This is a genomic window from Pseudomonas sp. CGJS7 (genome assembly GCF_036961695.1).
Genome location: NZ_JBAMDI010000062.1, coordinates 1 through 57,671 on the forward strand (window position 1 = coordinate 1; position 57,671 = coordinate 57,671).

The window sequence follows — 57,671 nt, forward strand, 5'->3', positions numbered from 1 at the left end:
CTGGCCGGTCCCACCAGCACCGACGGTGGCGTCACCGGTGGCAGCAAGCTGACCAACCTGGCGCAGGGCGAGGTCTCGGCCACATCCACCGATGCGGTCAACGGCGCGCAGTTGTACGCCGTCGCCGGCCAGAACGATGCAGCCTATGTGGCTCAGAACGGTCGCGGTCTGCGTTATGCGCGCAGCAACGAAACTGGTTTGGCCGAAGCCGATGCGCACGCTCAGGGCGTGGGTTCCAGCGCGGTGGGCTACAACGCCACCGCCTCGGCCGAGAACGCCGTGGCGCTGGGCCGCGATTCGGTCGCCGGTCACGCCAACTCGGTGGCGATCGGTGCCGGTTCGGCGACCACGGTCGGTGCGCAGAGCGGTTACAACGCGGCCTTCGTCGGCAGCAGCAGCTCGACCGGGCAAGTGCAGGTCGGCGGCCGCACCATCGGCGGTGTCGCCGCCGGTTCGGCCGGCGACGATGCGGTCAACGTGGCGCAGTTGCAGACCGGCGTAAATCAGGCGGTCGATCAGGCGGTGACCCAGGCCAACAGCTACACCGATGCGCGCGTCAATCAGGTCGCCGGCAACGTCGCCCAGTACGACAACCGCATCACCACGGTCGAAGGCGACGTCAACAGCGTCAAGAACGGTTCGGCGGGTTTGTTCCAGGTCAGCCAGGACAACACCGCCGCGCCGACCGCGACCGGCACCAACGCCGCCGCGGGCGGTGCTGGCGCCAACGCCTCGGGCACCGGCAGCACCGCACTGGGCAACGGCGCCAACGCTACGGCCAACAACGCGGTCGCGTTGGGCAGCAGCTCGGTGGCCGATCAGGCCAACACGGTGTCGGTGGGTTCGGCCGGCAACGAGCGTCGGGTCACCAACGTCGCCGCCGGCACCGCCGACACCGACGCGGTCAACGTCGCTCAGTTGAAGGGCTACAGCAACGGTGGTCTGCAGTACGACAAGAACGCCGACGGCAGCGTCAACACCAACAGCCTGACCTTCAACCCCAACGGCACCGGCCAGACCACGCTGCACAACGTCGCCGCCGGCAAGGCGCCGACCGACGCGGTCAACGTCGCCCAGCTGCAATCGGGCGTCGCCGACGCGGTGGTCCAGGCCAACAGCTACACCGATGGCCAGGTGACCGCGGTGCGCAACGATGTGTGGAAGCTCAGCGGCGATGTGCGCCGGGTGGAGCGCGACATGCACTCGGGCATCGCCACCGCGATCGCAATCAAGCCCGCGCCCTACGTGGCCGGCCGCACGACGTACTACGCCGGTTTCGGCGCGTACAAGAGCGAGGCCGCGTTCGGTGTCAGCTTGCGCCACACCTCCGACGATGGACGTTGGAGCCTGGAAGGCGGTGCATCGAGCAACCGCGATGGCGTCGGCGCTTACGTCGGCGTGAGCGGCGTGTTCGGCGACTGATCGGGCGCGACGGTCCGGTCTGCCGCGCGAGTTGGCGCGGCAGACCGGCCGTTCCGATTTGAAACCCATGCGACGCGGCCGGATCGGCCGCGTCTTCTTTCGGCCAAAACGAATCGCCATCGGGGTATTTCGAATGAGCCCGCACCGGATCGAACCGCGACCGCATTTGCTCTGCGATGAGCAGTGGCTGATCGTCGCGTCCCATCTTCCGCGCCAGTATCAGGCCCGGATCGTCAACAACACCGGCGACTACCGCGCCTTCATCGAAGCGGTGTTGTGGGTGGTGGAAAACAACGCGCCCTGGACCAGCATTCCGCGCAGCTACGGTTCCTGGCGGGCGATCTACGTGCGCTTCCTGCGTTGGGTCCAGGACGAGCACTGGATTGCGGTAGAGCGCGCCCTGGGCTTGGAGACCGCGATCGCGCGCAGCTTGCGCGACCGCGCCGAGCGCTACCGCGCCAACAATTTCTGGCGGCGCAAGCGGGTCGGGTCGGCCGATGCCGCGCCCCAGGCCGGCGAGGCGAACGAAATGGATATCGAGATCGCCAAGCGTTGGCTGGGCGCGCAAGCCGATTGAGCCGCGCGGGCCGCGCCGTATCTATTTGCGGTCGCCCGGCAAACCCCACGCCGTCTTCCGACCCAGCCTGGCCTGCTCCTATCCCCCCATGGGCCGGGCTAGTTCGTTATGCGCCGGATCGCTCGCCGATCCGGCGCTCTTTTTTTGTCTCCGCCGGACGGCAGGCGCTTGCCTGGGACCGAGAGCGGACGCATGATGACGCCGCCAGCCCAGCTGGCCTGGGGTGAGAAAGGGAGAGTCAAGGTCGAATCGCAACGCAGCGCGGAGTTTTCGCTGCGCCGATCTGGTAACAAGCCGCCGCGCCAGCAAGGTGAATCCGATGACGACTCCGTGGCCTGCCGATTCCCGTTATTTGCAGATCGACGACTTGGTCGTCGACTTGCGCTTCCGTCGGCTGATCGGGCCCGAGCAAAGCGTGGAAGTGCCGCAACGCGTGTTCGATCTGTTTCTGCTGCTGCTCAGCGAGCCGAGCAAGCTGCACACCCGCTCGGAACTGTTCGAGCGGTTGTGGTCCGGGACCATCGTCGAAGACACCAACCTGTCGCAGAACGTCTGGTTGCTGCGCAAAGCGCTGGGCGAGACGCGCAAGGGTTGGATCCGCACGGTTGCCAAGAGCGGTTACGTGTTCGAACCGCCTGGGCCGTTGCAGTGGTTTCAACAGCTGCCCGCGCCGGCCGCCGCAGTCGTCGACAGCGTAGCGGTCGCTATCGAGATGCCGGTCGCGGTCGCGATGCCCTTGGAGTCGCTGGATCCGCGCGCGGTTCCGGTGGCGCTGGAGCGTGCGGACCTCGACGCGGACGTGCGCGAGATCGCGCGGCCCGACCCGCTGGTGTCGCCGGCCGTGAATCGGCGCAAGCGCCGCTACCTGATTGGCGTCGCCGCCGCCGCGCTCGCGTTCGTCTGCATCGTCGTCGCGCTGCTGATCGGGCAGCCTTGGAAAGCCGCGGCCGGCAGTGCGGGGCGATCGGTGGCGGTCGTGGCGACGGGCGAGGCGCAATCCTCTACCGCGTGGGCGGCGACGCTGTTCGAACAATGGCTGTCGTGGAAGTTGGACAGCCTGCCGGAAGTGAATCTGGTCACCGAGAGCGATCTGGCGGCCGGCGGCGGCGCCGCCTCGGTGGATGTGGTGTTCTTGTCGTCGGAGCGATTGCCGGACGATTCCGGGCGTATCGGGGTGTATGCGCGCCTGCTGCGCGACGGCAAAGAAGAACGTTTCCAAGCCACTGGCGCGGTGGCCGAAGCGCCCGCGCTGGTGGATTCGCTGTCGCGGCAGATCGTGGGCCGGCTGCTGCCGGAGCACAAACAGCCTTGGCCGGCGCTGGAACTCAGCGCCGCCGCGGCCGAGCGCTATGCCAAGGCCGCCGAGGCCTATCGCCAGCGCGACTGGATGGCGGTGGCGAAGATCGGCGGCGAGGTGGTCGGCATGGCGCCGCGTTTCGGCCTGATGCGTTTTCAACTCGCCGACGCGCAAGCCAACTTGTACAACTCCGCCGCCGCCAACGAGCAGATGCAGGCCGCGGTGCGGTTGCTGTCGCCGGTGCCCGACAGCGTGGAGGCGCAATTGCAGGCCCAGCGCCTGGCGATCGATCCCTTCAGCGAGAAGAATGCATTGGAGTCCTACTCCGCGCTGATCGAACGCTATCCGAACAAAGCCGCCTATCGGCTCGCGCATGTCTACTTGTTGCTGGCGGTGGGCCGGCCGAAGGACGCGCTGGAGCGATTGGCGGCGATGCCCAACACGCACGAGGCGGCCAGCGTGCGCATCGCCAGGCAGCAACTGAGCGCCGATGCGTATCGGATGATGGGCGATGTGGGGCGTTCGCGGGCGATAGCGACGAAAATCGAGAAGATCACCCGCGATCTCGGTCCGGGTTGGACGATCGAACGGGCCGACGCGATGATGAACTTGGCGATCGCCGACACCTATCAGCATCCCGAACGCGGCACCTCGCCCTGGTACTTGAAAGCGGCCGAGCTCTACGAGCAGGCGGGCAACTCGACCCGGGCGCTGCATTCGCGTTTTCTCGCCCAGTCGACCGCGCTGCCCGGGCAGGGCAGCGATGCCGAGATGGGCGAGCTGTTGGCGCGCGCGCGCGCCGGCGGCTATTGGCGCCTGGAAGTCATGGCGTTGATGGCGAGCGCGACCCGTTTGGGCGGCATGGGCGACGTGGCCGGCCAGCGGGCCAAGTATCAACAGGCCTACGCGGTGTCGGAAACCATCAGCGACGTGCGCTCGATGAGACAACTCAACATCATCATGTTGAACGATCTGATCCAGACCGGGCGATTCGCCGACGCCGACGCGAGCATCGCCCGCCTGCGCGATAGCGACCTGCAAACCGGCGCGGTGTACATGTACGGATCGAACGTGGCCAAGCTGGCGGCGATCCGCGGACGCTACAAAGAGGCGCTCGCCGCTTTGGACGTGGCCGATAAGCTGCAATCCAATTCGCCCGGCCAGGCCGATGGCGGGATGAAGAAAACCCTCGGCTGCGTTCGCGGCGATGTGCTGACCTCGTTGGGCCGTATCGCCGAGGCGCGCAAGTACCTGGACAGCTGCGCCAAGGCGAACTACCGGTTCGCCGGTTCCACGGCGATGCTCGCCCAGAGCCGGGTCGAACTGTTGGCCGGCGACCGCGAACGCGCTGCGGCTTTGCTGGATCAAGTGGAGAAGGTGCGGGTGACCGGGGCGTCGGGCAAGTGGACGCATCTGATCGGCGTCGCCGCGGTCTGGCTGCGTCTGGGCGACACCGCGCGCGCCGACCGCATCCACGCGCAGGTGCTGCCCGAACTGCAGCCGAGCGGCTACACGATGCTGATCGCCGCGGTGCGGGTCGGGCAGGCCGAAAGCGCGGCGACCCAGGGCGACTGGGCGCAGGCTCGCTTGCATGCGGCCGAAGCCAGAAAGCTCGCGCCGGGCGATGCCTGGTCGCTGCTCAGCCGGGTGGCGTTGGTCGAGGCCTGGGACGCGCGCGAACGGGGCGATATGGCGGCGGCCGGCGGCATCGGCTCCCAGTTGCACGATCAAGCGCGCCGATTGGGCGATGTGGCGATGGAGCTGCAAGTCCATCGCTTGTTGCCCCCGGGGGTGATGCAGAACGATTGCAGCGCCGCCGAACGCGAAGCGATGATGGCGCGCACGGGCATGCGCGGCGCCGGTGCGGGATGGCTGGATTCGAAAGCGACGGGGCCGCGCGCTGCCGCCTACTCGGGCGATCGAGGGCGCGATCTGGCCGAGGCCGTCGCAGTGGCGCGACCCTAAACGCTTTGCCGCTCAAGGCTCTCAGACGCCGAAAGGCCGCAATCTCGTAGCTCCGGTGCGCGCGCCGGATCGCGCCGGAACGGGGCCAAACGTCCGATGATCCGAAGTTCATGGTTTCCGCGAGTACTGGCACGCCCGCTGCATCCGCAGCCGGGCGCCCACCGCGTGATTCCATGACAGGAGCAAGCACCATGAAATGGTTTTCGGCAACCGGTATGGCCCTGCTGGCGGCGATCGGACTGATCCAATTGTCCGGCGCCACCGCATCGGCCGCGACGCCGGCGTTTACGTTGAACCCCGCATTCTGCACGCCGGTCTGCGGCGCCTCGCAGTTGGCCCAGCAGTCCTGGAACAAGCCGGCGCGCGCGCTGTATGAAGATCAGGACGTGGTAGTGGACGTCTCCGCGTCCGACCTGCTGCAGGCCGGCATCGAAAACGTCTACGTCAGCACGATGTCGGGCGATCAGGCGTTCACTTCGTCGGGGCAGTTCACCGCCAACGCGACCGGCGGCGGCATCGGCATCGTGCTGGGATCGGCGCACCCTCCGTACCACCCGACCTGCGTCGGCGCGGACTCCAGCAACCGCCAGTTCGGCATCTTCGCTTACAGCTGGGGCGATCCCTACGGACCGACCTCGGGCATGGTCGCGTGCAAGAACGTCGCCAAATCGCTGCTCGCCAGCGGCAACGTGCGGATCTCGGTGATCACCTCGTGCGGCCGTGGGCTGCGCCCGCTGTGCTCGGTCACGGCCACGCTCACCAGCCTGTCGACCGGCGCGGTGCTGGCGACGGCATCGGCCCAGGGCGTGAAGATCAAGAATCCGAACAGCGCCCGCAAGATCTGGTACGGCGTGAGCAACTACGACGCGGCCGCGCCGAACTATCCGGTGACCTTCACTCCGGTTACCGAGAGCTACTACGCGGAAATCGAGCCGGTGTGCAATCCGATTTGTCCGTGATGCTTTTCTGTTCGTAAGCCACGAGGGTTTGGCCCAAGCCTCGGGATTTGCGCTTGCTTTCGGTGGTGACGTCGGGTCCCGGGAAAAACCGGGGCCCGACGGCATCGCCCGGAGCACATGCCCGCGGCCGGACGCTGCCGCCGGGCCGTGAGCCGCGCATATCGCCGAGGTATCGAAAAACGCATCCGCCCCGGCAACATCGCGCCCGCTTGAATGGCTGTGTGTTCCCACAGTCAGGCGCGTATCGGCATGAAATCCATTCTCCTCGCGGGCTGCGCCCTGTCGATGCTGCCGGCCATCGCCGGCGCGCAAGATGCCGCGATGCAAGCGCGCGGGACCGCGCCTTCGGCCGCTTCGACGCGCTCGGATCCGCCGATGCGCGACGGCGGGGCAGCGCCGACGGTGCTCGATGCGGTCGTGGTCGCCAGTGATCGTACCGGCGCGACGATCGGGCCGATCCGGCCTGAGACCGTACTGAGCCGGCAAGCCCTGCGGGCGACCGGCGCGGCCGATATCGATGCGCTGATCGAAACCTTGTCGCCGCAACTGGGCAGCGCGCGCGGACGCGGTGGCGAAGCCGTGGCGATGTTGCTCAACGGCCGACGGACCTCGAGTTATCGGGAGATCCGCGACATCCCCATCGACGCGATCAGCCGCCTGGAAGTTCTGCCCGAGGAGGCCGCGCTCGCCTATGGCTATCGCGCCGACCAGCGCGTGGTGAATCTGGTGCTCAAGCCCGATTTCCGTTCGACGGCGGGGCAACTGCGCGGCACCGTCGCGGGCGACCGCGGCTATTCGGGCGGGGCCGCCGATGCCACCGGCTTGACCATCGACGATGACGCCCGCACCAGCATCAATGTGCGCGCCGAAAGCGGCAGCGGGAGTGGTGTTGGCATTCCGACCGAGCGGCTATCGCCCAAGGAAGGCGTGGGCGCCGACCCGGTTGCGGGCGCATTGTCGGGAACGCGGCGCGAGGCCAGGGCAGGTTTCACCCTCCACCGCCGAATCGATGCGGTCGGGGCGACCGGCAATCTGGAGGTCGGCCATAGCGATGGACGCGCGCGCGGCGACTTCGAGCAAGCGCCTGCGCAGCGTTCGATTCGTAAAACGACCCAGGACGAAGTCCATGCTGGCGTGGTCTTGGACGCGAATGCGGGACGCTGGTATTGGTCCGTCGTTGCGAACGCCGATGCTTCGCGCGACAGAATCGACAACGACGCCAGCGGTCGCCGCGGCGGCGACCGCGCGCGGAGCAGGCTGCGGTCCGGCGATGTCGATGCGACGGCGAATGGGCCCTTGTTCCCGGTCGCGGCCGGCGAGGCGACGGTCGCGATCGGCGCCGGTGCGAAAACGCTGCGCCTGGACAGCGATCGCCATCGAGGCGGTGTCAGCAGCGGCCGCTCGCTCGGGCGCGACAGCGGCGATGTTTCGGTCAGCTTCGATCTGCCCGTTTCCCGTCGCGGCAGCGGTTTCGCGTCGCTAGGCAATCTGGCGTTCAACGGCAACGCCCAGGTTCAGCGCTTGTCCGACTTCGGAACGCTGAAGGCCATCGGCGCGGGCCTGTATTGGTCGCCCGTGCCGCGTCTGGACTTGATCGCCAGTTGGACCAGAGAACAAGCCGCGCCGACCTTGCAGCAACTCGGCGAGCCCGCGTTGGAAACTTCCGGCGTTCGGCTGCTGGATTTCACCAGCGGTCAGTCGCTGACGGCGACGGTGGTCAGCGGAGGCAACCCGCACCTGCAAGCCGATCGCCGCAACGTGGTGAAGTTCGGCGCGAACTGGAAACCGCTGCAAGACAGCGATTTCAGGCTCCGCGCCGATTACGTCCGCGCGCGGCTGAGCAACCCCATATCCGACCTCACCGCATCGGCCCCGGTGTTCGAAGCCGCGTTCCCCGAGCGATTCGTCCGCGATGCGGGCGGAGCGCTGATCGCCGCCGACTTTAGGCCGGTCAACTTCGCCAGCGCCCGGCGCGATCTGCTTCGTCTGGGCTTCGACGTTTCCGTGCGCCTGGGCGCCGAGGCCGAAGAGGATGCGCCCGCAGAGGATGCGATGCCGGCGCCGATGCAGATCGCAAACGGGCCGCAACCGGTGCGCACGCTGTTTTCGCCGAGCGACGGCGGCCGGGTCTGGTTCTCGTTGACCGATACCATCGCGCTGACCGACAGGGCCACCGTCCGCGACGGCCTGACACTCGACTATCTGCGCGGCGACGCCGTCGGCCACAGCGGCGGCCGGCCGCGCCACGACCTGGAGGCGCGTATGGGCTACTACGACAACGGACGCGGAGCGGTCCTGTCGACGCACTGGCGCAGCGCAACCCGGGTAGCGACCGCGGGTTCCGGCGAGCTGCGATTCTCGCCGTACACGACCTTGGACCTCAGGCTGTTCGCCAACCTGGATCAACGCATCGGGCTGATCTCCAAATACCCTTGGCTGGAAGGCGTGTCGATTCACCTGGAAGCGACGAACCTGCTGGACGCGCGGCCGCGCGTGCGCGACCGCTCAGGCCTGGCGCCTTTGGCGTTCCCGCCGGATTCGCAAGAATCGGCGGGCCGCGCGATCGGTATCGTCTTGCGCAAAGGCGGCGGAGGCATCGGCGGTTAGCGTGTGCGCAAAGCGTTGCGCGAGGTTACTGCCGGCGACTTCCGTTATCGAAAGCGGTTACGGTGCCGGCTTGCCCGGCGTCGATGTTGCTTTCGTCGCCTTGGCGCCGCCACGCGCGCCGGCGGCCGGTTGGGAAAACCCGGCGCGCGTGATCTTTTGTGCGTCCAGCCAAGCGGTCAGCACCGCAAAGTACTCCGGTGCTTCCGCCCGCACCCGTTCGGTCTGGGTTGGGTCCATCTGCGCCTTGGGCGCCATCGAGGTCGCCATATGGTGGTCGGCGCCGGCGATCACCCGCATCGCCACGTTCGGCCGCGGCCGTGCGGCGATCCGCGCCACCGAGGTCGCGACCGGCACCACCGGATCGGCGCTGCCGAACAGGATCAACGACGGCACCCGGACCCGGTCGAGCGTGGGCAACGGGTCGTATTCGATCTCCTTGCGCCAGCGCGAGGTGGCGCGGTCGCCCACGGTGCGGCTCATGTACAACTGGTCGAACCACGGCTCGGCCTTGATTTCATCGATCCGCTGCTGCGCCACCGCGCGGTCGCCGGTTCCGCGCATGTAATCGTCGAACGCCTGCCGCGCCGCGCGCATTCGCTGGATCTGCTCTTCGGGGTAGCCGTTGATCCGCAGGCTGTTCTCGGAGCGGAACATCATCTGCACATCCGGCGTCACCAGCGGCGCGGCGATGGAGACGACGAAACCCACCTCGTTACTGCGCGAGGCCGCCAGCAGCGCCAGCCAGCCGCCCTGGCTCAGGCCCCAGATGCCGATCCGCCGCGGGTCCAGCCGGGTGTCGGCCTTGAGCATCCGCACCGCCGCGATCGCGTCGTCGGCGAGCATGGCGTAGTCGCTGTCGCCCAAGCGGCCACCGGATTGGCCGCTGCCGCGCCGGTCGTAGGCGAGCACGGCGATGCCGAGCGGCGGCAGCATTTGCTTGAGGTGGTCGTACAGCAACGCGTCGCGCAGCGGTTTGGAAGCGGTGTGGGTGATCACGACGGCGCCCAGGGCGCGTCCGCCGCTGGGCAAATACAGCGTCCCGCTCAGCGTCGCATCGCCGCTGCGGAAGGTCTTGTTCTCGGCGACGATCCGGGTCGAAGGCGAAGCGCTCCACACCGGCGTGGCTTGCTCGGCGGCCGCCGCACCCATGCCCGACATCGACCACAACGCCATGATCCCGACAGCGAAGGCGATTTTGGCGAACCCGCCCGGGCTCGACCGACGCTTGGCGCTCTGCGCGGCCGATCTTTGCGCCGGCCCGCAAACGTGCTTGTCGGTTGGCGCGTGGATATCGCTCATGCTCGCTCCTGAGTTGTCTGGCGGTGCAACTTCGCAACAGGCCCGCGGCCCGGTCGGCATCGCGCTCATCCGACGCCCCACAACGCACGCGCTTCTTCGGCAAGCAGATCGGGCAACTCCTCCGGCCAGAACAGCCTGCCGTCCTCCACCCGGCGCACGCCGCGGGATTGCGGCAGCGTCCGGTCGAGCCATTCGGCCCAGATCATCGGAAACAGCGGATCGGCCGTGCCCCACAGCATGCGCGTCGGCGTGGCGCAGCGCTTGAGCGCGGGTTCGATGGCGATCAGCGGGTTGGGTTCGAACGCCGCCAGGTGGCGATTCAACTGCGCTCTGCGCAGCGGCGAGGCCAGCAACGGGGTGAAGTAATAATCGATGGATTCGTCGCTGAAGCTGGCGGGGTTCATGTAGGCCGAACCGCCGATGCCTTGCGGCGAGCGTGCGTACTCGCGATCTTCGAGATGGCGCGCCATCTTCTGATCGTAGACGCCGTCGCGGGCTTTCTGGATCGAGTTGCGCATCTGCGGCGGCGGGCTGTTCTCGTGCACCTCGCAGTTGGTGAGGATCAGGGTGCGAACCCGGGCGGGATGCTGCACCACGAACAACTGGGCGACGGTTCCGCCGCTGTCGTTGGCGACGATATCGACGCTGGCGATCGACAGCGCGTCGAGGAATGCGGCGAGCATGTCGGACTGCGCCTGCGGCGACAGGTCTTGTTGATCCGGCGCGTCGGTATAACCCAAACCGATCAGATCCGGCGCCAGACAACGCCGATACGGCGACAGCCGCTGCAGTGCGCCGCGCCATTGGAATCCGTTCAACGGAAAGCCGTGGATGAAAAGCGCCGCCGGGCCGCTGCCGCGTTCGACCCAGGCGATCCGGCCGAAGGGTGTCGGAATCAAACGCCTCGACGCATGGAAGGCCGCGGCATCCATCGGCGGCGATCGCTCGCGGCCGCCGCCTGTCAGCCGGCAGCCGGGAAGCGCGAGCAATCCAGCGGCGCAAGCGCCGGTCCACAAGAGTTCTCTTCGTTTCATGCCTGTTCTCCCGTGCCGCAACGGCGCAGCGGCATTGGTTAGTGGGACTGAAGTGGATTCGATGCGTTGCTGCCGTCGACCGGCGCAGCGGCGGGCAGTTGCACGGTGACGCGGAGTCCGCCGGCGGCGCGCGGGCTCAGGGTGAGGGTGCCGTCGTGGGCGTGGACGATGCTTTTGACGATGGCCAGGCCGAGGCCGACACCGGCGTGGTCGCTGCGTATCCGTTCGGCGCCGCGCTGGAACGGCTCGGTGAGCGTGGCGATGGTTTGCGCGGACAGCGGCTCGCCGGTGTTTTCCACGGTGAGCATGGCATGTTCGGGATAGGCGCTGGTGGTGACCCATACCGCGCCGCGCTCGGGCAGGTTGTGCACGATCGCGTTGTGCACCAGGTTCGTCGCCAACTGCAACAGCAAGGCGTGCGAGCCCACGGTAGGGGTGATGTCGCCGAAGGTCTCGACGGTAATGTCGCGCTTTTCCGCGAGCGGCAACAAGGTTTCGCTGGCTTCTTCGGCCAGCAGCGACAGATCCACGCGCGCGCGGGCGAAGGCGCGTTGGTCGGCGCGGCTGAGCAGAAGCAATGCTTCGGTGAGGTCGATCGCGCGCGTGTTGACCGTGCGCAGGCGCCCGACCAGTTCCTGGATATCGCAGTCGGGGTCGTTGCGGACGACTTCCAGCAGGGTTTGGGTAATCGCCAGCGGCGTGCGCAATTCGTGAGAGGCGTTGGCGGCGAATCGTCGCTGCTCGGCGACCTGCGCCTCTAACCGGGCGAGCATGGTGTCGAAGCTGTCGGCGAGTTGGCGGAACTCATCCTGACGCCCTTTCATCGCGATCCGGTGCGAGAGCGAGCCGTTCGCGGCCGCGCGCGTGGCCTCGCCGATGCGGGTCAGCGGCGCGAGCATGCGGCCGGCGAGGAGCCAGCCGCCGAGCAGGCCGAAGATCAACAGGAACGCCAAGCCCACCACCGCCGCGGCACCGAACACCGACGGGCCGAAGTTGTACGGATCGAACGCGCGGTGCAAGTCGGAAAGATTGGGGATGAGCCTGCGGAAGGGCACGTTGCGCAGCAGAAACACCCAGGTCGCGGTCAGCAGCACCATGCCCGCGAACAGGGCGAACCCGGCGTAGCTGAGGGTGAACTTGAGGCGCACGCTCAAGCCGCGCGCCCTATCCATGGCCGTCCTCGGCGGGCCCGCTGCCGGTCGTCGTGTCGATGCGGTAGCCCACGCCGAGCACCGTGGCGATCAGCCAGGGTTCGCCGAGGCGTTTGCGCAGGGCCGAGACCGTGATGCGGACCGAGTTGGTGAACGGGTTGGTGTTTTCGTCCCAGGCGCGCTCCAGCAGTTCTTCCGCGCTGACCACGCCGCCTTCGGCTGCGACCAGCACTTCGAGCACGGCGAACTGTTTGCGGGTCAGCGCGATATAGCGGCGGTCGCGGTAGACCTGACGGCGGAACGGGTCCAGATACAGACCGGCGATCTCCCGCACCGGCGGCCTGCTGTGGCCGCGCCGGCGATGCACGGCCCTGAGCCTGAGCACGAGTTCGCGCAGCTCGAACGGTTTGGTGAGGTAGTCGTCGGCGCCGATCTCGAACCCGGAAGCCTTATCGTCCAGCCGGTCGGCGGCGGTGAGCATGAGGATCGGCATACCGCTGCCGGACGCCACGATGCTCCTGGCGATGTCGTCGCCGCAGGGGCCGGGGATGTCGCGGTCGAGCACCGCGGCGTCGTAGCGGTTGGTGCCCAGCAGCTCCAGCGCGGCGTTGCCGTCGCCGGCGATGTCGGCGGCGATGGCTTCCAGACGCAGGCCATCGCGGATGGCTTCGGCCAGATAAGGTTCGTCCTCGATGATCAACACGCGCATGTTTCGATGCTACGGGTCGGAGCATATCGTCAGCATATCGAAACGGTCCGGGCCCGGCCTGGGCCGAACGGCAGGGGCGGCGGGCGGGGCAGGGCGTCCGGGCGGCCTTGAACTGCTTTGCGAGTTCGGTCCTGGCCAGGGGCGATGCGGTCGCTACGAGTTCGAGCCCGGCGGCGAACAGCATTCGCACTACTTCTATCTCAACAACTGGAAGTGGTTCGGCCGATCCGCGTGGCTTGCCCGAATAGTCGAACACGCTAAGCATCTGCTGGCGAGGACTCGCCGGCCGCCAAACAAAAGGGCCGCATCGCGGCCCTTTCGTCTTATCGGTGTCCCGCGGGCTTTAGCCGCTATTGGCCCGAGCCTGGATCTGCTCGTAATTGCGCCGCGCGATATCCCCGTCGGCCGCGTCGGAGATTTCCAGCAGCGTCTTGGGGAAGTTCTGGGTTTCGCCGGCCTGGCCGCGCACCAGTCCGACCGCGAACTGCAAGGTGTTGGTCACCGGCGTGCCGTCGTAGTGATACGCCAGCACCGAGATCGAGTTGGTGCCGCCGAAGGTGTCCGCGGCGCTGCGGGTCTGGTCGGACAGCGCGCGCATCTGGTCTTCGCTGAAGGTCAGCGTGGTGGTCTTGCCGGCCTTGATCTCGCCTTCCTGCGCGCGGCCGCCGCTGAGCGCCCAGTTCAATTGCTTCGCGCCGTTTTCGTCGGGCTTGACCTTGATCTGGTAGGTGCGTTGCGACAGCACTTCGTTGCCTTGCGCGTCGTAACGCTGGGTCACGCTGAGCGGGACGCCGCCGGAGTACTGAAGGTCCATCTGCATCGAGTAGGAACCGTCCGGGTGGGTCGCCTTGGTCCACACGCCGGTGTTCTGCGCGCCGGCGAAGTCGGCGCCGAGCGGGCCGAGTTCGATCTTGGCGCGGGTCTGCGAGGAGTAATCCACCCGCTCGATGGTGGCGACGTGGCTGACGCCCGGGGTCTGATGCGCCACTTCGCCGGTCGCGACGAAATGCGCGTAGGCGGCCTGGCCGTCCGGGGTGGAAATGTCGAAGTCGGCGGTGCGGACCTTGGATTCGCCCAGGTTGTCCTGACGGCCCAGGGTCAGCTTGGCGCCGTCGATGCCGACGTTGACGCCGTTGAAGGCTTCGACCGCTTCGTTGGGGCCCATCGCCACGCGCACGGTGGTGTCGCTGGTGCGGGACACCGAGAAGCTGGTGCCGCTGGCGTCCTTGACGTTGGTTTCGGTGCCGATGTAACGGAACGTGCCTTCCATCTTGGTCTGCGTGAAGGTCTGACCGTCCAGCGACACGCTCGCGCCCTTGGGAATGGTGGTCGGGTCGAACGGGTTGATCTTCTTGGCTTCGGCTTCGGACTTGGCCAAGTCCTGCTGGCCCGGGAAGGTGACCTTGTAGCGCGAACGGAAGCCGGCGCCTTCGCCGAGTTCGGCGCTGGCCAGGGTCTTGCCCTTGCCGCCGTCGATGCCGGCCGCGACGCTGACCATCACGCTGCTCTCGGCCTCGCTCACGGTCACTTCGGTGTTGCCGTTCTTGTGCGCGGCGCCGGAGGTGTGCGCGGTATCGGCGCGCACGTTGATTTCGAACGTCGCGCCCGAGGCCTTGTCGTTGGGAATGCCGAACGGGGTGGGCCGGTGGTCGTAGGACGCGGGCGTGCCTTCCACGCCGGCGGAATACTTCACCGTGCCGTCGGCCGGATTCCAGGTCACCGCCGCGTTCGGCCCGCCCAGGATGAACTCGCTGGTGGACGACGGATAGGTCGGATTGAAGTCGCTGGTGATCGGCTCTTCGGTGACGCTCAGCGACGCCGGCGGAATGTTGAGCACATCGCCGTTGTAGATCATGTCGCCGCCGGTGGTGGCGGCTTCGTCGCGGCGGGCCTTGTCCTGGAAGATTTCCGGGTTGGCCGCGCGCAGCGCCTGCGGGGTGATGCCGTAGCGCTCGGCGATGCTGTTGACCGAGGTGTCGACGCTCACCACATGCGTGGTGGCTTGGTTTTGCGGTGCCAGCGGCGGGATGTACGGGCCGCCGTCGATCGAGGGGATATTCACATCGGTCTCCGTGCGCTCGGGGACTCGGCGCAGATAGACCAGTCTAAGCACTGTCACGCGAACGTAAACTAGCGTTCACCCTAGGTAGCCGTGCGTCGGTCCCAGGTTCGCGCTTGTGTGACGGCGTTTGCGCTCGCGAAAAGCCGGGGTTTTCGTGCGCGTAAGCAGTAATCGCTGACAAATGTCAGAACGGCGCTGGTGTCGGCTGGCGCGCGGCCGCTGAGGCGAGCGTTCAGGCCCGCGCGATCCGCTCGATATAGGCCAGGAACATATCCGACATGGCGTCGGCGTAGGCCTTGATTTCCGCCGGGGTGCGCGGAGATTCCGAGAACTGTTTGCCGACGGTGCTCAAGGTGGTGCCGATCAGGTCGCCGGCGCGTTTGCGCGCGGCCAGGGCGGTGTCCGGCAGCATTTCGCGGAGGAAGGTTTGCAGGGTGCGCTCGCCGTTGGCCCGCGCCTTCTTGGTTTCCGGCGCGTCGCGGTACAGCGGCGCGGCGTCGCTGAGCGCGACCCGCATCTGCGCTTCGTCGCATTCGGACTGCAGGAACGCATGCACCATGCGGCGCAGCCGTTGCTGCGGCGGTTTGTCGGGATCTTTGAGGATCACGCTCAGCAGATCGGTGGTCTGCCGCCATTCGTCGCTTTGCAACCGGAACAGGATCGCGGCCTTGTTGGGGAAGTATTGATACAGCGAGCCGACGCTGACGCCGGCGCGTTCGGCGACGCGGGCGGTGGTGAACCGTTGCGCGCCCTCTGCTGCCAGCACTTGCGCGGCCGCTTGCAGGATCGCCGCCACCAGTTGATTCGAACGCGCCTGTTTGGGCTGCTTTCGCGAGGAGATTCTGGGGGGCTTGCGATCGGTCATGGCCGAATCATAGCGGCTCGCCGCGGCGGTGCGCCTGGCCTGCGCTTCCGCCGCCATGCGCGATGCGGCCGGCATCGGGCTTCATGCAAGCGGCGTTGGCATGCCGCAAACGCGAACAATGTCCGATCGATGCGTGCGCAGACCGCGCGGGATCGGTCGTGAGGCAGCCGAAATCAACGGGAAAATCGCGTGTTTCGCGCTGCGATAACGATGCGGAATCCAATGCGAATACAAAACGCGACGATTTATTCGTATTGTTTTCCCACACCGAATTTCACTAGCTCAAGGCAGACAAAACCATGAACACGCTTACCGCCGCGCCGCTGGCTTCGTTGATCGATCGGCTGTTCAAGCAGGCCGACGATGCGGGCAGTCCGGTCGCGACCGAGTTGTCGCGCGAAGAGCGCCAACGTCTGATGCACAGCAAGACCGAGTACCTGGATCTGTACGGACGATTGAAGGACCTGTGGCTGCCGGTTTCGCCCGAAACCGGGCGCCTGCTGTACATGCTGGCGCGTGCGACCGGCGCACGAAACATCGTCGAATTCGGCACCTCGTTCGGAATTTCGACCTTGCACCTGGCCGCGGCCGTGCGCGACAACGGCGGTGGCCGGATCATCACCACCGAATTCGAACCCTCGAAGGTGGCGCGCGCGCAGCAGCACATCGCCGAGGGCGGCTTGCTGGACCTGGTCGAGATTCGCGCAGGAGATGCGCTGCAGACGCTCGCCTCGGATCTGCCCGACTCTATCGATCTGCTGCTGCTCGACGGCGCCAAGGCCTTGTATCCCGAAGTGCTGGCGCTGGTGGAATCGCGCTTGCGTCCGGGCGCGCTGATCGTCGCCGACAACGCCGATTACAGCCCGGAGTATCTGAACAAGGTGCGCTCGCAGGGCTCAGGTTATCTGTCCGTTCCTTTCGCCGAAGACGTCGAGTTGGCGATGCGGCTCGGCTGATCCTTCTCCAACCGATCGAGATCTTGCAGGAGATCGACATGAAAGTATTCGTAACCGGCGCCTCCGGCTGGGTCGGCTCGGCCGTGGTCGATGAATTGCTCCGCGCCGGGCATGCGGTGACGGGCTTGGTACGTACCGACAAAAAAGCCGAAGCGGTGTATGCAGCCGGCGCGCAGGTCGTTCGCGGGACGCTCGACGATCTCGATACCTTGCGCACCGCCGCCGCGTCCGCTGATGCGGTGGTGCACACGGCGTTCAATCACGAGGCATTCAACGGCGACTTTTCCAAGTTCGCCGAAGCTGCCGAGCAAGACCGGCGCGCCATCGAAACCCTGGGCGCGGCCTTGGAGGGTTCGCAACGGCCACTGCTGGTGACTTCGGGCCTTGCGGGCATGGCCCGCGGCGCGAGCGAGAGCGAGGCACCGCGGCCGGGCTTCCCGCGCCAATCCGAGCAGGCTGCCAACGCCGCCCGCGAGCGCGGCGCGCGGGTGGCGACCGTGCGTCTGGCGCCTTCGGTTCACGGCATCGGCGATTACGGTTTCGTCCCGATGTTGATCCGCGCCGCGCGCCGGCACGGCGTGTCGGCCTACATCGGCGCCGGCGAGAACTGCTGGTCCGGCGTACACCGCCGCGACGCCGCACGCGTCTATCGTCTGGCGCTGGAGCATGGTGCGACGCAGACGGCCTACCACGCGGTCGCGGACGAAGCGGTGCCGTTCAAAGCCATCGCCGAAACCATCGGCCGCCGACTGGGCTTGCCGGTGCAGTCGCGCGAACGCGAGCACTTCGAGTGGTTCGCGCACATGGCCGGCGGCGATATGGCGGTGTCCAGCCGGCGTACGCGCGAGGTGCTGGGCTGGGCGCCGATGGGGGCGGGCTTGCTCGCCGACATCGATCAACCGGCTTATTACGCCGGTTGATCGACATCCAAGGGCAACGGTTACGGATTGGCGATGGGCGTAGTCGTATCCGCGCTCAATCGCCACTGGCCGCGTTCGCGCGCCCAGTTGGCGACATCGATCGCGTGCAGGGTGATGCCGGCGGAGGGAATGGTGAACTCGATCCGGTCCACGACCACGGCGCTGGAGCACTGGTTGATCGTCTGCGCCAACAGGGTGCGCTTGAAGGTGTAGTTGCTGGCCATCACCGCGCGGTAGAAGGCTTCGATCGCCGGTTTGCCGTTGAGCACCTGGCCCAGGCTGTTGATCTGGATCGCGTCGTCGGCGAAGCCGGCCATGAACCGGGTGAGGTCGCGGCGGGCGAAGGCGTCGCCGAGCGCTTCGGAAGTGCGTTCGAATTCGCGCTGACAGTGGCGATGCTGCGCGGTCAGCGATTGCTGCGCCGACGCGATGCTCGGAATCGAGGCGGACAGCGCGAACATCGTGCACGCGGCGGCCATGCAGGTTCGGGTCTTCATGTTCGGTCCTTGCTGAAGTGATGGGAGACCGAACGTTATCGAAGGCGTTTGCGCGGCGATGTACCTGGATCGCGAAAGAAACTGGCGCGCTCGCGCAAAGCGCGCCGGCTGCGTGCTTGCTTGCCGCATCGCTGGCGAAAGCTGTTCGCGGCTTGCTCACATGCTCGCGATGCTGCGCACGTCGGAGTTCGCAGACGTTGGTTCGTGCGAAGCGGCCGCGGCGAATTCGGCGCGGCCGCTCGCGTATCGATCAAGCCGCCTCGTTGGCCAGGTCGCGCAAACGCTGTTGCAGCAGCTCGCGCACCTGCGGCATCGGAATTTTCGCCAGTTCCGCCAGCGTGCGCTCGCGGCCGATCTCGCGCGCGACGGTCAAGCCGACCAGATAGCCCGAGCGCGCGGGTTCCGGGCCCTTGTAGCCGGCGCCGAAGAAGCGGTTGGCGTCGTCTTCGGCGCGCGAGTCGAGCACCGCCAGCAGTTTCGCCGCCAGTGGCCGCACGCCCGCGTCGTCGACGGCAGCCAGCTTCTGGTCGTCCAGCAGCACCCGCAAGCGCGATGCGTCGGGGTTCAGGCGTTCGCTGACATAGGTGGCCAAGCCCTCCATCCACAGCGAGCCGTAGATCGGCGGCGTGTCGTCCATCACCAACTCGGGCTGATGTTGGCCGTGGTAGAGGTGAAAGGATTCGTGATCCAGGAACACCGACAGATTGGCGTCGGCGCCGTGGTAGCGGACGATTCCGTCGATGCCGACGAACAGCGGCAGTTTGCCGCGCCACGGCCGCAGATGGCCGTCGAACATCAGCAGCGAGGGCATCAGATAGATCGGCGCGCGTTCGCGTTGGAAGTCGGGGAACTCGCGCTGGAAGTGTTCGCTGTGGCGGCGGTAGTGGTCGCCGAATTCATCGCTCATGCGCCGGGTGTCGGCGGCGATGGCGTCGAACTTGGGCAGCCAGCCGTTCAGTCGTTCCAGCGTCGGCTTCAGCCCGGCGCCGGCATACAGCTCGGCATTGGGAACGAAGAACGCGTCGTGCAGCGCTTGCGCCCGGTCGTCGGCGTCGCGACCGGCGTCGTAAGCGCGCCAAAACGCGGGCATCAGGTCGGTCGGCGATTGCGTGTCGGCTGCGGGAAGCTGGCCGGTGAAGGCGAGCAATGCGGTCAGGGCGGACAGGCGCAGCAGGTCGCGGCGTTGCATGCAGATTCCTTGGTCGATTCGACTCCGATGCCGCGCTTTGCCAAAGCGCGGTCGCTAGTCGAATTCATGAGGGCGGCCGCGCGCCGCGGCTCAATGCGCGGCGCGCGGACGTTGCCGTGATCGGATTACCAGATCTTGATGCGATCGGCCGGCGCCAGGTACAGCTTCTCGCCCGGCTTGGCGCCCCAGGCGTCGTACCACGCATCGATGTTGCGCACCGTCTGCGCGCGCTGCGCGCCCGGCGCGTGGCCGTCGGTGAGCAGGCGTTGACGCAAGGCGGCGTCGCGGATCTTGCTGCGCCAAGTTTGGCCGTAAGCGAGGAAGAAGCGCTGGTCGCCGGTCAAGCCGTCGATCACCGGCGCTTCTTTACCGCCGAGCGATTTGCGGTAGGCCATGTAGGCGATGGTCAGGCCCGACACGTCGGCGATGTTCTCGCCCGAGGTCTGCTTGCCGTTGACGTGCAGGCCCGGTAGCGGCTCGTAGGCGCTGTACTGGTCGGCGAGCTTCTTGGTGGCTTCGTCGAAGTGCTTGGTGTCTTCCGGCGTCCACCAGTTGGCCAGCTTGCCCTGTCCGTCGAACTCCGCGCCGGTGTCGTCGAAGCCGTGGCTGACTTCGTGGCCGATCACCGCGCCGATCGCGCCGTAGTTGGCGGCCGGGTCGGCGGCGGGGTCGAAGAACGGCTTGTCGAGGATCGCGGCGGGGAAATTCATCGCGTTCTGCAGCGGCAGCTGCACGGCGTTGACGGTCTGCGGGGTCATCCACCATTCGCCGCTGTCGACCGGCTGGCCGAGCTTGCCGATCTGATGCCGGTATTCGTGCAGCTCCGCGCGCAGGCGATTGCCGAGCGCGTCGTCGGGACGGATTTCCAGCTTGGAGTAATCGCGCCAGCGTTCCGGATAGCCGACGCTGACCCGCATCGACTTGGCTTTCTCGCGCGCCTTGGCCTTGGTTTGCGCGGTCATCCAGGTCAGCGAATCGACCCGTTCGTCGAACGCGGCGAGGATGTTGTTGACCATCTCCTCGACCTGGGCCTTGGACGAGGCCGGGAAATACTTCTCGGCATAGACCTTGCCGACCGCGTCGCCGAGCGCGGCGCTGGTGGCGTCGAGCGCGCGCTTGCCGCGCTCGCGCGCCTGCGGCGTGCCGGCCAGGGTGGTGCCGTGGAAGCCGAAGGCCAGATCGATGTAAGCCTTGGGCAATTCGCCCGGGCCGCGCAGGGTTTCGTTCCAGGCCGAGTGGTCGAGCGCGTGGAAGGTCAGATAATCCTTCCACGCCGGCAGCGGTTCGGCGCCGACCAGGCTGGCGATGCCGGCGATGCCGCCCGGCTGCCAGGCCACGATCTTGGCCTGCGATTGCAGCCCGGCCGCGGTGAAGAACGCCGGCCAGTCGATGCCCGGCGCGCGCTGGGCGAACGCGGCGGTTTCCCAGGGGTTGTTGGACTTGTGCACGTTCTGCGAATCGATCACCGGCGCATGCGCCTTGGCGATCTTGGTTTCCAGGGCCAGGATCGTCTTGGCCTTGGTGTCGGCGTCGGCGATGCCGGCCTGCTTCAACAGCGCGGCGATGTAGGTCTCGTAGGCCTTGCGCGTATCGACCATGTTCTTTTCGGTCGACAGGTAATACTCGCGATCCGGCATGCCCAGGCCGCCTTGCATCAGCGTGGCGACATAGGCCGGCTCTTCCAGGCCCTTGGCCACGAACACGCCGAACAGGTTGTCGGTGTGGAAGTTGGTGGCGTTGAGCGGATCGGTGTCGGCGCGAACGCTGGCGCCGAGCACGCGCGAGAGGCCGGCGCGGTCGGCGATCGCGGCGATCGCGTCGAGCTGCGGTTGCAGCGACTGCAGGCCGCGCTTCTCGATCCCGGCTTCGTCCAGGTACGCGGTGTGGAAGTCGGCGATGCGGCGCGCGTCGCTGCCCGGCGCGGGGTTGCTGGCGGCCAACTGCGCGATCAACTCGGCGTTGCGCTTCTCGGCGGTTTCCAGCAGCACGGTGAACGCGCCGTAGTTGGAGCGGTCGGCGGGAATCTCGAAGGTCTTGCGCCAGCCGCCGTTGGCGAAGGCGTCGAAGTCGTCGCCGGGCTTGACCGACTTGTCCAGGCCGGTCAGGTCGACGCCGGAGATCGGCGCCGCGGCCGGGGCGGCAGCGGTCGGCGCGGGCGTGGCGGCGGTGTCGGTCGGGGCGGGCTTGCTGCAAGCGGCCAGGCCGGCGGCCAAGGCCAGGGACAGGCCGAGGGACAGAAGATTCGGGCGGTAGGTCATCGTGGGTTTCTCAAGCGCAGGCTTATGGAGTGGCCGATGCTTGCACCCGGGCTTGGGCCGTCGCCGCGAAGCGACTGGCGTTAGCCGGTGACCAGCGGACGGTCGGCGGCGAGATGCGCCGACCGTGGACGGCCTTCGAACAACGGCCCATTGTGCTTGAGCCTGTCCGGGGCCTGGAAGTGCATGAGGTCACTAGGTCTTTGTCGCCTGTCCGCTGCCGGACGAAGCACGTTGTGAACCGGCCGGCGATCGGCGGCGCGGCTGAATGCGGTTCGGGCGCCTTCGTGGATTTGCCGGCCCAGGCGGATCGATTTACCCAACCCCGACGCTACGATGGGCGGTGTCTGGTCGTCGGCTTTCGGAGGGCCGCAAATGCGCAACCGTTGCTGGATTCCGATCTTGCTTCTCGCCGCGGCGCCGGCCCTTGGCCAGGACATGCCGCAAGGACCGTTGGCGTCGCAGGTCGGCCGCCAGATCGAATTGAAGGGGCGTCACGGCATCGGCAAATTGGCCAGCCTGGTCCTGACCGATCGCGGGCACGTGTATCTGTTCGCTCCGTCCCCCGATTTGTCGGGGCTGAAATCCGGTGTCGAAATCGTCGCCCGCGGCACACTGGAATACGATCGCGGGATAAGGCCGTCGGACTGCGAGGCTTACGAATGTGCGGTTGCCGGTATACCGCCGTATTACTTCATTCGCGGTGCCTCGGTGGTAATCGCGCCCGCGCGGACCGAGCCGTAGCCGACCGTGGCTGGGCGCCCGAGGCGCGAACGCGCTCGCGGCTCGCTTCGGCCACGGCCCGACCCAAGCCATCGCGCCGGACCGCGGCCGCCGGGTCGAAAGGCTGAGGTACAACCCGGCAACGCCCCACTACAATGCCGCATCGAGTCCCTGGAACCGCGCAATGGATCCTTTCGTCGAAGACGCGGCACCGGCCGGCGCGGGCGCCGCTTCCAAGTTGCCGTCGGTATCGCTGAAGGCGCCGCCGGGGCGGATCGCGGCCTGGGTGTTCGCGGCGACGGCCTTGTTCCTGGTGCTCAAGTTCGGCCTGCTCAGCGCGCTGCTGTCGGGGCTGCTGGTGTTCCAGCTGGTGCACACGCTGGCGCGCTTGGTCGACCGGCGGGTGAAAGGGCAGTGGGCGCGGCTGTTCGCGGTGGTGCTGATCGCGGCGCTGGTGATCGGCGGCCTGACCCTGGTGACGCTGGGCCTGATCGCGTTCTTCCGCGCCGATACCGGCGGTGAGCAGGCGCTGCTGGCGCGGCTGATGGAAATCATCGACACCTCGCGCAATCAGGTGCCGCCGTGGGCGCGGCCGTATCTGCCGGAAGATTTGAGCGAATTGCAGCACGCGCTGAGCGCGTGGCTGGACGAACACCGCGGCGACCTGAGTCTGGTCGGCGCCGAAGCGGTGCAACTGGGCGCGCGGCTGCTGATCGGCATGGTGCTGGGCGCGATGATCGCGCTGCAGGAGGAGCTGCAGCCGCTGAAGCTGGGGCCGCTGGGCTCGGAGATGCTGGCGCGCGCCTCGCGCCTGTCCGATGCGTTCCGGCGGGTGGTGTTCGCGCAGATCAAGATCTCCGCGCTCAACACCGTGTTCACCGCGGTCTTCCTGCTGATCGTGCTGCCGTTGTTCGGCGTGCACTTGCCGATGGCCAAGACCCTGGTGGTGCTGACCTTCGTGGTCGGGTTGTTGCCGGTGGTCGGCAATTTGATCTCCAACACCCTGATCACCGTGGCCGGCCTGTCGGTGTCGGTGTACGTCGCGGCGACGGCGTTGCTGTATCTGGTGCTGATCCACAAGCTGGAATACTTCCTCAACGCGCGCATCGTCGGCGGCGAGATCCAGGCGCGGGCGTGGGAGCTGCTGTTGGCGATGCTGATGATGGAAGCGCTGTTCGGCATGCCGGGCTTGGTGGCGGCGCCGATTTACTACGCTTACGTCAAGCGCGAGCTGGTCGAGCAGGGCTGGGTCTGACGCCGCGGCCGTCGCGCCGGTAAGCGCGCGACGCGTGGGTTACGGCGCCGCGGGCGCCTTGCTCGGGCGGTTTTCCTGCTCGCGCGCTTGCTGATCTTGCTGCCGCTGCGCCTGGCTGCCCTGATCCTGACGGATCGCATCGGCTTCTTGCAGGCGTTGTTCGGCCGGCTTGGCCAAGGCCTCGCTCATCGGCATCGCGGCGTGATTGGCGGACGGATCGGGCGAGGCGTTGGGGCCGCGGCGGTGGACCATGAGCAACTCGCCGGCCGCATGCTGCGCGGTCGGCCGATTGACGCCCACGGCGATGTCGTCGCCGGGTTTGAAGTTCATCGCCACCGCCAGCTTGAACGCGCTCGCGCTCAGGCGTTCGCTGTCGCTGTCCCAGGGCTTGCCGATGCCGCGGTCGAGTTCGCGCACGCCGGTGTTGGTTTTTTCCAGCAGCGGGTGGTCGGGGTGGTTGCGGTCGGCGGCGGTGCGCGCGGTCGGCGCGGCGGTCGCGGCCGGTTGAGTCGGTGCCGCGGCCGGTTGGGCCTGCGTCGCGGTCGCTGCGGTCGCGGCGCCGATGGCCCCAGGCAGTCGGGTATAGCTCGGCTCGGAAATGTTCTGCCCGTTGGCGGCGAATTCCGGCTTGCTCGCCGCGCGGGTCGATATCTTCGACAGCGTATCGGCGATGCCCTGGCCGCCGACCGGCGTGCCGTTAGTGAGCTCGGCGATGAAGTCCTCGGTGCTCTGGTTGGGTTCGGCGCGCGCGGACCAGATCGCGCTGTAACGCTGCGCCTCGGCCACCGGCATGCCGCTCGCGGCCGAACGCGCCATCTTCTGCAACTGGGCCGCCTCCGCTTCGGTCAGGGTGAGGGTGACGTTCTTGCCGTCCGCGGCCACGGCGTCGGATTGGCCTTGTCTGCCGAAGGCGGCGTTGAGCGCGGCCGCGTCGGTCTGCGACATGGTGATCGCATAGCGGCGCTCGACGGTGTCTTCCACGCCGCCGGGGCCGAATTTCTTGGCGACCTCGACGGTGGCGCCGGGGTGGATCTCGGTGCGCAGCGACTGGCCGCTGCCGTCCTTGGCGTACTTGCCTTCGATCGTCAGCCAGGTGCTGTCGCCGGTTTTGCCGACCAGTTTTTCCGTGTGTCCCTCTTCGGGCGGCGCATTGAACGTCTGGGTGATCGTGGTCGAGGTGTCCGGCACCAGCGCGCCGGTCAACGTGCGCGAACCCACGATCTCCTTGCGGCCGTCGGGGTAGGTGGTCACGACGTCCTTGGTGCCGTTCTTGACCAGGCTCCACTCGATTTTCGAGGACAGGTTGACCTGATCGGTTCTGCCGTTGCGCTCGGGCAGATCCTCTTTGAGATCCAGCTCGAGCTTCATGCCGATGTCCAACGCGCCTTCCTTGGTTTCCACGGTGGAGACCCTGGCGATCGCGCGGCCGTCCTTGCTGTTGGCATCGGGCAGGGCGCCGTCCTTGAGGAAGCCCTCGTAAGCTTTGCGCCCTTCCTCGGTGGCCAGATCGAACTCGGCGGTCTTCAGCGTGCTTTCTTTGTCGTCGTTGCTCGCGCCCAGCATCAGCTTGGCGTCGCCGATCTTGGCGCCGGCGCCGAGGTAGTAATTGAGCGCGTACTTGGGCCCTGCAGTGACCCGGATCTTGCTCTCGCCGGTCTTTTCGACCACCAGACCCAGGCTGCTTTCGTCCTTGATGTTGACCTCGGCGGCGATCCGTCCGTATGCGCCTTCGAGCTTGCCGCTGCGGTAGGTGGCGCTGTCGATGCTGAGCTTGGTGCCGACCGGGACGTCGCCGGTGGCCATCGTGTAGGGCGTGATCTTGCTGGCGTCGGTCGTAGCGACGTGGTCCTTGGGGATGGTGACCTCGTATTGCTCCTTCTTCCCCAGCGTCCCGGTCACGCTGGCCTCGGCGACGGCCGCCTTGCCGCTGACCTTCGCCGCCACCGAAGCATCGGTGGTCAAGGTGTAGGTGGCGGACCCATCGTCGTTCTCAAGGTAGTTGTCCTTGTGCTTGCCGCTGACCACGACCACCGCTTTGACCGGACCGAAATCGATGCCGGCTTTCTTGCCGATCGCCACCTCTTCGCCGTTGCCCTTTTCCGATTCGGAATAGGTGACGCCGACGGTATTGGAGTTGATGGGTTTGATCTGGGCCATGGGGGAGTGTCCGCAGGTGAAGGTGGGGCGGTATCGGCGGCGTTATGCCGATTCGGGCAAGCCGAAGGCCGGCGCCGGCGGCAGAACCGGCGCGCTGGAGGCGTTGTTCGGGAGAAGTCGGCGCGCTCGACGGCGCCCGGTGAGATGCTGCGATGACACGATCATGGCGAGTCCTTTCTTCAATTCGGCGAAGTCGTCGGCGAGGTTCGGCATGCGCCGACGATTCGTGTCCGTAAAGGATCGTTTCAGAGCCGCGGTAAACACTGCGTTAAGCCGGCGGCCGTGATCGACGATGCGCGATGCTGAATAGGTGGTTGGTTTCGCAATACGGCGCACTGGAGCCAACCGTTCAGGCTGCGTCGGCATTTTTCGCGCGTCGCTAACGGCCGGCGATTCAACTTGCAGCGGTAGCCTCAACAGCGCCCGCGGGCGTCGGCGAGGTCTCGCCACTTCATCAAGGAGAACGCTCATGAGCATGCGCATCGCTGGTATCGCCGTCCTCGCTCTGGCCATGGCCGGCACGTCCGCCGTACAACCGGCGCGCGCCGCCGCCAACGCCGAGACCAAATGCCATATGACCTTCGATACCTCCGGCTGGGCGGTGATCTACAAGCACATCAACGGCAGCGGCCGGGTCACCTGCGATAACGGCCAGAGCGCGAAGGTGGTCATCCACGTCCGCGGCGCCGGCCTGACCGCGGGCAAGTACAGCATCGACAACGGCAAGGGCGAGTTCACCAAGCTCAAGGACGTCAGCGAAATCTACGGCACCTACGTCACCGCGGGCGCCAACGCCGGCGTGGTCAAGAGCGCCGAAGGCCTGGTCATGACCAAGGGCCAGGTGTCGTTGGCGGTCAGCGGCACCGGCCGCGGCTTCAATCTGGGCGTGGACGTGAGCGGGTTCGAGATCGTGCGGGCCAAGTAATCCCGCGAACCCGTCGCAACGAAGAAGGACGCCGCACGGCGTCCTTCTTCGTTTGCGCTTGAGCGATGCGCTTCGGCTCTGGCCCGCTGTCGTCGCCGCTGCGGAATATTGCCAAGCAACAATTCGCGCAAGCATCTCAACACGCCTTCACGCACCGAGCGTGCACGCGTCACGCATTCGGGCGAAAACCGCCGGACTGCCGTCGCCCGCCGTACGTGGCGCGACCTGCTCGCCTAGGATCGGAGCCCTCCAGCGCGCTCGGGACAGCGTCGCCGGAGGAAGGCGGGACCCGCCATCGCGAATCTTTCCGGTGCGTTCGCGCGCCGCACCCGAGTGCGGCGACGCGGCTGCGTCGTGTCCCGTCGTTGCGGGGTGTAGCCCATCCCCACGAGGAGAGAAACCATGAAACAGCTGAAGCGGGTTGCGGCGTTCCTGGTCGTGTCCCTGTTCGCCAGCAGCGCCTGGGCGCAGAACTGGCAGTTGGTCTGGAGCGACGAGTTCGACGGTTCGATCGGCCCGGACTGGGTCTTCGAAACCGGTAACGGCAGCGGCGGTTGGGGCAACAACGAGTTGCAGTACTACCGGCGCGAAAACGCCGGCATCGAGAACAACGCCTTGGCCATCACTGCCCGGCGCGAGGATTTCGGCGGCTTCCGCTACACCTCGACGCGGATGAAGACCCAGGGCGTGCGCACGTTCAAATACGGCAAGATCGAGGCGCGGATGAAGCTGCCCTCGTTCATGGGCGCGTGGCCGGCGTTCTGGATGCTGGGCGCGAACATGCCGCAGGTGGGCTGGCCCGATTCGGGCGAGATCGACGTGATGGAGCACGTCAACAACGAAGACCGCAGCTACGGCACCATTCACTGGCGCGACCACAACGGCAACTACGCCCAGTACGGCGGCAACACCGCGCTCAATGTCGCCGACTGGCATACCTACTCGGTGGAGTGGGACGCCAACGCGATCCGCTGGTTCGTCGACGGCAACAAGTTCCACGAGGCCAACATCCAGAACGGCGTCAACGGCACCGAGGAGTTCCATCGCGACTTCTTCCTGTTGTTGAACTTCGCCATCGGCGGCAACTGGCCCGGCTTCAACATCGACGAAAGCCGGCTGCCGGCGAAGATGCTCGTCGACTACGTCCGCGTGTACAGCGCCGGCCCCGGCGGCACCGGCGTGGCCACCGCGTATCAGCACTGCAATTACGGCGGCAATGCGGTGGCGCTGCCCGAAGGCAGCTACACCCTGGCGCAGTTGCAGGCGCGCGGCATACCCAACGACGACGTGTCGTCGCTGCGGGTCAACGCCGGCTACCAGGCCACGCTGTACGACGGCGACAACTTCAGCGGCGCCAGCGTGACCAAGACCGCCGACGCGGCCTGCCTGGTCGACGACGGCTTCAACGACCGGGTCAGCTCGTTGGTGGTGTCGCGCGCGAGCCAGGCCTGGTCGCATCTGCAGGAAGCCGAGAGCTTCAGCGCGCAAAGCGGCGTGCAGGTGGAGGCGTGTTCGGAAGGCGGCTCCAACGTCGGCTGGATCGAGACCGGCGATTGGATGGCGTACAACAACATCGCCTTCCCGGCCAGCGGCAACTACCGGGTCGAGTATCGCGTGGCCAGCCCCAGCGGCGGCGCGTTGTCGCTGGATCTGAACGGCGGCGGCATTCTGCTTGGACAGGTGCAGGTGCCGGCGACCGGCGGCTGGCAGAACTGGACCACGGTCGCGCACACCGTCAGCGTGGCGGCGGGTACCTACAACGTCGGCGTCTATGCGCAGCAAGGCGGTTGGAACATCAACTGGATCCGCATCACCCGGCTTTGAACATCTGGCAGCAACCGGCGCCGTCGTGGGGCGGCGCCGGTCGCTTCGATGATGCAGTGCGCAAGATCGCGAACGTTGTCGTGGCGATGGCGCAATCGCTGTCGATGCGGGAATCGATATTCGACCAACGGTGCATTTGACAGTGGCCGACGCGCACGCCTAGAGTGCGGCGGTGGTGTCTCCGGATGCATGCAGCCGACGTTATCGAGGTCGGCGCGGGGCCCACACAGCTAGAAATCGATGCCTGGTGCGGCGGGATTTCGACGCATGGAATGGCCGCTTGCTGGGCGACATCCGTACTCAGGGAGGACTTGCAATGCAAAGCAGTGAACTCGTTTCAGGCTGGCTCAGCGGCGCCGACAGCGTCGACGGTTACGACAATCCGGCCGGTCCGCTTTATCTGGAAGGGGAAAGCGCCGTCAGCGACGCGATGAAGGCCCCGATCACGCATTCCACTTCGATCTCGACCTGCCCGAGCGGCCGCTGCTACTGCTGCATCTGAAGCAGCCGCACGCTCCACGACGCGCAGCCTTCGGGCTGCGCGTCGTTTTGGTTCGATCCCCGCATCGCTCACTTTGATTCCAGGTCGCCGCCGCGATGGCCGAAAGCCGTATCCACGAGGGCTTCGGCCCGATCACCGATCATTTCACCGCCGACGCGCGCGCCGCCCTCGATGTCCGGCTCGCGGCCTTGCCGCCCGGCATCGATGCCGACGAACTTGAGCTGATTCGCGCGGCCACGCTGCAAGCGTTGTACGAGAACGCGCGGCTCAAGCTCAACCGGGTGTTGCTGCTGGAACTGCACGCGGCCAAGCACCTGGGCGAACTCACCGCCGAAGACGACGCCGGCCGCTTCGCCCAGTTCGTCGACAAGGCGCTCAGCGCCGAATTCGCCGAGTTGCTGGCGCAGCGTTATCCGCCGCTGCTGCCGCGCCTGCGCCGGGCCTTGAGCCAACAGTGCGCGGGCATCGAAACCTTGGTCGCGCGGCTGATCGCCGACCGCGCCGATCTGGCCGAACTGCTGGGCCGCGCGCCCGGCCGACTGATCGGCATCACCCTGGATCAGGGCGACTTGCATGCCGGCGGACAAGCCGTGGCGCGCTTGTCGTTCGAAGGCGGACGGGTGATGTACAAGCCGCGCTCGCTGCATATCGACGCGGTGCTCGACAGCTTTCTGGCGCGGGTTTTCGACGGCGCCGAGCGTATCCGGGTGCCGGCGGTGATCGATCGCGGCGAGTACGGCTGGGCCGGTTTCATCGAGCACCGCTATTGCGAAGGCGATACCGAGTTGCGCGGTTTCTATCGCGGCCTGGGCCATTGGCTGGCGATGCTGCGTCTGCTCGGCGGCACCGATATCCATCTGGAAAACCTGATCGCCGCCGGGCCGACGCCGGTGGTGGTCGATGTGGAGAGTCTGTTCTCCGCGGCGCGGCCGGTGGCCGTGTCCGGTTACGGGCAGGCTTACGATCTGGCTCAGGCCATGATCGAAAGTTCGGTGTTGCGCACCGGCATCGTGCCGTTCCGCGCGCCGGTGCTGGGATTCGGCCGCGCCGATCTGTCCGCGGCCGGCGCGCTGCCGGGCGAGCAACCGCAGCTGCAGGTGCCGGTGATCGCCGACGACGGCACCACCGCGGCGCGGGTGCAACTGGTCGAAGCGGATATGTCGATCTCGCAGAACCATCCCAGCCCCAATCCGGACGTGTCGCGTTATTGGGACGAAATCAGCGACGCCTTCATCGAGGCCTCGCAACGCTTGCGCCAACTCGATGAGCAGGGCGCGCTGGCGCAACTGATGTCCGCCTTCGAAGGCTGCCGCGTCCGCGACGTGCGCCGCGCGACCCAGCTCTACGTCGAGATCGGCCGCATGCTCTGGCACCCGGCCTCGCTGCACAAAGAGCAACAGGCGATCGAGCGGGCGCAGAAGTTGTTCGCCGGCGGCGCCAACGGGGAGCCGACGCCGCAAGCCCAGATCGACAGCGAGATCGAAGACTTGCGTTACGGCGACATCCCGATCTTCGCCGAATCGCTGAGCGCGCAGCGGGTGGGCGCGGCCTTGGCCAATTGGCGCGAGATGCGGATCGATCTGGAAGAAATGACCATCCGCAGCTCCCTGGTGGTGACCCAGCTCAACAGCGGCACCGATGGGCCGAGCGAGCGCGACAGCCGCGCCCACTACGCCCGTCGGCCGCAGCGCGAAGGGCTGGAACAACGCAGGCGCCGCCTGGCCGCCGACACCACCCAGCGCCTGTTGCGGCTGGCGGTGCGCGGCGAGGACGGTTCGGCGACCTGGGTGACGCCGGAGAGTTTCGGCAGCAAGGGCTGGCATGTGCAGCCGCTGGGCGGCGACGTGTATTTCGGTCTGGGCGGCGTGGCCGTCGCCCTGGCCGGTTATCAGAATGAGGTCGAACACGGGCGTGCCGACGAAGTCGCCGGCGTCGACCAAGCGCTGCAAGGCGCGCTGCACGCGTTCGGTACGCTGATCGAAGCCGACACGCCAGCGACGGTGGGCGGCCTGACCGGCGACGGCAGCCGCATCTGGTCCTGGCTGGTGCTGCACGATCTGTCGCGAAAGGCCGAACCGCTGGAACGCGCGCTCGCCTGCGCGCAGGCGCTGGAGCGCAAGGGCTTCGACGAAGACCCGAGCCTGGACATCACCGACGGCAGCAGCGGCGCGATCGTGCCGTTGCTGGAACTGGCCCGGGTCAGCGGCGATGCGCGTTGGCTGGCGTTGGCGGCGCGCGCGGCGCGGCATCTGCAGTCCTCGGCATCGCGGGATGAGCGCGGCGCGTACTGGCGCACGCTGGGTCTGGCCGATCCGATCGGCGGTTTCGCCCATGGCGGTTACGGCATCGGCTGGGCGCTGGCGCGGCTGTCGTCGACCGAGGCCGGCAGCCAGGCCGAGCGGCGCGGCTGGCGCGAGCTGGCCGAGGCGGCGTTCGCGTTTCAGGACTCCTTGTTCGATGCCGCGACCGGCAATTGGCGCGACGTGCGCATGGTCGACAGCGCCGGCAATTTCCCGACCTGGTGCAACGGCGGCGTCGGCATCGGCCTGGCCGCGGGCGATTGGTACGCGCGCAGCGGCGACCCGCGCGCGCTGCGCGATCTGCGCCGCGCCGCGGCGTTGGCGCGCGGCCAATGGGGCTTCACCCACACCTTGTGCCACGGCGATTTCTCGCTGTGGGAGTTGCTGGTGCGCGCGGCCGAGATCGATCCCGAAGGCTCGGCGGTGGATCGCGAAGACGCGACCGCGCAGGTGGTGTCGGCGATCGAGGAACACGGCATCGTCGGCGGCATCACCCGCAAGGCGTTCACGCCCGGGTTGATGACCGGTCTGGCCGGCGCGGTTCACGGCCTCAACCGGATGCATCCCGATTGCGATCTGGCCTCGCCGTTGTTGCTGGAATGCCGGCGCGGCGCGGGGGGGCGGATGCGCGCGGCGCAGGCGGATGAGGCGCTTGCGGTGTCGTGAGCGTTTGCGCGGTATCGGCGTGGTGGAGCGAGATCAAAATGGGTTCCGGCTTTCGCCGGAATGACGGTGGGTGGTGTTTGTCGGCGACATGAAAGGCCGCGCTCGCGAGCGGACGCGGCCTTTCGCTGGCCTGGGCTTACGGAACGACTCTGACCTTAGGGGACGACTGCAAGCTGAAGGTGGCGCGGGTCTGGATCGAACACGGCCCGACGTTCTGTTTGAACACGAGTTTCCCGTCCGCGTCGATGACGCCTTTGAGCACGGCGGCGCCGGCGCTGCTGGGGCAATAAACATTCATCGGCGGCGGCAGGTAGAAACGCATGCCGCTCAAGCTGACTTCGTACAGCGGACCGGCCAGCAGCGGCGCTCCGGTGAACGGCGGGTTGGGGCCGGAATAGGACGTCACCGAGATCGGCCAAGGCAGGTTGTGGGCGGTGGCGCCCGCGCAGGCGGTGGAGCCGCTCAGCGTCCAACTGGTCACGGCGGCGGTGCCGGCGGAGATCGTTACGCCCAGATCGGCGTTGCAAGGCAACAACATGCCGATGTAGCTGATGGAAATCGGCCCGGTGAAGTGGGTGCTTCCGGAGTTCACCCAACTCGAGCCGTTCCACACTTCGAACGAGGCGGCGCAGGCCGAACTCGCCGCGGACAGGGCCAGGGCCGAGCCGAGCGTCAGCAGCGCGGTCTTGAATTTCGACATTCCGATGTGCGGCATATCCTTATCTCCTGAGTCGAATATCGTGGATGCGAGCGGCCGGGCCGCCGGCGCGATGCGCGGGCGATCGGCCTTAGGTATAGACGCCGCGGGCGGGCCGAAGCCGAACCTTCGCGCGATCGGCGACCGCACGCTCAGCCGGAGGATGTTTCGAATGCGTACCGGAAACTTGTTCGACGATGCCGCCGCGCCCGCTGAAGGCGAGCGCTTCGAGGCTTTGCTCACCCACAACAATCTGGTGGTGGAGCGGATCGTCAGTTCCGCCGCCATCGCGCCGATGCAGTACGTGCAAAGCCAGGACGAATGGGTGGCGTTGGTGCGCGGCGACGCGGCGATGGACGTCGCCGGCGAAACGGTCGAGCTCAAGGCCGGCGATCACCTGTTCTTGCCGGCCGGAACGCCGCATACGGTACTGCGGGTGTCCGACGGCGCGCTGTGGCTGGCGGTTCATCTGCATCCCTCGCCGGTGTCGGACGACAGCGGCGTGGTCTGAACGCGCGACGCATCGCGGCATTGGTTGCAGATGAATCATTGAACGCCGCGTACGACTTTGGTTTTACGCCTGCGATATCGCCAAGAATTCGGACGCGAAGCAGAATTCGGAATTGCGAAATCGCCCTGTATTTCGCCGGCCGCGGCGAGTCCGCTAATACACAGCGAGTCGCAATTTTTCGTTTTGAAGTCATGCAGCATGACTTCCGCTCCCGACATCCCAACGCGCCTGGCGTGTAGCCGAACGCCGCCGCCGATGCGCGTTGTCGCGGACGCCGTCACCGATACCTTGGACATCCACCCGGACACGCCGCCGACGCAGGTCCGTGCCCGAGCTTGCCTCATCCCCACCAACCAGCACCCGAGCGAGGAATCTTATGTCGCCCAGCCGAATGCTCCGCCTCAGCTTCCGCAACGCAGCCACAAGCGCCATGACCATCGCCCTGCTGGCGGGTTGGGCCGGCGCCGCTTATGCCGACGATCATTACGCGACCGCGAGCGACGCCGCCGAGCGCGACATCGCCCCGGCCGCGGTGCCGCCGTTCAAGCATCCCGGCTTGCTGGTCACCCAGACCCGCCTCAACAGCCTGCGCGCGGCGGTGCAATCCAGCGCGCCGAGCGCGATGAAGACCGGCTACAACCGCTTGCTGCAAGACAACCGCGGTTCGCACACCTACGCCCATCAGGCGCTGGCCACCGTGCAGGTGGTGCGCGCCGCCGGCGGCCCTGAGGAAGGGCGCTGGAAGAACGACGGCATGGCCGCGTACTTGAACGCGCTGCGCTGGACGGTGAGCGGCGACACGCGCAATCGCGACAAGGCGATCCAGATCCTCGACGCGTGGTCGGCCCGGTTCACCGGCTTCACCCTCGCGCCGGGCACCGACGCGCCGCAGGCCTGGCTGGAGGCGGCGTGGGGGCTGCCGGTGTGGGCGAGCGCGGCGGAGATCATCCGCCACCACAACGCCGGCGCGGCGGGCTGGTCGCCGGCCCAGCAAGATCGCTTCAACGGCTATCTCAACAAGCTCTACGCGCAAGCCAGCCAGGCCGCCAGCCGGACCAACAACTGGGGCGTGTCGGCGGCGTTGGCGATGATGTCGGCCGGGGTCTATCAGGACGACGCCAATCGTTACAACGCCGGCTTGAACCGGATGAAGCAGATGATTCCGCTGATCGTCTACAGCAGCGGCGAGGTGCAGGAACTGAAGGCGCGCGACTGCCACCATCCGCAATATTCGCTGGCCGGCATCGCCCAGGGCGCGGAAATGGCGACGATCCAGGGCGACACCAGCGTGTGGATGCACACCGTCAACGGCGAATCCCAGCCGCGCTTCGCGCGCGGGCTGGAGTACATGGCCAAGTCGATCCTGTACGGCGAAGGCGTGCGCGATTGCCGCTCCTACGGCCTGTACGACGGCTACAGCGACATCGCCGTCAGCGGCTACATGAATCGCGGCGTGGCGATCGGCAACTTCCAGAACGCCACCAAGCGCGGCCGCCCCGACGGCAGCGCGGCCGAGTTCCTGGGCTATTCGACCGCCACCCACGGTCGCGACGATTACTGATCGCTGCATGTCCTTGCGCGCTTCGCCCGGCGATGGGCGAAGCGCGGGCCGCGATATCCGCAACCGACCGCGATCGCCACCGACCAATACGCAGCCCCCAACCGTCATTCCGGCGAAAGCCGGAACCCATTTTGACTTTGCCCACGGCGACCGCCGTGCCGAGCGCCCCCTCTCGGCGAACGCATCCGCGGTTTCGCGCCGCGATTGAGCCGTTTCGTCGCAGCGCGATTGACCTGGCGTGGGCCAGGCCACCAGTTTGTTTGCTTACCCAAGCCGAGCGCCCGAGACGATCCGCATGAAATTCTTCGAATTCGCCTCAGCCGCCGCCTGCTTGCTGCTGGCCGCGGCCATCGCGGGAGACGCGCGCGCGGCTGCGGCCGCTGTCGCCATCCCGCCCGCCTGCGAGATCGGCAGCTACCGCATGGACGATGGCAGCGTGCTGGATATCGGCCCCGGCGCGCCGGGGCAGTTGCGCTGGCGGCGCATCGACGGAAGCACCGGCGCGCTGACCGCATCGGCGAAGCGGCGTTGGACCAGTAGCTATGGTTGGACCGAGCGCCCCGATGGACACACCGTCGACATCGTCGACTGCGGGCGCGGCGGTATCCGCTTCGACCAAGTGTCCGGTCGGCGCGAGGCCTTGATCGAGCGCGAAACGCGCTTCGAAAGCAACGGCGCGGAACTGGCCGGGCGCCTGACCTTGCCGCCCGGCGATGCGCGCGTCCCGCTGGTGGTGTTGATCCACGGCGCCGAGCATTCCTCGGCGTTGCAGGACTACTCGCTGCAGCGCCAATTCGCCAGCGCCGGCATCGGCGTATTCGCTTACGACAAGCGCGGCACCGGCGCCTCGGGCGGTCGCTACACCCAGAACTACCTGCTGCTGGCGACCGATGCGGTGCGCGCCGCGCGCGAGGCGCGGCGATTGGCCGGCGCCCGAACCGGACGGGTGGGCTATCAAGGCGGCAGCCAGGGCGGCTGGGTGGCGCCGCTGGCCGCGCAGATCGAACCAGTGGATTTCGTGATCGTCAGCTTCGGCTTGGCGGTATCGCCGCGCGAAGAAGACCGCGAGGCGATCGAAGGCGATCTGGCCCGCGCCGGCTTCGGCAAGGATGCGGTGGTCAAGGCCTTGCGGGTGGCAGATGCGACCGCGGACATCGTCGAAAGCGGCTTCCGCAGCGGTTTCGAACGGCTGGACGAACTCAAGCGCGAGTACGCCGGACAAGCGTGGTTCGCTGCGATCCGCGGCAACTACAGCGGCTTCATGCTCGGCGCATCGGCGCAGGATTTGCGCACCCAGGCGCCGGCGATGGTGGCGGGCATCGAAATCCGCTACGACCCGATGCCGGTGTTGAACAATCTGGCGGTGCCGCAGCTTTGGTTGCTGGGCGGCCAGGATCGCGACGCGCCGCCGGGACAAACCCTGCGCCGTCTGGCCGAACTCAAACAAGCCGGCCGGCCCATCGAGTACGCGGTATTCGCCGACGCCGACCACGGCATGTACGAGTTCGAAACCCGCGCCGATGGCGAACGCGTCTCCACCCGGCAACCGGCGGATTATTTCGCGCGGATGCGCGACTTCATCATCGGCGCGCCGTCGCGGCCGCGTTGAGCGGAAACGGCGCGAGCGAAGCTGTGCACCTGCTGCGCCGCGTGCGCTGACGCGGCGCAGCAGACGCGCGCAGGCTTACGGCACGATCCGCAGCGCCGGGTTGGCGGTCATCGTCGGGTTCGCCCGCGTGCGTATCGAGCAGGGCGCCAGAGTGGTGTTGAACACGAAGCGGTTGGCCACCGGCGCGCTCAGTTGCGTGGTGCTGTCGAGCACGCCGACGAGGGTGCCGCCGGTGCTCGGAGTGGCTGGGCAATTGGCGTTGAGCGGCGCAGGCAAGCGAATCCTTACCCCGGTCAGACTGACCTCGTGCAATTGCGGCGTCAGCATCGGCGCGCCGGCGAACGGCGGATTGGCGCCGGCGTACGGCGTGGGCGAGGCGAGCATCGACCAGGGCAGCAACTGCGCGGAGATCGCCGCGCACAACTGACTGCCGCCGAACTGCGCCTGGCTCACCGTGGCCACGCCGTTGTTCACCGTCACGGTGAAGTCGGCGGTGCACGGGAACTGGCTCAGATAGGAAAAGTCGACCGGGCCGACCAGATGGGTGGTGCCGCTGGCGGACCAGGCCGAGCCGTTCCAGACTTCGAAGCTGGCGGCGCCGGCCGGAGCGGCGGCGACGGTGGCGGCCGAGATCAGGCCGAACAAAGCGGTTTTGAGGCTGAGCATCGCGTTATCCCTCTATGGATGTGAGACGTCCTCGTGTGTACAGACGCAGGCGGCCGGCGTTTCCGTACCGGCGTGGGCGACTATAACCGGCGCGAATCGAGCCGCCGCTGTCGCATGCCGGCCGCTTTCGTCGCCGCCGGATCGGTTCGGTCGCCCGCCCGGGCGGTTTCGTCGCAAGCCGATTGCCCGCCGCCGCGTCCGGCCGCAGTGTGGGCTGGCGCCGGATGTCCGGCGGTGCGACTGGGCACAAGGAGCCCGAACATGAAGACGCTCGTTGCGATCGTTGGCTGGTGCATCCTCTTCGTCCTGTGCTGGCCGTTGGCGCTGCTGGTGCTGGTGCTGTGGCCGGTGGTGTGGCTGGTCTTGTTGCCGTTCCGTCTGGTCGGCATCACCTTCCACGCGCTCTTCGCGTTCCTGCACGCGCTGTTGATGCTGCCCGCGCGGATGCTCGGCTGGCGTCCGCACAAGCCGCAGTACGCGGCCACGGCTTGACCGCGTCCGGCTAGGGCCGCTTCAGCTGTCGGCGGCTTCCTGCCGCAGCCAGCGGCAAAACGCGTCGGCGGCCGGGTGGGCGCCGGCGTTTTGCCGGCGCACGATCCAGAACGCGTAGGCATTGCTCAGCGACAGCTCGAACGGCCGGATCAGCCGGCCGCGGCGCAGATCGTCGGCGACCAGCGGCCCCACGCCCAAGGCGACGCCGTGGCCGGCGGCCGCAGCTTCCAGAGCCAGATAGATGCTGGCGAACACCGGGCCGCGGCTCGCATCCACGGCGCCCGCATCGGCTGCGCGCAGCCATGCGGCCCAATCCGGCACGCCCGGACGGCCGGCGGCGCTGTCGTCGTGGAGCAAGGTGTGTAAACGCAGATCCTCGGCCGCCGCCAGCGGTGGCGACACTGTGGGCGCGCACACCGCAAACACCGGCGCGTCCAGCAAGCGCTCGGCCTCGACCCCGGCATAGCCGCCGGCGCCGTAACGGATCGCGACATCGATACCGTCACGGACGAAATCGCTGGGCTCATCGCCGGTTTCGATGCGCAGCTTGAGTTCGGGGCAATCGCGGTGGAAACGGTGCAGCCGCGGCGCCAGCCATTTCGCCGCGAACGATTCGACCGTGCTCACCCGCAAGTGCGCGACGGTCGGCGCGACCGCGCGGTCCAGGGCCAGATCGAGCTGGGCGAACCATTCGACCAGCGAGGCGGCCAGCGCCTGGCCTTCGGCGGTCAACTCGACCGCGCGATGGCCGCGATGGAACAACTGCACGCCCAGATGCGCTTCCAGCCGCTTGACCTGATGGCTGACCGCGGCCGGGGTGACGAACAACTGCGCGGCCGCGGCCTGGAAACTCAGGCTGCGCGCGGCCGCTTCGAACGCGCGCAGCGCATTGAGCGGAACTGGGTGACGGGATGGCACGCTCGCCTCGCTGACGCTGGCCGGGTTCGCATCCTATCAAGTTAGTTTTTCTAAGGCCGGGGCCAAAACATCTCGTTTGTCGCCGCCGTCGGCGCTGGCGATGCTGCGCCATCGAAACGATGGACGGCCGCGATGAGATGGGAAACGCTGCACCCGGATGTGTTGATGTTCGTGGGCGAGGATCACCAGTCGGTCGCCACCGCCTTCATCGACGGCGACGACGCCTTGCTGATCGACTCGCTCGGCAGCCTGGAAGATGCGCGCCAGCTGCGCCGCGTGTTGTGCGGGCAGCTGGACAAGACCGTGCGGGTGCTGGCGGCGACCCATTTCATGAGCGATCACACCGCCGGGATGTCGTTGTTTCCCGAGGCGTTGACGCTCGCCCACCGCCATTACCGGCACGCCTTCCTGTCGCAGAACCAACCGCAGGCCGCGCTGTACCGCGAGCCGCGTGCGGTGTTCGACGGCGCGATGACCCTGCGCTGGGGCCGTCACCAACTGCGTTTCGAGCCCAACCCGGGCAAGACCCTGGATCACCTGTACGTGGACGTGCCCAGCGCCGATCTGGTCTGCGTCGGCGACAACATCGTCGGCCGCATCGTGTACCTGTCCAAGGCCGATCCGGCGATGATCCGCGCCGCGATACAGCGCGTGCGCGGCCTCGGCCGCGGCACCGTGATCGGCGGACACATCGGCCGCTTTCCCGCCGAAGCGCTCGATCACGCGATCCATTATCTGGACCGCTTGCGCGAGACGGTGATCGGTTTGCGCGCCGATGCGATAGCGGTCGACCAACGCATCGCCGCCATCGCCATCGAAACCTGTCTGGCGCCCGGGGTCGAGCCGGTGGCGTTCGAACGCGAATGGCACCGGCGCAATCTGCAGGTGGTGATCGCGCAATCGGTGTTCGCGCTGGATGCGGCGCTGAGCGCGAGCGAGGTCGGCGCATGAGCCGCGGCATCGATGCGTCCGGCCCGCGTATCGGCCGCAGAACCTTCCTGTCCGGTTGCCTCGGCCTGGCCGCCGCGACCTGCTTGCCCGCGCGTCTTGCCCGCGCGGCGGCGGCCAGCGACGACTTGCGCATCCAGCGGCTGGCCTGGGCCGGCATCCGCCTGCAACTGCCGCAAGCGACCTTGTTCATCGATCCGCTGACCAATCCCGACGCCTGGGGCGCCGCGCTCAAGGACCGCTTGATCCCGGTCGGCGACGCCGTCGGCGACAGCTACGTCCTGATCACCCACGGCCATCCCGATCACTTCGACGCGCGCGCGGCGGCCGAGGCCTTGAGCAAGGGCGGCGCGCTGGTGCATGCGGCGGGCATCAACCCGCTGCCGCTGCCGGCCGGCGCGCGGGCGCGGCCGAGCGCGCTGTGGGAACCGCAATTGCTCGGCGATTTCACCGCCACCGCGGTGCCCGCGTCCGACGGTTACGGCGACCCGCAAGTCTCCTGGGTCGTCAGCGCCGGCGGACGCCGCATCTTCCACGGCGGCGACACGCTCTGGCATGGGCATTGGTGGCGGATCGGCCGCCAGTTCGGCCCGTTCGACGCGGCGTTCCTGCCGGTCAACGGCGCGCGCTTCGGCTGGCGTAAACCGGTCAGCGGCCAGCCCGGCACGCTTACGCCCGAGCAAGCGGTGGCGGCGGCGAGGATTCTCGGCGCGCGCCGCCTGATTCCGATTCATTACGGCATCGCCGGCCTGCAGGAGTATGTCGAGGTCGACGATCCGATCGGCCGCGTGCGCGCGGCGGCGAGCGCGCAGGACTGTGCGGTTCGGGTCATGGCGCCGGGGCAGTGGCTGGATTGGCGGGAGTAAGATGCGGGGCGATCCCCGTCGGCGCGTTGCGCCGCCTCATCGACGCATTGCGCGCCAAATCAAAGGACTGCCATGTACGCCAAAGCGATTACCCCGATCCTGAACGTCTCCGACATGCAGCGAAGCTTCGATTGGTTCGAAAAACTCGGCTGGAAGAAATGCTGGGATTGGGGCGAGCCGGCGACCTTCGGCAGCGTCGGTTCGGGCGAGTGCGAGATCTTTATGTGTTTGAACGGGCAAGGCGGGCGCGGCATCGGCGGGGCGCGCGAGAGTTTCGGCGAAAACGCCGATGCGGCGGCCGAGACCGGGGTGTGGATGTCGATCTGGGTCGACGATGTCGATTCGGTCCACCGGCGCTGCCTGGAGCAGGGCGTCGATGTGGTGTTTCCGCCCACCGACATGCCTTGGCGGGTGCGCGAGATGCATGTGCGCCATCCCGACGGGCATGTATTCCGGATCGGGCGGGGTTTCTAGCGCTGCGGGCCCGTCCGGGCCAGGGGCCGGCCGCGGATCATGAATCCGCTGAATCCAGGGCTTTCCGGGGCCTCCGCGGGCCCGCGCGGGCCGCGTCCGCAGCAGCGGGCTGTCATTCGCGTGTAAACTGGCGATCTTTTCGCCAGCTGTAACGTAGCCCGCAGTAATGATGCAAGTACCTCGACGGGCGCCGGTCCGTGGCCCGACGTTCATCCGCGTACTTGCGCGTCTGACCGCCGCGGACGTTCCCCAGCCTACCCAATCCCTGTCCGACCAGCTGAGCCAATGGATCGATTGGACTCACGCGGTGGCCTTGTCCACCGCCCTGGACGGCAAACCGCCCGAGCCGATGCTCGATGAGCGGATCCTCAGCGCCGTCGACGAAGACGAATGCGCGCGCGTGCGCGCCGCGCTGGCCGCGGCGATCGCCGCCGATCCCGCCTTCGCCGCGCCGGCCGGCGCGGCCGCGGATTACCCGTTCTTCCGCCAGCGCTATCAGACCCTGCAGCAAACCATGGAGGCCGGCGTCGGCCGCCTGCGCGAGCGGCTGCGGGCGATGCTGACCCACGGCACCCCGCAGATGGCGCGGCTGGCGGCGGTGGATGCGGTGATGGAGCGGGCGCTGAGCCGGCGCGAGCGCAGCTTGCTGTCCGCCGCGCAGACCCTGCTGGCCGATCATTTCGAACGTTTGCGCGTGGCCGCGGCGAGCGCCGCCGAAGAAAATCAGGCCGCAGAAAACCAGGCCGCCGACGACGCCTGGCTGGAATCGTTCCGCAGGGACATGCGCAACCTCTTGCTCGCCGAACTGGATGTTCGCCTACAACCGGCGGAGGGACTGCTCGCGGCCCTGCGCACTACTTCGCATGGATAACATGTTCAAAAATTCGCTGTATTTCGCGGTCTTTTTCGCAGGTCTCGCGGTCGTGTGCTGGGTCGGCGCGGGCTATCTGGGCAGCAATGCGCTGGCCTTGTCGGTCGCGCTGTTGATCGGCGCCTGCTATCTGGCCGGCGGGTTCGAGCTGTACCGCTATCGCCAAGCCACCGCCGGTTTGCGCGATGCGCTCGCCGGTTTGTCGGCGCCGCCGCCGGTGCTGGACGAATGGCTGGCGGGTCTGCACCCCTCGCTGCGCAACGTCGCGCGCCTGCGCTTGCAGGGCGAGCGCGCCGCGCTGCCGGCGCCGGCGTTGACGCCGTATCTGGTCGGCTTGCTGGTGCTGCTGGGCATGCTCGGCACGTTGCTGGGGATGATGACCACCTTGCGCGGCACCGGCATGGCCTTGCAGAGCGCCGCCGATCTGCCGGCGATCCGCGAATCCATCGCCGCGCCGGTGGCCGGGCTGGGCTTCGCCTTCGGCACCTCGATCGCCGGCGTCGCCGCTTCGGCCATGCTCGGCCTGCTCTCGGCGCTGTGCCGGCGCGAACGCGGCCAGGTGGCGCAGCGGTTGGACGTCGCCATCGCCACCACCCTGCGCGACCACTCGCAGGCGCATCGCCGCGAGGAATCCTTCAAGTTGTTGCAGCAACAGACCGAGGCGATGCCGGCCTTGGTCGAGCGCCTGGCCCAGATGGCCGCGGCGATCGAGCAGCACAGCGCGCTCGCGCACGAGCGGCAGATGGCCCGCCAGGACGCGTTCCACGAAAAGACCGAAGCCGCGTACGCGCGTCTGGCCGCATCGGTGGAACAGTCGTTGCGGCAGAGCATCGGCGACAGCGTGCGCGCGACCGGCGCGAGTCTGCAGCCGATCGTGGAAACCACCATGGCCGCGATCGCGCGCGAAACCGCCGCGCTGCATGGCAACGTCACCCAGGCGGTGCAGCGGCAGATCGATGAGGTGTCGAGCGGACTGGCCGGCACCACCCGCACGGTCGCCGAGCTGTGGAGCCAGGCGCTGGCCGATCACCGCGTCGGCAATGAGGCCGTGGCGCAGGATCTGCGCGCGAGCCTGGCCGAATTCACCCAGACCTTCGACAAGAGCGCGGCCGGTTTGCTGGACACGGTGTCGGCGCGTTTCGAAGCCACCGCGAGCAAGACCGCCGAGACCTGGAACGACAGCTTGTCGCGTCAATCCAGCGCCAACGAAGCCATGGCCGCGCGCAATCAACAAGCGCTGGCCGATGCCGCGCAGGCCTGGAACGGCGCCTTGTCGCAGCAGCTCAGCGCCAACGAAGCCATGGCCGGACGCAATCAGCAAGCGCTGACCGCCGTCAGCGAGGCCTGGAGCGAGGCGCTCTCGCGTCAGTTGCAGGCCAACGAAGCGATGGCCGAAGGCAGTCGCAAAGCCTTGGTCGACGCTGCGGCCGCATGGAACGATGCGCTGGCCCGGCAGTCCGACGCCGATGAAGCGGTGTCCTCGCGTAGCCAGCAGGCGCTGGTCGCGGCCGCGGCCAGTTTCGAACAACACGCCGCCTCGCTGGTCCGCGGCGTGCACGAGTCGCAAGGCGATCTGCAGGCGCAGCTGGAATCTCGCGATCGCGAGCGCTTGAACGCGTGGAGCGAAACCTTCGAACGCATCGCCGCCAGCTTGGGCCAACGTTGGGAGCAAGCCGGCGAACACGCCGCGGCCCAGCAGCAGGACATCTGCGACACCCTCGCGCGCACCGCGCAAGAGATTTCGACCCACACCCAGGCGCAGGCGCAGGGCACGATCGCGGAGATTTCGCGCTTGGTCGACGCCGCCGCGCAAGCGCCCAAGGCCGCGGCCGAAGTGGTCGCCGAACTGCGCCAGAAACTCTCCGACAGCATGGTCCGCGACACCGCCATGCTGGAAGAACGCAACCGTTTGCTGGCGACGCTGGAAACCCTGCTCGACGCGGTCAACCACGCCTCCACCGAACAGCGCGTCGCGGTCGATGCCTTGGTCGCGACCTCGGCCGACCTGCTCGACCGGGTCGGCAACCGCTTCATCGAGCATGTGCAGGGCGAAACCGGCAAGCTCGACGGCGCCGCCGCGCGCCTGCAGGCCGGCGCGATCGAAGTGGCGAGTCTGGGCGACGCGTTCGGCGCGGCGGTGCAGCAGTTCGGCGAATCCAACGGCCAGTTGGCCGAGCGCCTGGCCGGCATCGAAATCGCCCTGGACAAGTCGCTGGCGCGCAGCGATGAGCAGCTGGCGTACTACGTGGCCCAGGCCAAGGAAGTGGTCGATCTGAGCATGCTGGCGCAGAAGCAGATCATCGAAGACATGCATCGCCTGGCCGAGCGCGGCGGCGCGTCCGGAGCGCAGGCGGCATGAGCGTGGAGATCGACGGCGAAGACGAATCGGCGACCCCGGTCTGGGCCGCGTTCGGCGACCTGATGTCGGTGTTGCTCGGCGTGTTCGCGCTGATCCTGGTCGGCGCCATCGGCCTGCAGATGCAGCTGTCCAGCCAGTTGGACCAGGAAGTGCGGCAGCGCCAGCAAGAGGCGCAGCGGCGCAAGTCGCTGGAGCAGGCCTTGGCGGTGCCGCTGGCGAGCGGCCGGGTGACCTTGGTCGACGGCCGCATCGGCATTCGCGGCAGCGTGCTGTTCGCGTTGAACTCCGATCAGCTGCAGCCGGAAGGGCGCGAGCTGTTGCAGACCTTGTCCGGCCCGTTGTCGGACTACCTGCGCGCGCGCGACGAAATTTTGATGGTGAGCGGATTCACCGACGACCGCCAGGTCCGCGACGGCAACTCGCAGTTCGCCGACAACTGGGAACTGTCGGCGCGGCGCGCGCTGACGGTGACCCGCGCGCTGATCGCCGCGGGCGTGTCGTCGTCCTCGGTGTTCGCCGCCGCGTTCGGCTCGGAACAGCCGGTGAGCTCGAACGTCGACGAAGCGGGGCGGGCCAAGAACCGGCGGGTGGAAATCGCGCCGATGCCCAAGCCGGCCAAGTCGGGCTGATCGGCCGTGAGCGCTGAACCGAACGCCATCGAGACGATGCTGGACGTCTGGCGCGAACGCGGCCTGGACCGGATCGATCCGGTCCGCTTCCACCGCATCGACGCATTGCATCGACGCGCCGCCGCCCACGACGGCGAAGTGCGGCAGTTGCTGGATGCGCGGCTGGTTGCGCTGATCGAGGCCCACGCCGACGATCTGAACAAACTGGCGGATGCCCAAGCGCGCGGCCTGGAAGCCGCGAACGAGCCCGAGCGCTGCGCGGTCGGCGAGTTGGCCGACTACATCGCCCAGCATGCGGCGCGCGGCGAAGTCGAAGCGGTCGCCGACGAAGCGGCGGTGGGCGCGTCGTTTCCGGAGCTGGGCGTGCTCGAAGATTTCAAGCAGATTTGGACGAAGGTCCGGGTCGAGAGCCAACTGCGTGAAACCTTGCAGCCTGCTCCGATCGACGCCGGCCCGCTCAACTCCGGCCGTCTGGTCCACCGCTCGCTCACGTTGATGCGCGAGTTGTCGCCCGGTTACTTGCAGCAGTTCCTGTCCTACGTCGACGCCTTGACCTGGATGCAGCGCATGAACGGCGATGCGGTCATGGAATTCGACGAAGCCCCGCGTCCCGGCGGCGCGCCCAAGCGGGCCCGCGAGAAGCCGCGCAAACGTCGCGAATAACCGCGCGGGCGAGTCGGTTCAGCGCCGTTCGGCGATGACGATATCGCCCGCGGCGGAGCGGCGGGTCGCGACCGGATACGACTCTTGCAGCGCTTCGGTGAAGGCGTGCGGATCGTCGCTGCGGAACACGCCGCTGACCCGGATGCGCGCGACCGCGCTGCCGTCCAGCACCAGGCGCTGGCGGCTGTAGCGATTGAACTCGGTCACCGCCTGCGCCAACGTCCGGTCTTCGAACACCAGCTTGCCCGACAGCCAGGTCGGCAGCGTGCCCGGCGCCTGCGCCTGCAAGCGCTGCAGCGGCTGGTGCCGGCGCAGGCGCGCGCTCTGGCCGGGGTCGAGTATGCCCAGCGTCACCGGGTTCGCGTCCGCCGTCGGCGGCGTGAGCAAGGCCACACGACCTTCGACCAGTGCGATCTCGACCGCGTCGTCGCGGCGATACACATCGAACTCGGTGCCCACCGCGCGGACGCTGCCGCTTTCGGTGTGGACCAGGAACGGCCGCGCTTGCTTGGCCACGCGGAAGAACGCGCGGCCGCGCACCAGCACGATCCGCCGTTGCTCGCCGGAGAAATCCACGCGCAGGCGGGTGTCGGTGTCCATGCTCACGCGCGAGCCGTCGTCCAGGGCGATGGTGCGGCTTTCGCCGATGCCGGTGACGTACAGCGTGTCGGTCGGCGGACGCGGCATCAGCCGCGGCACCAGCGCGGCCAATGCCAGCGCCGCGGCTACCGCGGCCGCTGCCCAGAGATAGCGACCACGAAGGCGCGGCCGTTGCGCTGGCGCCGCCGATGGCGGCGACACCGCCTCGCGCAAGCGTTCGGCGATCTGCGGATGTTGCGCGTGTTCGCCGGCCGCCGACCACAAGCGTTCGATGCGTTCGTAAGCGGCGCGATGGCGCGGATCTTCGGCCATCCAGCGCTGCCAGGCCTGACGGTCGCGTTCGGCGACATCGTCGGCCTGCAGCCGCGCGAACCACGCTGCGGCCTGCGCCCGCACCGGGTCGCCGCTCGCCACCACGCTCAGGTTCGGCGACGAAGCATTCGGCGAGGTCATGGCTCGCCCAGCCGGGTATCGAAATGCAGCAGGGCGCGCATCATGTTCTTCTCCACCGCGCTCACGCTGATCGCCAAGCGTTTGGCGATGGCGCTGTAGGTCATGCCCTCGTAGCGTTGCAACAGGAACACCTGCCGGCAGCGCGGCGACAACTCATCCAGCGCCGCCATGAACGCTTGCAGCCGGCGGCCGCCTTCGTAGACGCATTCGCCGTGCGGATCCTCGCTGGGCCAGTCGCTGGCCACTTCATCGATCGAGACGTGTTGCAGCACTTGATGGCTCTTGTCGCGGCGGAAGCGGTCGCGCAGCAGGTTGGCGGCGATCTGCAACAAGAACGCTTCGACATTGAGCACGCCGCCCAGCGAGGGCATGCGCAGCACCCGCATCATCGTTTCCTGAGTCAGATCCTCGGCGTCGGCCTTGGACGTCAGGTGGCGCGAGAAGTAGCGCAACACCGCCGGCCGGTGCCGGGCGAGCAGGCGCGGCAGATCGGCGGCGCCCGAAGCGTCGTCGCTGGCCCTGGCAAAATCCGCTTCGCCGCTGCTCACCGCTCCTCCCCAGTTGCCGGTCAAGCGGTGCGTACGCTACGCCGGCCGCCGGCCGCGGACAAGCCTGGCGAAAGCAGGGTGAGGTATCGGCGGCGAGCTGCGTCTACATCGGTTGGGGATGGACACAAGCACTCGAAGGATCGGGATCGAAGCCACTCAATCGGGGAGGATTGCAATGGGGACCGTTTCACTGCGGCATGCGCGCGGCGTCGGCTTTAACGACGCTTGCGCGAACGGGGAAGTTCAAACAAAGCCGAAGTCCGGCCTCGCAACCGCGGGCGGCGCGCGGCGGCCGCTGGCGGCGGCGTTGAGCGTGGCCTTGGCCTGGTCGGCGTTGACCGCCGCCGCGCCGGCGATGGCGCAGCAAGCGCAAGCCACCGCGCATCAGTACGCGTTGCCGAGCCAGTCGCTGGCGTCGGCGCTCAATCAGGTCGCCGCGTCGGCCGATGCGCAGATTCTGATTCCGCCGGAGTTGGTGCGCGGCCGGATGGCGCCGGCGCTGTCCGGCCGCTACACCGTGCGCGAGGCGGTCGGCCGTTTGTTGGCCGGCACCGGCTTGTCGTACCGGGTCACCCAGAGCGGCGTCATCGCCATCGTCGCCGCGCCGGAACCGGCCAAGCCCGCGCCCAAGCCCGCGCCCAAGCCCGCCCGCACCCGCGAGGCGGCGGCCAAGGCGGAGCCCGATCCGACCGAACTGGCGGCGGTGCAAGTCACCGGCTCGCGCATCAAGCGCGCGCAGATCGAGGGCCCCTCGGCGGTCACGGTGATCACCGCCGAGCAAATGGAACGCGAAGGCCACGCCACCGTGTTCGAGGCCTTGGACACGCTGGTGATGGCCAACGGCGCGGTCGAAACCGAGTTGTCCGGCGGTTTCTCCGCCAACGCCCATCCGCTCAATCTGCGCGGCCTCGGGCCGGGGCGCTCGCTGTTGCTGATCGACGGTCGGCGCGCGGCGGACTATCCGTTTCCTTACGAGGGCCGCAGCAACTTCCAGAATTTCGGCAACATCCCGTCGGGCGCGGTCGAACGCATCGAAGTGCTGGCCGGCGGCGCCTCGGCGATCTACGGCGCCGATGCGGTCTCCGGCGTGGTCAACATCGTGCTCAAGCGCGATTACCAGGGCGATGAGGTCAAGCTGCGCGCCGGCACCAGTTCGATGGGCGGCCGCGACCGCATCGATCTGCAATGGACCGGCGGCAAGACCGGCGAGCGCTGGGGCCTGACCTATGCCTTTCAGTACTACGAACAGGAACTGCTGTACGGATTCCAGCGCGACGAATGGGATCTTCGCGCCAATCCCAGCCCCGATGCGCGCCTGGGCGTGCAGCCCGACGCCGGTCTGCGCATCCGCCGCGGCGGCACCAGCAGCAGTAGTCCGTTGATCGCGCCGCCCGCGGGCGCTTGCGAGCGCTGGGGCGATGAATTCGTTCGCCACAACTACAAACGGGTGAGTTCGGGCAACGTGCAAAGCCTGGGCGATGCCTGCGGCACCTGGAAGGACGCGACTTATCAGCATCTGAGCAAGGGCAAGAACGAACTCGCCGGCTATGTGTTCGGCACCTGGGATTTCAGCGACAAGCTGCAAGGCTGGGGTTCGGTGCAGGCGTGGCGGTCGCGGGTCGAATCGCTCGGCGGTTTCGAAAGCATCACCGGCCCGCACACCGACGGCGTCGGCCGCCGCGGCGATTTCTACGATCCGCAATTCGGTGCGGTGATCGCACCGACCCGCTTGTTGACCCCGGTCGATCTGGGCGGGGTGGAGCCGATGAATCAGCATTACCGCGAGCGCTCGCTGGATCTGGCCGTGGGTTTGCGCGGCAAAATCGGCGAGCGCTGGGATTGGGACGCCACCCTCAGCCGCGCCGAATACAACTTCGAACGCACCCGCCGGCGCATGGTCGGCAACCTAGTCAACGACTATTTCTTCGGCCCGCAACTGGGCACCCGGCCCAACGGCGTGCCGATCCATCGGCTGAACCTGGAACGTTGGTATCGGCCGATGACGCCGGCGGAATACGCATCGATCTCCACCCTGGCCAAATACCAGGCCGAGTCGTGGGTCGACACCGCCAGCTTCGTGCTCACCGGCGACTTGTTCGAACTGCCGGCCGGGCCGGTCGGCATGGCCACGGTGCTGGAAGCCAGCTCGCAGGGTTACGACCTGGCCAGCGACGCGCGCGTACAACCCAACGTGGTCCAGCTCTACAACCTCACCGGCACCAACGGCGGCGGCGAACGCGACCGCTATGCCGCGGGCGTGGAGTTCCGCATTCCGATTCTGCAATCGCTCAAGGCCAGTCTGGCCGGCCGCTTCGACAAGTACGACGACGTCACCGCGGTCGACGACGCGCGCACCTGGAACGCCGGCCTGGAATGGCGGCCGACCGACAATCTGCTGGTGCGCGGCAGCTACGCCACCAGTTTCAAGGCGCCGGATCTGCATTGGGTGTTCAGCGAGGGCAGCGGCAGTTTCGGCACCGCGGTCGATCCGTGGCGCTGCATCGCCGGCGGCGCCAATCCCGCTTGCTCGGGCTACAGCTACAACGTCTTCAGCCTCAGCGAAGGCGACCGCAATCTGGAAGAGGAAACCGGCAAGTCCTGGAGCGTCGGCGCGGTGTGGGACATCGTCGACGGGCTGTCGGTCACCGCCGATTACTGGAACATCGAGCTCAACGGCGCGATCGAACGGCTGAGCCCGACCAGCATCCTGGAAGGCGAGGCCGGATGCCGCACCGGCAAGCAGCTCAACGGCCAGCCGTTCGCGTTCGGCCCGGACTCGGGTTACTGCCGCAACGTGACCGCGCTGGTGACCCGGCGTCCGGAAGGCAGCGAGGCCATCGACCGCATCGTCGAGGTCAAGTCGGCGCCGCTCAATCAGTCCTACCGTCGCGTCGCCGGCATCGACGCCAGCGTCAATTGGCGGCTCAAGACCGAGCGTTTCGGCGACTTCCGCTTCGATCTGAACTGGTCGCATACGCTCAAGTCCGAGCGGCAGGTGTTCGCCACCGATCCGGTGGAAAGCGACTGGCGCGACGATCCGACCAACCTGGATTTCCGCAGCCGCGTGCGCGCGGGCGGCAACTGGCGCGCCGGCGACTGGTCGTCGAGTCTGTTCATGACCCGCTACGGCAGCCTGCCCAAGTACAGCGGCGTCGGCCGCACCGGCGTGTACTTCGTCTGGAACGCCAACATCGGCAAGCGCATCACCGATAAGGCGACCTTGAAGTTCTTCGTCAACAACCTGTTCAACAACACCCATCCGGTCGACAAGAGCAACACCTCGTTCCCGTATTTCTACGAGGCCTACAGCCCGATCGGGCGCGAGTTCGCGGCCGAGTACGAGTACAAGTTCCGCTAGTCGCGCCCGCGCGCGGCCCGGTTCCGCCGGGCCGCGCGCGCTGGGTTAAGCTGGATCCGGGATCGGCGGGCGCGGCGATGTCGGTTCGATGCCAATGGTCTGTATGGGAGTCGTCGATGTCTGGATCGTCCGGTGTTTGGTCGTGGTGGCTGCTGCCGGTCCTGGCGGCGTTGACGGCGACGGCGTTGGCCGCCGGTCAAGAGCGCGCGGATGCGCCGAAGGGCGAGGCTGCGGCCGTGCCGGCGGCGGGGTTCGACGATGGCCCGTATCTGACTTACGCCGACGGCCGCATCGACGCGCGCTGGGTCTGCGACGGCAAAGCGATCGAGCGTTCCTTCCCGGCCAAGCGCTGGCCGGTGACGGTGCCGGCGCAATGCGGCACCGACGCGCCGATCCAGGTGCGGGCGCCGGCCGAACCCGAGGCCGACGTTGCGGTGACCGGCGCGCAACGCATCGCCGTGCTGTCGGACGTGCACGGGCAGTACGATCTGATGCTGCGTTTGCTGCGCAGCAACGGCGTGGTCGATGCGAAATCGCGCTGGCGCTATGGGCGCGGCCATCTGGTGGTGGTCGGCGATGTGTTCGATCGCGGGCCCAAGGTCAATCAGGCGCTGTGGCTGTTGTACGGGCTGGAACAGCAGGCGCGCGCGGCCGGCGGCGGCGTGCACCTGCTGCTGGGCAATCACGAAATCATGGTGCTGGCCAACGACCTGCGTTACGTCAACGAAGGTTATCGGCGCAACGCCGCGCTGTTGGGTTCGTCCTACATCGATCTGTACGGCCCGGGCACCGTGCTCGGCCGCTGGCTGCGCAGCAAGCCGGTGATCGCGCAGATCGACGATCTGCTGTTCCTGCACGGCGGCATCGCCGAAAACTATTTCGAGATGGATGCGAGCCGCGAACAGGTCAATCAGCGCTACCGCGCCTCGCTCGGCACGCCCAAGCCGGTGTGGCAGAACGATCCGCAGCTGTCGGCGCTGTACAACGGCAAGACCAGCCCGATCTGGTACCGCGGCTACTTCACCGATCCGCAACTGCAGCAGGCGCAGGTCGATGCGATCGCCGCGCGGCTGGGGGTCAAGCGCATCGTCGTCGGGCATACCTCGCACAAGCAGGTCGCCAGTTATTTCGACGGCAGCGTGATCGGCGTCGACAGCAGCATCAAGAACGGCGAGTACGGCGAGCTGTTGCTGATCGAACGCGGCAAGATGAGCCGCGGCACGCCCGAGGGCAAGCGCTTGCCGTTGCTGGCGGCGGACCGGTTGATCGACACCGACTGAGCGCAGCCGGCCGGCTCGCCTGGCCCGGACCCGTGCGCGCCGCGCCGCCACGCAGTAGCCTGTGGCGATGGACTCCCTGATCGCCGCCGCCGGGCGCGCGCTGGCCGTGGGCGACGCGCTCGGCGCACTCAAGCGCGTGGCCTTGCGCGAAGACCCGCCGGCGCTGGCCTTGCGCGGCATCGCCATGGCCCAGTTGGGCGAGTACCCGCGCGCGCGTGAGTTGCTGCGCCGCGCCGCGCGCGGTTTCGGTGCGCGCGAGGCCTTGGCCCGCGCCCGCTGCATCGTCGCCGAAGCCGAAGTGGCGCTGGCCGTGCGCGATCTGGGCGGCGGATCGCGCGCGCTGGAAGACGCCGCGCTGGCCCTGGACGCGCGCGGCGATCGCGCCAATGCGCTGCAGGCGCGCTTGATCGGCTTGCGCCGGCTGTTGTTGCTCGGCCGCTTGGACCGGGCCGCCGCTGTGTTGGACGAATTGCAGACCGCCGACGCGCCGCCATCGTTGCAGGCGGTGAGCGAACTGGCCCGCGCCGAACTGGCGCTGCGTTCGCTGCGCACCGCGCCGGCGCGGGCGGCGCTGGAGCGCGCGGCCGATGCGGCGCGGCGCGCACGGGTGCCGGCGTTGGCGGCCGAGGTCGCCGACGCGCGCGCGATGCTCGATCGCGCCGGGGCGCGCATCGTGCATGGCGGCCACGAGCAGCCGTTGCGCCTGGAAGAAGTCGAGACGCTGTTGGCTTCGGACGCGTTGGTGATCGACGCCTGCCGCCGCGGCTTGCGCGCGGGCGAGGACTGGCGGCCGCTGGCGCGGCGGCCGTTGTTGTTCGGTTTGCTGCGCGGCTTGGCCGAAGCATGGCCGGGCGATGCCGATCGCAATGCGCTGATCGCGCAGGCGTTCCGCGAACGCCGGCCGGACGATACTCATCGCGCTCGCTTGCGGGTCGAGATCGGTCGTCTGCGCCGGTTGATCGCGCCGCTGGCGGACATCCACGCCAGCGCCCAAGGTTTCGCCCTTGTGCCGCGCGGGCAACGCCGGGTGGTGGTGCTGATGCCGCCGATCGACGGCGAGCAGGCCTCGTTGCTGGCCTTGCTGGCCGACGGCGCGGCCTGGTCCACCTCGGCGCTGGCGCTGGCCCTGGGCGACAGCCAGCGCACGGTGCAGCGCGCGCTGGCCGAACTGGAGGCCGACGGCCGCGCGCGTTCGCTCGGCCGCGCCCGCGCTCAGCGCTGGCTGGCCCCGCCGCTGCTGGGATTCACGACGATCTTGTTACTCCCGGCCGCGTTGCCGGCTGAGTAGATTGTGTCCGTGGCGCCGCGATGAGCGCCTTCAGGAGCCGCCGCATGAACCGCAACGCGAATACCGACAAGAACGCGCAAGCTGCCGCGAGCGCCGCCGAAATCCTGCGCGAATACGGCCCGTTCGAGGGCGTCACCCAGGTCGGCGGCGTCACCCACGACGGCGGCAAGGTCTGGGCCGCGGTCGGACAGCGTCTGGTCGCCTTCGATCCCGACAGCGGCGAGGTGGTGCGCGCGATCGAGCGCCCGGCCGACGCCGGCACCGCGTTCGACGGCACTTACCTTTATCAGATCGCCGAAGCGCGGATCGACAAGATCGATCCGGCCACCGGCGCGGTGGTGGCGTCGATTCCCGCGCCCGGCGCCGGCGGCGACTCGGGCCTGACCTGGGCCGAGGGCAGCCTGTGGGTCGGGCATTACCGCGACCGCAAGATCCACCGGATCGATCCGGCCACCGGCGCGATCGTGCGCAGCATCGAGTCCAACCGCTTCGTCACCGGCGTGACCTGGGTAGACGGCGAGTTGTGGCACGGCGTGTGGGAAGGCGACGAAAGCGAATTGCGCCATATCGATCCCGACAGCGGCGCGGTGCTGGAACGGCTGCAGATGCCGGCCGGCGTCGGCGTCAGCGGCCTGGAGTCCGACGGCGGCGATGTGTTCTATTGCGGCGGCGGCCCCAGCGGCAAAATCCGCGCCGTGCGCCGGCCGAAGCAAAGCGCGGCGTAAGCGCCGACCCGCGGCCGCGACTCTGGCGCGCCGCTCAACTTCCTCCCCCTACCGCTGCGGCCGCCACGGCCGCAGACGGGCACGCCATGCCCGCGCGATCCGCGCGCGCACCCATCCGGCCGTCAGGCCCACGGAGCATTGCATGAACGCCAAGATCGAACATTCCAGCGACGCCGCGACCCATCCCGCGCTGACCGATCATCCGGTCGTATCCCGGCCGCGTTGGCTGGAAGCGCGCATCGCCTTGCTGGCGCGCGAGAAAGAACTGACCCGGCTGCAGGACCAGATCGCACGCGAACGCCGCGCGCTGCCGTGGCTGCGGGTGGAGAAGGACTACCTTTTCGACACCTTGCAAGGGCCGCGCCGGCTCGCCGAGCTGTTCGACGGGCGCAGCCAGCTGTTGATCCAGCACTTCATGTTCGCGCCGGGTTGGGAACAAGGCTGCAAGAGCTGTTCCTACATGGCCGATCACAACGACGGCGCCAACCTGCATCTGGCCCAGCGCGACGTCACCCTGGTCGCGGTGTCGCGCGCGCCGCTGGCCGATATCGAGCGCTTCCGCCAGCGCATGCAGTGGAAGTTCCCGTGGGTGTCTTCGCACGGCAGCGATTTCAACCACGACTACGGGGTCAACTTCACCCAGGATGAGATGTCCACCGGCAAGGTCGACTACAACTACGTGCGCCAGCCGTTTCCGCACGAAGAGGCGCCCGGCCTGAGCGTGTTCTATCGCGATCCCAGTGGCGCGATCTTCCACACCTATTCGCGTTACGGCCGCGGTGTGGAAGTGATGATGCACACCTACAACCTGCTGGAACTCACGCCCAAGGGCCGCGACGAAGACGGCCTGGAGTATTCGATGGCCTGGGTGCGCCATCACGACCGTTACGAAACCGCGGTCTCGACGCTGACCGCGCCGGCCGCGGGCTCGTGTTGCGGCGGCAAGGCCTGATCCTTCCGCAATCGGCCGGAGTTCGGACATGCAGACTTGGTGGCCATGGCTGGCCGTCGCCGCATTGGGCGCGCTGCACGGGGCGAATCCGGCCAACGGCTGGATGTTCGCCGCCGCGCGCGGATTGCGCGCCGGCGACGACGCGCAGGCGCGTCGCGCGCTGTGGCCGATCGCTGTCGGTCACGCGGTCTCGGTGGCGATGGTGGTGTTGGCGGTGGCGCAGGGCGTGTTGCTCGATCGCGTCCAGGCCGAGCGCCTGGCCGGCGCGGTGCTGATCGCCATGGCCTTGTACCGCGGTGTCCGGCGCGCCTGGCCGCGTCTGCGCGCACCGCGCCTGCCCGCGTTCGCCGATGCGCGCGCGGGCCAGGCCGGCCTGGCGCTGTGGTCGTGCCTGATGGCGACCGCGCATGGCGCCGGATTGATGTTGGTGCCGGCCTTGGTGCCGTTGTGCATGGCCGATACCCCGGCGCGCGAGATCGTCGCGTCCGGGTCGTTGCTGTTGGCCTTGGCCGCGGTCGGCGTGCATCTTGCGGTCATGCTGATCGTCACCGGCGTTCTGGCTACCGGCGTCTGTCGCGGCGCGGCCGCGCATGCGGGGCGCATCGAGCGGATGGGCCATCGCTTCGGTGGCGCGTTCGCAAGCATCGCATCGCGCGATGCGTGGACGGTCGTGTTGGCCCTGATGGGGCTGGGTTTGATCGCGTTCGAATGAGGGGATGACGGCTTGAAAGAGGAGATGACGGCTTGAAAGAACTGCCGCGCACCTACCTATCGTCATTCCCGCGAACGCGGGAATCCAGAGACTTCAGAGCCATGTCGCGATAAAGCCCTGGATCCCCGCGTTCGCGGGGATGACGAGCAAAAGCACACGAGCGAAAAGCAGTAGCGACGCCATCCTCCTATCGTCATTCCCGCGAACGCGGGCTGCGCTCCACTTCGGCGGAGCCAAACATCCAGCGACTTCAACGCCAAGTGGCCCGCTAGCCTGCGAGCAGCGCCGCCGTCCGCGCCGCAGCGCTCACCTCGACCTACGCAAGCGAATGTTTGTTTCCAGTTGTAATTCCTCCATCTGTGATGCCGTACGCATTCAGAAAAATGTGTGCTTGGCCGGGTAGGGGGGTGTCGCTGCGGCGTCGTTGTTACTCATAACGGCAAAGGATCGCTTCGGCGTTCCGGCGCCGCCGCAACTTGCGGTTTCCCCCGGCCGTTCGCCTCTTCATCGCTCCACCGCATCGCAGGCGAATGCGGGCGCCCTTGTTGGCCTTGCCCGATTCCGCGTCATCCCCGCTCCGGCCGCGCACGCGGCCGCGACTTCGCCCATCCGCTCGTTCAGGCCCTGGTTTACGCATGAAGCAACCGCCCGTCGGCATCGCCTCGTTGCTCGCCTCCGCGAGTCAATGCGCCGATGCCGATACCGCGCGGAGGCCGGCTGCGTTCCCCCGCGATGCGTCCCCCGGCGCTCGTTCCCCGTCCGTGCCGCGCCGGGTATGCGCGGCATCCTCCATCCCCAGGAAGCAATCCATGAAGCAAGCCTCGCTCGCCCTGCTGGCTCTTGCATTGTCCGCGCCGGCGTTGTCCTACGCCGCCGACGGCACCCTCCAGATCGAAGGTTCGGTGATCGCGCCGACCTGCGTGCTGACCAACGGCCCGACCCCGGCCGATATCCGGGTCAAGTTGCCGGCGGTGGCGGTGTCGGCGTTGAGCCAGAGCGGCCAGACCGCCGGGCGCACCCCGTTCGTGATCCGGGTAGCCGATTGCGACGCCACCACCACTCAGATCCAGACCTATTTCGAACCCGGTCCGACCGTCAACACCAGCACCAACAATCTGACCCTGCAAGGCGGCGGCAACAACGCCGGCAACGTCGAGCTGCAACTGCTCAACGCCGACCACTCGCAGATCCTGCTCGGCAACCCCAGCGGCTTGCAGAACTCGCAAGGCGTGGCGGTGTCCGGCGGCGGCGCGGACCTGCGCTATTACGCGCAGTACGTGGCCACTGGCGCGGCGACCGCGGGCTCGGCCAACAGCAGCGTCACCTTCACCATGATCTATCAATGACGGCTTGATCCCGCTCATGCGCGCGCGGCCTGAACCGGCGCGCGGCATCGCGTTCCCCCAACCTCAGGAGTTGCGGTATGCAGATGTACCTAAGGAATCCCGCGTTAAGGAAAGCCGCGTTGAGCGTGGCGCTGTTGTCGGCGTTGCCGCTGGCCGCGCAAGCCCAGCAGAACGATCCGCTGTATCGCTATCAGTGGCATCTGATGAACTACGGTCAGAGCGTATTGGGCGACAGCAAGCCTGCGTTCGGCGTCGATCTGGGCATCGACGATCTGCACACCTACAACATCCGCGGCAAGAACGTGGTGGTGGGCGTGGTCGATGAAGGCCTGCAGATCGCCCACCCGGATCTGGCCGCCAACGTCGTGCCCGACGGTTCGCGCAACTTCAACACCGGCGGCCCGATCCACGACCCCAGCCCGACCCAGGCCGGCGAAGGCCACGGCACCGCGGTCGGCGGCATCATCGCCGCGGTCGGCTGGAACGGCATCGGCGTGCGCGGCGTGGCGCCGTCGGCCAAGCTCAAGGGCTTCAACTTCCTGTCGCCGCGCGCCGGCGGCAACCAGAACGACAACATCGTCTATTCGTGGTGGAACGGCGCCGAGTCCAAGGACGTGGCCGTCTCCAACAACAGCTGGGGCGCCGCGCCGCTGAACCCGATCGCGTTCTCCGAGAACGAAGTCGCCGCGTTCGAAAACCCGATGGCCGCCACCCGCGGCGGGCTGGGCACGGTCTACGTCAAGGCCGCCGGCAACCACTACAACTCGCATCCGGTGTTCTTCGGCCTGTTCAATGCCTGCACCGCCGAAACCCGCGCCGCCAACGTCGGCTGCACCCAGGCCGGCTTCGATCCGCGCAACAACCTGTTCAACGTGATGACCATCGCCGCGGTCAACGCCGCCGGCAAGCGCTCCAACTACTCCAGCCCGGGCACGGCGCTGTGGGTGTCGGGTCTGGGCGGCGAGTACGGGCATCAGAAGCCGTATTCCACCGCGGTCAATCCGCTCAACTTCGATCCGGCCATCGTCA

49 protein-coding genes (1 of these 49 running past the window's edge) are annotated in these 57,671 nt (G+C 67.7%); 32 read left to right on the forward strand and 17 right to left on the reverse strand.

Annotation, left to right across the window (positions count from 1 at the left end):
• The 4 genes from V7787_RS29930 to V7787_RS29945 all read left to right on the forward strand — a co-directional run.
• Positions 1-1,422 (forward strand): YadA family autotransporter adhesin (locus V7787_RS29930; RefSeq protein WP_336090968.1); only part of this gene is annotated, 1,422 nt, incomplete at its 5' end.
• A 133-nt stretch (positions 1,423-1,555) separates the two neighbouring features.
• Complete coding sequence (locus V7787_RS29935; protein WP_336090970.1) at positions 1,556-1,999, forward strand: transposase; 444 nt, start codon at positions 1,556-1,558, stop codon at positions 1,997-1,999.
• A 319-nt stretch (positions 2,000-2,318) separates the two neighbouring features.
• Entirely contained in the window at positions 2,319-5,261 is a 2,943-nt protein-coding gene (locus V7787_RS29940; protein ID WP_336090972.1) for a winged helix-turn-helix domain-containing protein, read from the forward strand.
• A 191-nt stretch (positions 5,262-5,452) separates the two neighbouring features.
• Positions 5,453-6,220, forward strand: coding sequence for a hypothetical protein (locus tag V7787_RS29945; protein ID WP_336090974.1), 768 nt, complete (start codon positions 5,453-5,455; stop codon positions 6,218-6,220).
• Positions 6,221-6,453: 233 nt separating this feature from the next.
• Here V7787_RS29945 and V7787_RS29950 read toward each other — a convergent pair whose 3' ends face one another.
• Entirely contained in the window at positions 6,454-6,816 is a 363-nt protein-coding gene (locus V7787_RS29950) for a hypothetical protein (protein WP_336090975.1), read from the reverse strand.
• On the opposite strand from V7787_RS29950, the gene V7787_RS29955 reads away from it, so the two are divergent.
• The gene (locus tag V7787_RS29955) at positions 6,800-8,827 is read left to right on the forward strand and encodes a hypothetical protein (RefSeq protein WP_336090976.1); all 2,028 of its coding nucleotides are present in this window, start codon (positions 6,800-6,802) and stop codon (positions 8,825-8,827) included. The genes V7787_RS29950 and V7787_RS29955 overlap by 17 nt on opposite strands.
• Positions 8,828-8,884: 57 nt before the next feature.
• Here V7787_RS29955 and V7787_RS29960 read toward each other — a convergent pair whose 3' ends face one another.
• The 6 genes from V7787_RS29960 to V7787_RS29985 all read right to left on the reverse strand — a co-directional run bounded on the left by V7787_RS29960 (position 8,885) and on the right by V7787_RS29985 (position 15,947).
• Complete coding sequence (locus V7787_RS29960; protein WP_336090978.1) at positions 8,885-10,126, reverse strand: alpha/beta hydrolase family protein; 1,242 nt, start codon at positions 10,124-10,126, stop codon at positions 8,885-8,887.
• A gap of 65 nt (positions 10,127-10,191) precedes the next feature.
• Positions 10,192-11,160, reverse strand: a complete 969-nt coding sequence (locus tag V7787_RS29965) for an alpha/beta fold hydrolase (protein ID WP_336090979.1) — start codon at positions 11,158-11,160, stop codon at positions 10,192-10,194.
• A 38-nt stretch (positions 11,161-11,198) separates the two neighbouring features.
• Positions 11,199-12,332: a sensor histidine kinase gene (locus V7787_RS29970; protein ID WP_336090980.1), complete on the reverse strand. Its 1,134-nt coding sequence runs from the start codon at positions 12,330-12,332 to the stop codon at positions 11,199-11,201.
• Positions 12,325-13,020 (reverse strand): response regulator transcription factor, encoded by a 696-nt coding sequence (locus V7787_RS29975; RefSeq protein ID WP_336090982.1) that lies wholly within the window; start codon positions 13,018-13,020, stop codon positions 12,325-12,327. Before V7787_RS29975 ends, V7787_RS29970 begins: the two co-directional genes overlap by 8 nt.
• Positions 13,021-13,363: 343 nt before the next feature.
• Complete coding sequence (locus V7787_RS29980) at positions 13,364-15,082, reverse strand: LysM peptidoglycan-binding domain-containing protein (protein WP_336090984.1); 1,719 nt, start codon at positions 15,080-15,082, stop codon at positions 13,364-13,366.
• A gap of 232 nt (positions 15,083-15,314) precedes the next feature.
• Complete coding sequence (locus V7787_RS29985; protein WP_336090986.1) at positions 15,315-15,947, reverse strand: TetR family transcriptional regulator; 633 nt, start codon at positions 15,945-15,947, stop codon at positions 15,315-15,317.
• A 299-nt stretch (positions 15,948-16,246) separates the two neighbouring features.
• Here V7787_RS29985 and V7787_RS29990 point away from each other — a divergent pair, with 299 nt between their 5' ends.
• Together V7787_RS29990 and V7787_RS29995 are read left to right on the forward strand one after the other, a co-directional pair.
• The gene (locus V7787_RS29990; RefSeq protein WP_336090988.1) at positions 16,247-16,903 is read left to right on the forward strand and encodes an O-methyltransferase; all 657 of its coding nucleotides are present in this window, start codon (positions 16,247-16,249) and stop codon (positions 16,901-16,903) included.
• Positions 16,904-16,941: 38 nt separating this feature from the next.
• Entirely contained in the window at positions 16,942-17,823 is an 882-nt protein-coding gene (locus V7787_RS29995; protein ID WP_336090990.1) for an SDR family oxidoreductase, read from the forward strand.
• Between the two features lie 20 nt (positions 17,824-17,843).
• Here the strand turns inward: V7787_RS29995 and V7787_RS30000 are convergent, their stop codons facing one another.
• From V7787_RS30000 to V7787_RS30010, 3 genes are all read right to left on the reverse strand, one after another.
• Positions 17,844-18,320 (reverse strand): YybH family protein, encoded by a 477-nt coding sequence (locus tag V7787_RS30000; RefSeq protein ID WP_336090992.1) that lies wholly within the window; start codon positions 18,318-18,320, stop codon positions 17,844-17,846.
• Positions 18,321-18,570: 250 nt separating this feature from the next.
• Entirely contained in the window at positions 18,571-19,509 is a 939-nt protein-coding gene (locus V7787_RS30005; RefSeq protein ID WP_336090994.1) for a hypothetical protein, read from the reverse strand.
• 125 nt (positions 19,510-19,634) lie between these two features.
• Positions 19,635-21,767, reverse strand: a complete 2,133-nt coding sequence (locus tag V7787_RS30010) for a M13 family metallopeptidase (RefSeq protein WP_336090995.1) — start codon at positions 21,765-21,767, stop codon at positions 19,635-19,637.
• A 372-nt stretch (positions 21,768-22,139) separates the two neighbouring features.
• On the opposite strand from V7787_RS30010, the gene V7787_RS30015 reads away from it, so the two are divergent.
• Together V7787_RS30015 and V7787_RS30020 are read left to right on the forward strand one after the other, a co-directional pair.
• Positions 22,140-22,508 carry a hypothetical protein gene (locus tag V7787_RS30015; protein WP_336090996.1) on the forward strand — a complete coding sequence of 123 codons (369 nt, stop codon included), beginning with the start codon at positions 22,140-22,142 and terminating at the stop codon, positions 22,506-22,508.
• Between the two features lie 163 nt (positions 22,509-22,671).
• Positions 22,672-23,742: an AI-2E family transporter gene (locus V7787_RS30020; protein ID WP_336090997.1), complete on the forward strand. Its 1,071-nt coding sequence runs from the start codon at positions 22,672-22,674 to the stop codon at positions 23,740-23,742.
• A 39-nt stretch (positions 23,743-23,781) separates the two neighbouring features.
• Here the strand turns inward: V7787_RS30020 and V7787_RS30025 are convergent, their stop codons facing one another.
• Complete coding sequence (locus V7787_RS30025) at positions 23,782-25,899, reverse strand: XVIPCD domain-containing protein (RefSeq protein WP_336090999.1); 2,118 nt, start codon at positions 25,897-25,899, stop codon at positions 23,782-23,784.
• Between the two features lie 42 nt (positions 25,900-25,941).
• Positions 25,942-26,370 carry a hypothetical protein gene (locus V7787_RS30030; protein WP_336091001.1) on the reverse strand — a complete coding sequence of 143 codons (429 nt, stop codon included), beginning with the start codon at positions 26,368-26,370 and terminating at the stop codon, positions 25,942-25,944.
• Between V7787_RS30030 and V7787_RS30035 the strand changes: the two genes are divergently transcribed.
• The 4 genes from V7787_RS30035 to V7787_RS30050 all read left to right on the forward strand — a co-directional run bounded on the left by V7787_RS30035 (position 26,369) and on the right by V7787_RS30050 (position 32,116).
• Positions 26,369-26,824, forward strand: a complete 456-nt coding sequence (locus V7787_RS30035; RefSeq protein ID WP_336091002.1) for a hypothetical protein — start codon at positions 26,369-26,371, stop codon at positions 26,822-26,824. The genes V7787_RS30030 and V7787_RS30035 overlap by 2 nt on opposite strands.
• A gap of 402 nt (positions 26,825-27,226) precedes the next feature.
• The gene (locus V7787_RS30040) at positions 27,227-28,648 is read left to right on the forward strand and encodes a carbohydrate-binding protein (RefSeq protein WP_336091003.1); all 1,422 of its coding nucleotides are present in this window, start codon (positions 27,227-27,229) and stop codon (positions 28,646-28,648) included.
• Between the two features lie 280 nt (positions 28,649-28,928).
• Positions 28,929-29,150, forward strand: coding sequence for a DUF6229 family protein (locus V7787_RS30045; protein WP_336091005.1), 222 nt, complete (start codon positions 28,929-28,931; stop codon positions 29,148-29,150).
• Between the two features lie 95 nt (positions 29,151-29,245).
• Complete coding sequence (locus tag V7787_RS30050; protein WP_336091006.1) at positions 29,246-32,116, forward strand: type 2 lanthipeptide synthetase LanM family protein; 2,871 nt, start codon at positions 29,246-29,248, stop codon at positions 32,114-32,116.
• Positions 32,117-32,252: 136 nt separating this feature from the next.
• Here V7787_RS30050 and V7787_RS30055 read toward each other — a convergent pair whose 3' ends face one another.
• A complete protein-coding gene (locus V7787_RS30055; protein WP_336091007.1) occupies positions 32,253-32,831 on the reverse strand; it encodes a hypothetical protein in 579 nt (192 codons plus the stop codon).
• A gap of 154 nt (positions 32,832-32,985) precedes the next feature.
• Between V7787_RS30055 and V7787_RS30060 the strand changes: the two genes are divergently transcribed.
• The 3 genes from V7787_RS30060 to V7787_RS30070 all read left to right on the forward strand — a co-directional run bounded on the left by V7787_RS30060 (position 32,986) and on the right by V7787_RS30070 (position 36,494).
• The gene (locus tag V7787_RS30060) at positions 32,986-33,324 is read left to right on the forward strand and encodes a cupin domain-containing protein (protein ID WP_336091008.1); all 339 of its coding nucleotides are present in this window, start codon (positions 32,986-32,988) and stop codon (positions 33,322-33,324) included.
• A 430-nt stretch (positions 33,325-33,754) separates the two neighbouring features.
• Complete coding sequence (locus tag V7787_RS30065; RefSeq protein WP_336091009.1) at positions 33,755-34,885, forward strand: alginate lyase family protein; 1,131 nt, start codon at positions 33,755-33,757, stop codon at positions 34,883-34,885.
• 295 nt (positions 34,886-35,180) lie between these two features.
• Positions 35,181-36,494, forward strand: coding sequence for an alpha/beta hydrolase family protein (locus tag V7787_RS30070; protein ID WP_336091010.1), 1,314 nt, complete (start codon positions 35,181-35,183; stop codon positions 36,492-36,494).
• 75 nt (positions 36,495-36,569) lie between these two features.
• Here the strand turns inward: V7787_RS30070 and V7787_RS30075 are convergent, their stop codons facing one another.
• Positions 36,570-37,160 (reverse strand): hypothetical protein, encoded by a 591-nt coding sequence (locus V7787_RS30075; RefSeq protein ID WP_336091011.1) that lies wholly within the window; start codon positions 37,158-37,160, stop codon positions 36,570-36,572.
• A 261-nt stretch (positions 37,161-37,421) separates the two neighbouring features.
• Between V7787_RS30075 and V7787_RS30080 the strand changes: the two genes are divergently transcribed.
• On the forward strand, positions 37,422-37,652 hold the full coding sequence (locus V7787_RS30080; RefSeq protein ID WP_336091013.1) for a hypothetical protein: 231 nt from the start codon (positions 37,422-37,424) through the stop codon (positions 37,650-37,652).
• A gap of 21 nt (positions 37,653-37,673) precedes the next feature.
• On the opposite strand, the gene gcvA is transcribed toward V7787_RS30080, so the two are convergent.
• Complete coding sequence (gene gcvA / locus V7787_RS30085) at positions 37,674-38,570, reverse strand: transcriptional regulator GcvA (protein WP_336091014.1); 897 nt, start codon at positions 38,568-38,570, stop codon at positions 37,674-37,676.
• Between the two features lie 132 nt (positions 38,571-38,702).
• Between gcvA and V7787_RS30090 the strand changes: the two genes are divergently transcribed.
• The 7 genes from V7787_RS30090 (at position 38,703) to V7787_RS30120 (ending at position 45,380) form a co-directional block, all read left to right on the forward strand.
• A complete protein-coding gene (locus V7787_RS30090) occupies positions 38,703-39,521 on the forward strand; it encodes an MBL fold metallo-hydrolase (RefSeq protein ID WP_336091016.1) in 819 nt (272 codons plus the stop codon).
• Positions 39,518-40,384, forward strand: coding sequence for an MBL fold metallo-hydrolase (locus tag V7787_RS30095; protein ID WP_336091018.1), 867 nt, complete (start codon positions 39,518-39,520; stop codon positions 40,382-40,384). The genes V7787_RS30090 and V7787_RS30095 overlap by 4 nt, the downstream gene beginning before the upstream one ends.
• Before the next feature lie 72 nt (positions 40,385-40,456).
• Positions 40,457-40,858, forward strand: a complete 402-nt coding sequence (locus V7787_RS30100; RefSeq protein WP_336091019.1) for a bleomycin resistance family protein — start codon at positions 40,457-40,459, stop codon at positions 40,856-40,858.
• 169 nt (positions 40,859-41,027) lie between these two features.
• Positions 41,028-41,729: a DUF3348 domain-containing protein gene (locus tag V7787_RS30105; protein ID WP_336091020.1), complete on the forward strand. Its 702-nt coding sequence runs from the start codon at positions 41,028-41,030 to the stop codon at positions 41,727-41,729.
• Between the two features lies 1 nt (position 41,730).
• A complete protein-coding gene (locus V7787_RS30110) occupies positions 41,731-44,088 on the forward strand; it encodes a DUF802 domain-containing protein (RefSeq protein WP_336091022.1) in 2,358 nt (785 codons plus the stop codon).
• Positions 44,085-44,717: an OmpA family protein gene (locus V7787_RS30115; protein ID WP_336091023.1), complete on the forward strand. Its 633-nt coding sequence runs from the start codon at positions 44,085-44,087 to the stop codon at positions 44,715-44,717. Before V7787_RS30110 ends, V7787_RS30115 begins: the two co-directional genes overlap by 4 nt.
• Positions 44,718-44,723: 6 nt before the next feature.
• Positions 44,724-45,380: a DUF2894 domain-containing protein gene (locus tag V7787_RS30120; RefSeq protein ID WP_336091024.1), complete on the forward strand. Its 657-nt coding sequence runs from the start codon at positions 44,724-44,726 to the stop codon at positions 45,378-45,380.
• Positions 45,381-45,398: 18 nt separating this feature from the next.
• On the opposite strand, the gene V7787_RS30125 is transcribed toward V7787_RS30120, so the two are convergent.
• Both V7787_RS30125 and V7787_RS30130 read right to left on the reverse strand, forming a co-directional pair.
• The gene (locus V7787_RS30125; protein WP_336091026.1) at positions 45,399-46,433 is read right to left on the reverse strand and encodes a FecR family protein; all 1,035 of its coding nucleotides are present in this window, start codon (positions 46,431-46,433) and stop codon (positions 45,399-45,401) included.
• The gene (locus V7787_RS30130; protein WP_336091027.1) at positions 46,430-46,981 is read right to left on the reverse strand and encodes an RNA polymerase sigma factor; all 552 of its coding nucleotides are present in this window, start codon (positions 46,979-46,981) and stop codon (positions 46,430-46,432) included. The genes V7787_RS30125 and V7787_RS30130 overlap by 4 nt, the downstream gene beginning before the upstream one ends.
• Positions 46,982-47,294: 313 nt before the next feature.
• Between V7787_RS30130 and V7787_RS30135 the strand changes: the two genes are divergently transcribed.
• The 8 genes from V7787_RS30135 to V7787_RS30170 all read left to right on the forward strand — a co-directional run.
• Positions 47,295-50,339, forward strand: coding sequence for a TonB-dependent receptor (locus V7787_RS30135; protein ID WP_336091044.1), 3,045 nt, complete (start codon positions 47,295-47,297; stop codon positions 50,337-50,339).
• A gap of 116 nt (positions 50,340-50,455) precedes the next feature.
• Positions 50,456-51,619, forward strand: coding sequence for a metallophosphoesterase (locus V7787_RS30140; protein WP_336091028.1), 1,164 nt, complete (start codon positions 50,456-50,458; stop codon positions 51,617-51,619).
• 67 nt (positions 51,620-51,686) lie between these two features.
• Positions 51,687-52,907, forward strand: coding sequence for a helix-turn-helix domain-containing protein (locus V7787_RS30145; RefSeq protein ID WP_336091029.1), 1,221 nt, complete (start codon positions 51,687-51,689; stop codon positions 52,905-52,907).
• Positions 52,908-52,951: 44 nt separating this feature from the next.
• Complete coding sequence (locus V7787_RS30150; protein ID WP_336091030.1) at positions 52,952-53,632, forward strand: glutamine cyclotransferase; 681 nt, start codon at positions 52,952-52,954, stop codon at positions 53,630-53,632.
• Between the two features lie 142 nt (positions 53,633-53,774).
• Positions 53,775-54,584 (forward strand): DUF899 domain-containing protein, encoded by an 810-nt coding sequence (locus tag V7787_RS30155; protein WP_336091032.1) that lies wholly within the window; start codon positions 53,775-53,777, stop codon positions 54,582-54,584.
• A gap of 28 nt (positions 54,585-54,612) precedes the next feature.
• Positions 54,613-55,296 (forward strand): hypothetical protein, encoded by a 684-nt coding sequence (locus V7787_RS30160; RefSeq protein ID WP_336091034.1) that lies wholly within the window; start codon positions 54,613-54,615, stop codon positions 55,294-55,296.
• Positions 55,297-56,105: 809 nt separating this feature from the next.
• Positions 56,106-56,642, forward strand: a complete 537-nt coding sequence (locus V7787_RS30165) for a fimbrial protein (protein ID WP_336091036.1) — start codon at positions 56,106-56,108, stop codon at positions 56,640-56,642.
• Between the two features lie 77 nt (positions 56,643-56,719).
• A protein-coding gene (locus V7787_RS30170) for a S8 family serine peptidase (protein ID WP_336091038.1) crosses the window boundary here: on the forward strand, positions 56,720-57,671 show its 5' portion. 815 nt of this gene lie beyond the right edge of the window; the window shows 952 of its 1,767 coding nt (coding positions 1-952); it begins with the start codon at positions 56,720-56,722; its stop codon lies beyond the right edge, outside the window.

What these genes read in the sequence shown, in the direction of transcription:
- V7787_RS29935 (WP_336090970.1), top strand. Translation starts at nt 1,556, where the DNA reads ATGAGCCCGCACCGGATCGAACCGCGACCGCATTTGCTCTGCGATGAG.
- V7787_RS29940 (WP_336090972.1), top strand. Translation starts at nt 2,319, where the DNA reads ATGACGACTCCGTGGCCTGCCGATTCCCGTTATTTGCAGATCGACGAC.
- V7787_RS29945 (WP_336090974.1), top strand. Translation starts at nt 5,453, where the DNA reads ATGAAATGGTTTTCGGCAACCGGTATGGCCCTGCTGGCGGCGATCGGA.
- V7787_RS29960 (WP_336090978.1), bottom strand. Translation starts at nt 10,126, where the DNA reads ATGAGCGATATCCACGCGCCAACCGACAAGCACGTTTGCGGGCCGGCG.
- V7787_RS29965 (WP_336090979.1), bottom strand. Translation starts at nt 11,160, where the DNA reads ATGAAACGAAGAGAACTCTTGTGGACCGGCGCTTGCGCCGCTGGATTG.
- V7787_RS29970 (WP_336090980.1), bottom strand. Translation starts at nt 12,332, where the DNA reads ATGGATAGGGCGCGCGGCTTGAGCGTGCGCCTCAAGTTCACCCTCAGC.
- V7787_RS29975 (WP_336090982.1), bottom strand. Translation starts at nt 13,020, where the DNA reads ATGCGCGTGTTGATCATCGAGGACGAACCTTATCTGGCCGAAGCCATC.
- V7787_RS29985 (WP_336090986.1), bottom strand. Translation starts at nt 15,947, where the DNA reads ATGACCGATCGCAAGCCCCCCAGAATCTCCTCGCGAAAGCAGCCCAAA.
- V7787_RS29990 (WP_336090988.1), top strand. Translation starts at nt 16,247, where the DNA reads ATGAACACGCTTACCGCCGCGCCGCTGGCTTCGTTGATCGATCGGCTG.
- V7787_RS29995 (WP_336090990.1), top strand. Translation starts at nt 16,942, where the DNA reads ATGAAAGTATTCGTAACCGGCGCCTCCGGCTGGGTCGGCTCGGCCGTG.
- V7787_RS30000 (WP_336090992.1), bottom strand. Translation starts at nt 18,320, where the DNA reads ATGAAGACCCGAACCTGCATGGCCGCCGCGTGCACGATGTTCGCGCTG.
- V7787_RS30005 (WP_336090994.1), bottom strand. Translation starts at nt 19,509, where the DNA reads ATGCAACGCCGCGACCTGCTGCGCCTGTCCGCCCTGACCGCATTGCTC.
- V7787_RS30010 (WP_336090995.1), bottom strand. Translation starts at nt 21,767, where the DNA reads ATGACCTACCGCCCGAATCTTCTGTCCCTCGGCCTGTCCCTGGCCTTG.
- V7787_RS30015 (WP_336090996.1), top strand. Translation starts at nt 22,140, where the DNA reads ATGCGCAACCGTTGCTGGATTCCGATCTTGCTTCTCGCCGCGGCGCCG.
- V7787_RS30020 (WP_336090997.1), top strand. Translation starts at nt 22,672, where the DNA reads ATGGATCCTTTCGTCGAAGACGCGGCACCGGCCGGCGCGGGCGCCGCT.
- V7787_RS30025 (WP_336090999.1), bottom strand. Translation starts at nt 25,899, where the DNA reads ATGGCCCAGATCAAACCCATCAACTCCAATACCGTCGGCGTCACCTAT.
- V7787_RS30035 (WP_336091002.1), top strand. Translation starts at nt 26,369, where the DNA reads ATGAGCATGCGCATCGCTGGTATCGCCGTCCTCGCTCTGGCCATGGCC.
- V7787_RS30030 (WP_336091001.1), bottom strand. Translation starts at nt 26,370, where the DNA reads ATGAGCGTTCTCCTTGATGAAGTGGCGAGACCTCGCCGACGCCCGCGG.
- V7787_RS30040 (WP_336091003.1), top strand. Translation starts at nt 27,227, where the DNA reads ATGAAACAGCTGAAGCGGGTTGCGGCGTTCCTGGTCGTGTCCCTGTTC.
- V7787_RS30050 (WP_336091006.1), top strand. Translation starts at nt 29,246, where the DNA reads ATGGCCGAAAGCCGTATCCACGAGGGCTTCGGCCCGATCACCGATCAT.
- V7787_RS30055 (WP_336091007.1), bottom strand. Translation starts at nt 32,831, where the DNA reads ATGCCGCACATCGGAATGTCGAAATTCAAGACCGCGCTGCTGACGCTC.
- V7787_RS30060 (WP_336091008.1), top strand. Translation starts at nt 32,986, where the DNA reads ATGCGTACCGGAAACTTGTTCGACGATGCCGCCGCGCCCGCTGAAGGC.
- V7787_RS30065 (WP_336091009.1), top strand. Translation starts at nt 33,755, where the DNA reads ATGACCATCGCCCTGCTGGCGGGTTGGGCCGGCGCCGCTTATGCCGAC.
- V7787_RS30070 (WP_336091010.1), top strand. Translation starts at nt 35,181, where the DNA reads ATGAAATTCTTCGAATTCGCCTCAGCCGCCGCCTGCTTGCTGCTGGCC.
- V7787_RS30075 (WP_336091011.1), bottom strand. Translation starts at nt 37,160, where the DNA reads ATGCTCAGCCTCAAAACCGCTTTGTTCGGCCTGATCTCGGCCGCCACC.
- V7787_RS30080 (WP_336091013.1), top strand. Translation starts at nt 37,422, where the DNA reads ATGAAGACGCTCGTTGCGATCGTTGGCTGGTGCATCCTCTTCGTCCTG.
- V7787_RS30090 (WP_336091016.1), top strand. Translation starts at nt 38,703, where the DNA reads ATGAGATGGGAAACGCTGCACCCGGATGTGTTGATGTTCGTGGGCGAG.
- V7787_RS30095 (WP_336091018.1), top strand. Translation starts at nt 39,518, where the DNA reads ATGAGCCGCGGCATCGATGCGTCCGGCCCGCGTATCGGCCGCAGAACC.
- V7787_RS30100 (WP_336091019.1), top strand. Translation starts at nt 40,457, where the DNA reads ATGTACGCCAAAGCGATTACCCCGATCCTGAACGTCTCCGACATGCAG.
- V7787_RS30105 (WP_336091020.1), top strand. Translation starts at nt 41,028, where the DNA reads ATGCAAGTACCTCGACGGGCGCCGGTCCGTGGCCCGACGTTCATCCGC.
- V7787_RS30110 (WP_336091022.1), top strand. Translation starts at nt 41,731, where the DNA reads ATGTTCAAAAATTCGCTGTATTTCGCGGTCTTTTTCGCAGGTCTCGCG.
- V7787_RS30115 (WP_336091023.1), top strand. Translation starts at nt 44,085, where the DNA reads ATGAGCGTGGAGATCGACGGCGAAGACGAATCGGCGACCCCGGTCTGG.
- V7787_RS30125 (WP_336091026.1), bottom strand. Translation starts at nt 46,433, where the DNA reads ATGACCTCGCCGAATGCTTCGTCGCCGAACCTGAGCGTGGTGGCGAGC.
- V7787_RS30140 (WP_336091028.1), top strand. Translation starts at nt 50,456, where the DNA reads ATGTCTGGATCGTCCGGTGTTTGGTCGTGGTGGCTGCTGCCGGTCCTG.
- V7787_RS30145 (WP_336091029.1), top strand. Translation starts at nt 51,687, where the DNA reads ATGGACTCCCTGATCGCCGCCGCCGGGCGCGCGCTGGCCGTGGGCGAC.
- V7787_RS30150 (WP_336091030.1), top strand. Translation starts at nt 52,952, where the DNA reads ATGAACCGCAACGCGAATACCGACAAGAACGCGCAAGCTGCCGCGAGC.
- V7787_RS30155 (WP_336091032.1), top strand. Translation starts at nt 53,775, where the DNA reads ATGAACGCCAAGATCGAACATTCCAGCGACGCCGCGACCCATCCCGCG.
- V7787_RS30160 (WP_336091034.1), top strand. Translation starts at nt 54,613, where the DNA reads ATGCAGACTTGGTGGCCATGGCTGGCCGTCGCCGCATTGGGCGCGCTG.
- V7787_RS30165 (WP_336091036.1), top strand. Translation starts at nt 56,106, where the DNA reads ATGAAGCAAGCCTCGCTCGCCCTGCTGGCTCTTGCATTGTCCGCGCCG.